Origin of the sequence: Oleidesulfovibrio alaskensis DSM 16109 (assembly GCF_000482745.1) — a bacterium.
Classification (GTDB): Bacteria; Desulfobacterota; Desulfovibrionia; order Desulfovibrionales; family Desulfovibrionaceae; genus Oleidesulfovibrio; species Oleidesulfovibrio alaskensis.
Map to the genome: position 1 here is coordinate 184,888 of NZ_KI519495.1, position 57,671 is coordinate 242,558.

Sequence of the window (57,671 nt, forward strand, 5' to 3'; positions counted from 1 at the left end):
CAGCCGACCTCGGCAGAAATCACACAACGGGGGATGCAAGGGGAATCATTCCCCTTGCCCGTCGGAGACACAAAAACCCCCGAGACAATGCAGCCTCCGGCGGGCAGCAGGGGCTATCCGTTTTTCCCGGCATACTGCATCTGCCGCAGGAGCAGTTCCGGCATCGCCTGATACCCGTAAAACGAACAGTGTCCGGTGTGAAATCGAGGGAAAATAAAACTCGTTGCGCTTGAAAAACAGCACGCTGCCGAACCTGTTTCAGCATCCAACCGGCACATTACGGACAATTACGGAATACCCGTTCTGAATAGCAGGCCATAAGTTTTCTGCTTCAGAAGCCGATTTCTGTTTTCTTTTCTGAAATTTTTGTTGTTTTTTATACATATGAAAACAAAATAAGGGCGTCCGAAAACGACCCTTTTTGACTACTTTTGCGGTCTGCTTTTCTGCACGTGATGATACTTCTGTCAGGCAAAAAACAGAGATACCGGCCGCAATCCGCTTGAAAAAAACATGAGCCAAAATGAACTCGGGAGCCACGAAATATTGATTTTCGGGGACTAAAAGGCTACGGTATCTCGATTTGGCTGAGCACAGCCTACTGTTTCCCGTCACTCGGCCGGTACCTGCACCGGACCGGCACATGTATACCCGGAATGCCGGGACTCACCCATCCAGGAGGTTCATCATGAAGCGCGTTATTCTGGCAGCTTTTGCTCTTGTTATGCTTCTTTCGGCCAACGCATGGGCGCAGAAGCTCGTTGTTGCGCACGACACCAATTTCAAACCTTTCGAGTTCAAAGACGAAACCGGAAACTACACCGGATTCGACATCGAACTGTGGAAGGCCATCGCCAGCGAAATCGGTGTGGAATACACCTTCCAGCCCAACGACTTCAACGGAATCATTCCCGGTCTGCAGAGTGCCACTTTTGATGCAGGCATCGCCGGCATCACCATCAAGCCCGAACGGCAGGAAGTAGTTGATTTTTCCGACCCGTACTACGATTCAGGTCTCGTTATTCTTGTCCGTGCCGACAATAACGACATCAAAGGCATCGAAGACCTGAAAGACAAAGTCATTTCCACCAAGCTGGCCACTTCCAGCGCAGACTTTGCCGCCGGTTTTGCTCCCAAAGACAATATCAAGCTGTACCCCAACAACGACGCCATGTTCCTTGAACTGCTTTCCGGCGGTGCCGATGCAGTTATTTTTGACATGCCCGTGGTCAAAGACTTTGCCCAGAAAGCAGGCAAAGGTCAGGTTAAAGTTGTGGGCCCCCTGTATCAGGGGCAGTCTTACGGCATTGCTTTCCCCAAGGGCAGCGACCTGAAGCCCAAAGTGGACGCTGCGCTTAAAAAGCTGCGTGAAAACGGCACGTACGAAAAACTGTACATCAAGTGGTTCGGCTACGCCCCTGCAAAAAAGTAGTCTTTACAGTTTGTAAATAATAACCGCCCGGACATGCATAGGGATGGCGCGCGCCATCCCTATGCCGTTTTTCATGCACCGCCATGCGGATGCGACACACTCACCCGGGCGCACAACAAGAGGTTTTATGGCTTTTCAATTCAAACCCGAAGTGATGCTGGATACCGCCCCCCTGCTGTGGGACGGCATTGAGCTCACCATCATCATCACGGTGCTTGGTCTTGTCTTCGGCTTTATTATCGGCACCCTGGTCGGCCTCGGACGTATATCCCGCAACCGTCTGTGCAACGCTGTAGCTGTTTCCTATGTCGAAGCCATCCGCGGCACACCGCTTATCGTACAGGTCATGTTTCTGTACTTCGGCCTGCCTCTGGTTCTCGGCATCCGCATTCCTCCCGTCACTGCCGGCGTTGTGGCCATAGCGGTAAACTCCGGTGCCTATATCGCAGAAATAGTGCGCGGTTCCATCCAGTCCATCAACACCGGACAAATGGAAGCAGGGCGCTCCATCGGGCTCACACATCTGCAGACCATGCTGTATATCATCTGGCCGCAGGCGTTCAAACGCATGATACCGCCGCTGGGCAACCAGTTCATCATCAGCCTGAAGGACACTTCGCTGCTGGTTGTCATCGGGGTGGGCGAGCTGACCCGTCAGGGACAGGAAATCATCGCTGTCAACTTCCGGGCGTTCGAGGTGTGGCTTACCGTTGCCATCATGTACCTGTGCATGACCCTGACTCTGTCGCAGGTGCTGCGCATGTACGAACGCAAACTCAATGCCCGCACCAGCCGCTGAGCCGAAAGGAGACACCCATGAAACCCATGATTGAAATAAAAGATCTGCACAAAAGCTACGGCAACGTGGAAGTGCTTAAAGGCATCGACCTGACCGTGCGGCAGGGCGAAGTCGTCGTCATCATCGGGCCTTCCGGTTCGGGAAAATCCACCGCCCTGCGCTGCATCAACCGGCTTGAGGAAATATCTTCAGGCTGTATCAAGGTGGACGGTTTTGACCTGTACGCCGAAGATACCGATATCAACTATGTGCGCACAGAAGCAGGCATGGTCTTTCAGCAATTCAATCTGTTTCCGCATCTCAGCGTGCTGCAGAACGTAACCATAGGTCCGGTGAAAGTACGCAAAATGCCCAGGCAGGAAGCCGAAATACTGGGCCAGAAACTACTGGAAAAAGTCGGACTGCCTGACAAGGCGCACGCGTACCCCGAACAGCTTTCGGGCGGACAAAAACAGCGCGTGGCCATTGCGCGTTCCCTTGCCATGCAGCCCAAAGTCATCCTGTTTGACGAACCTACGTCGGCGCTGGATCCTGAACTGGTGGGCGAAGTACTGGACGTCATGAAACGCCTTGCCGCGGAAGGAATGACCATGGTCGTGGTCACACACGAAATGGCCTTTGCCAAAGAAGTGGCAGACCGGGTCATCTTTATCGATCAGGGCCGCATTCAGGAAGAAAACATTCCTTCGGAATTCTTTGATAACCCCAGCAATCCGCGCCTGCGCGAATTTCTGGGTAAAGTGGCACATTAATCAGTTGCCGGTCCGTATTCTGCGGCCATTGCACGGGAATATCCCCGTCCGCTGCTACGGATAGTTCTTCCATCAAAAAGGGCGCATGTGCGCCCTTTTTCTGTTTGTGCAACAGCACCTGCCCGCCGGAGGCTGCTTATTCTTCAAGGACTTTTATGTCTCCGACGGGCAAGGGGAATGATTCCCCTTGCATCCCCCGTGGCGCGATTTCTGCCGCGGTCGGCTGACTGTCCGGGGCGTACGCTGAAGGCCGTTTGGCGGGGAAGCAGCACAACGCGCCGCAACCGAGACCGGGCCACGCCATGCGTGCGCACCGAGGGTGCAGGGCGATCATCTCACTGCCCGCCGGAGGCTGCTTTTGCTTCAAGGACTTTTATGTCTCCGACGGGCAAGGGGAATGATTCCCCTTGCATCCCCCGTGGCGCGATTTCTGCCGCGCTCGGCTGACTGTCCGGGGCGTACGCTGACGGCCGTTTGGCGGGGAAGCAGCACAACGCGCCGCAACCAAGACCGGGCCGCGCCATGCGTGCGCACCGAGGGTGCAGGGAGATCATCTCACTGCCCGCCGGAGGCTGCTTATGCTTCAAGGGCTTTTATGTCTCCGACGGGCAAGGGGAATGATTCCCCTTGCATCCCCCGTGGCGCGATTTCTGCCGCGCTCGGCTGACTGTCCGGGGCGTACGCTGAAGGCCGTTTGGCGGGGAAGCAGCACAACGCGCTGCAACCGAGACCGGGCCGCGCCCTGCGCGTGCACTGAGGGTGCAGGGAGATCATCTCACTGCCCGCCGGAGACATATTCAAAAAGGTTTCCGGTCATTTTTCACAGACAGGGGAGTCATTCCCGTTACGTCTACCGGCAGGCTCAGCGACCGGCGGCTTTTGCCCAGGCCATATCCACGGCATCCGCAAACTGTGGCAGAGGCAGCGAGCCACGCACGACGATGTCATTCACAAGAAATGTCGGGGTTCCTTCCAGCCCAAGGTTTTCGGCTTCCTGTCTGTCTTCGCGCAAAATTCGTGTTGCCGCGTCACTTTGCGCGTCACGCGCAAGCCGTGCGGCATCCAGTCCCAGTTCTGCGGCTTTGGCAGAAATAAAGGCACTGCCTTCCTTTATCACGCGGGCCCGCTCAACAAACATGGCGTCGTACAACGCCCATGCTTTTGCTTCGTCCTGCATGGCGGCAGCCACAAACATGCGTGAAGCTGTTTCGGCATTATCATGTGATTTTAAAGGATAATGCTTAAAAACCAACCGCACCTTGCCTTTGTAATGCTCCATAAGAGCGGCCACGGTGCCGGCAGCCTGAGCGCAGTAGGGACAGGTAAAATCCGAGTATGCCACAATGGTCACCGGAGCATCCTGCGGCCCGCGCACGGGACGCCCGTCCAGTTTTACCTGCTTGGGCTGTGTCATATCGGCCTGCCACTGGGCACGCATGGCTCTGTCTCTGGCAATTCTGTTACCGTCACGCACGATATCCAGCACCTGTTCCGGATTCTGCCGCAGCACATCCATAACCAGCCCGGGGTTATCGCGCAGAACCTCGCGCACCATGTCTTTCAGCCGGTCCTGTTCGGCTGCCGCCCGCGCCTGCGGTGCAGCAGACAAAACAACCACAGCGGCCATCAACATGGCACCTAAGAAGGCACCTTGATTTTTCAACAGTCGTTTCATGTAATCCTCCGATAAAGAGTACAACTCGGGTGTGTGTACACCGCGCCCACGCCGCGGGCAAGCGGCACACCGTTACCGGCCCCTATGGACAAGCTGCAGCACCGGCATTAGGGTCAGATGCATGACAATTCGCTGCATCGTTGTGGATGATGAACCGCCTGCACGGGATGAGATGGTCTATCTGCTTTCCCGCTTTGCAGATGTGCAGGTAGCCGGCACTGCGGATTCCGCGGAGCAGGCGCTTGCGCTTATTGCGCAGCAGAAGCCCGACCTTGTGTTTCTGGACATCCAGATGTACGGCCACAACGGTTTTTATGTTGTGGAGCAGTTGCTGGATTATCCCGAACCTCCGCTTGTTGTTTTTGCCACTGCGTACGACCAGTACGCCATCCGCGCTTTTGATGAAAATGCCGTGGACTACCTGCTTAAGCCCATAGAGGAAAAGCGGCTGGCCAAAAGCCTTGACCGTGTGCGCGAAGCTCTGGCTGCCCGCACGGAACAGGAGCAGGACAGCCGGACGCAGACCGCTCCGCCGCTGCATGACGACATCCGTCTTGGCAGACTGCTTGAACAGATGGGCAGGCGCACTGTGCTCACGCGGGTAGCAGTGGAACGCGGCGGGCGCATTGTGCTGCTGCAGCCTGATGAGGTTTTTTTCATTCAGGCTCAGGGCAAACGGATCTGGGCACACACAACCGAGGGTATGGCTCCGTGCCACGGCGTGACAAATCTGCAAAAGCTGGAAGAGAAACTCGCCGGGCATGATTTTTTCCGCGCCACCCGCGGAGAACTGATCAACATGCAGCATGTCCGCGAATTTTCGCCATGGATGCACGGCAAATACAACATTGTCATGAGCGACCCCGGCCAGACAGAAATCACCGTCAACCGCAGCAGGGTCAAAGATTTCAAGGAACGGCTGGGGCTGGTCTGATAGCGGTGACCGCCCCGTATTGCCGCAGCGGAGAAACAGCATGACAACGGGCATTCTGCTCATAACGCTTATCGAGCGTTTCGGCCTCATGGTTGCCGGAGCGTTTATGCTGCTGTCCATCAGTCCCGTGCAGAAACTGCGCCGCGACACCAATTCACCCCTGCAAAAAAGTTTCTGTATTCTTTTTTTCGGGTTATTCGGCATTCTGGGGACTTACAGCGGTAACGCCATCTTTGAGTCAGTGGCAAACCTGCGGGCCATGGCTGTCATAACGGCAGGATTGTTCGGCGGACCGGCCGTGGGACTGGGTGCCGGACTCATGGCGGGACTGCACCGCAACATCATCGACCCCGGCGGCTTCAGCGCGTTGCCGTGCGGTCTTGCCACCGTGCTCGAAGGGCTTTTTGCCGGGCTGGTGGCATGGCGGGTCAAGGAAAGCATGGACTGGCGGCTGGCTGCCATGCTGGGTCTGGTAGGCGAAACCGTTCACATGATTCTGGTGCTGGCTCTGTCGCGCCCGTTTCCGCAGGCGGTGGAACTGGTCAAAGTCATCGGCATGCCCATGATTGTGGTCAACTCGCTGGGCGCCGCACTGTTTGTACAAATCATCAATCTGGTATCCAAAGGGCGTGAACGCCGCGAATCAAGCCATGCGGAACAGATTCTTTCCATTGCCAACCAGACGGTGAGCCATCTGCGCAGCGGTCTTAACAGAGATACGGCTGCCGCCACGGCGCGCATAATCTACGACAACATCCCCCTGGCCGCTGTGAGCATTACAGACACGGAAACCGTGCTGGCACACATAGGAGCAGGCGACACACATCATCTGGTGGACAAACCCATCCAGACCGAAGCCACACGACGTGTACTGCATTCCGGTCAGCCGACATTTCTCAGCGGCAAACGGCAGATTGCCTGCGGACATCCGGGCTGTCCGCTCAACTCCGCCATTATCATCCCCCTGCGCAAAGGCGATACAGTCACCGGCACGCTCAAATTTTACGGCAGCCAGAGCGAGCCGCTGGACAGTATCCGCTTTGAAATCGCCAAAGGGCTGGGCGGACTGTTTTCCACCCAGCTGGAACTGGAAGACATTCATCTGAAAGCGCGCATGCTGGCCCATGCAGAAATCCGCAGACTGCAGGCGCAGATAAACCCGCACTTTCTTTTCAACTCGCTCAATACCATCGCTTCTTTCTGCCGGACAAACCCTGACAAAGCGCGCGAGCTGCTGCTTGACCTTTCAAGGTATATGCGTCGCAGCCTCGACAGCAGCAGGGGGTTTGTCCCCTTGTACGAAGAGCTTGAGCAGGTGGCCTCGTACCTTGCCATTGAACAGGCACGGTTCGGCGACAGGGTAAGAGTGGATGTGACCATAGAACCGGACTGCACCGACTGGCCTATCCCGCCGCTGATAATCCAGCCCATTGTGGAAAACGGTGTACGGCACGGCATTGCACGGCGTGAAGAAGGCGGCGTAATCACCCTGCAGGTGGGCAGAGACGGCGACGAACTGGCCGTACGCGTTGCCGACAACGGTGTGGGTATGGACGAACAGCAGGTACAAAGACTGCTTGCCCGCCATCAGACCGACTCCCATTCCTCCGGCATCGGCGTAACCAATTGCAGACAGCGGCTGGAGCAGATTTTCGGCCCCCGCTATACGCTGAACATCCACAGCCGCCCCGGAGAAGGCACCGAGGTGGCCTTCAGAGTCCCTAAAATACCGATGGTGCAATAACGCCTGGGCCGCAGGGCACACGCTGCGGCTGTGGCCGGTATGTGCCCCGGCTGCAGCCGGTATGCACCTTGAAACAAGAGACGGCCCTGCTGCCCGTCCACAAGCTTTTCCTGACAGGACATACCGGCCGGAACAATGCCGTACCGGAAGTTATCAACCGGCAAACACGGCTTGCGCAGGCTGTCCGGCCCGGTCATGCCCCGCAGCCGTCAGAGCGTCAGCTGGCCGGAGACGGGGCGTTGCGGAGCAACCCTGCAGGCCGGAAGCCTGAAACCGGACAAGTTCAGGCCAGCCCGAAATAGCGTGCGGCCGCCACGGTGGCCATGCCTGCGGCCACCGTGCCGAAAAAGCTGCGGGTCAGCATTGCCACGGCAAATGATGGCAGCGCCGCCCAGAAGTAAATGTTACCGGTAATGTCGAAATGCTCCTCGCGCAGAACCAGTGCCGGCATGAGCAGGGCGGAAAGTACCGCCGTAGGCACAAAGCTGAGCCAGCGGCCCACAACGGGCGGCAGACTGCGCGAAGAAAGCAGCCACACGGGAACAAGCCGCGGAATATACGTAACTGCGGCCATGCCCAGAATCAGCGCGAAAACATCAGCATTCATAGTTACTCCTCCGGTGCAGACATGTGTTCTGCGCAATCCCGGGCAGCCCCGCGGGTCTGCACTGCTGACGCCGTGCCGGCAGGTCCCGCCGCAGGCTCCGCTGATCTGCGTTGTGACACAACCGGCCCGCCGCCGCGCCCTGACAGCACCGTGCCCAGCGTGGCGGCAAACACCGTGGCCAGAATCACATTCCACTGACCTGCCCCCGCATACGCCAGCCCCACGGAAACAGCAGCCGAAGTCACCGCCACCACCACATGCAGCCTGCCGCGCACCTGCGCCACCAGCAGCGCCACAAACATGGCGGGCAGCGCATAATCAAGCCCCAGAGGCTTCACATCACCTATCAGCCCGCCGAACAGCGCTCCCAGAGCAGAACCCGCAACCCATCCCAGCTGCGCGGTCATGTTAAGCCCCAGTGTTTCCGCTTTGTCCGGCACATACTCGCTCTGCAAAGCTGCAACGCCGTTCCCGGCTTTACTGCTCTGAAAATGCACCGCGTGCATGGCAAAAGTTTCGTCAGTCAGCTGAAAAGCAAAAAGTGCCTGCATCGGCCGTGACCAGCGGCGCAGGTACGGAGCCAGCGATGCCGCCATAAGCAGATGCCGCAGGTTGACCACAAATGTGGTAAGCACCACCGAAAACATGGCTGCACCGGCTCCGGCCGCCGTGGCCAGCATACCTACGGCAATCAGCTGTGCGGAACCCGCAAAAACCGCGGTGGACATAAACACCGCCTCCAGCGGTGAAAGACCGGTTTTGTCCGCCAGCACACCGAAAGCAAACCCCACGGGCAGATATCCGAGCACAATGGGCACGGCACGGCGCATACCCCGTCCCGCGCGCACCGCGGCAGCGGCCCCCTGCGGACCGGCAGCAGCGCCCGTCTCTGCCCGCTGCCCTGCTGCACACTCATATTCACTCATTGCCAGTTCCTCTCTGATTACAACCTCTGCCGTCTGCCGCCCCGTTCAGGGCGCACCACACCGGCATTCTCAGCTTGACGGAGCAATTCAAACACAGATACAATTTTCAGAACAGATACAGTTTTTACAAAATTCGATAAGTACAGAATAATGGAAACACCCCGCCGCGAAGCCTTCCGATACCATGAAGTGGAGCAGCACGTCCTGCGTCTCATCGATTCCAAGCAATATCCGCCGGGTTCCCGCCTGCCCTCTCTGCGGGCTGTGGCGCGCACGCTGAGCGCCAGCCTGGCAACGGTGTGCCATGCCTACGAAGAGCTTGAGCGTCGCGGGGTTGTGGAATCGCGCCCGAGGTCGGGCTATTATGTGCGCACGCTGCCCAGCCCTCTGCCTGTGCCGCACAGCGCTCCGGCAGAAGAGGAAGAACCCCGCGAGGCAAACCGCAGCCGGCTTATTGCCACCGTGCTTGAAGCCGTGGGCAATCCGCAGATGGCTCCTTTCGGCGTGGTAAGCCCCGACCCTTCGCTGCTGCCCGGCAAAAAGCTGGGGCAGATACTGGCTGAACTGAGCCGGCGCAATGCGGAACAATGCGTAGCGTATGAAACCATTGCAGGCAATGCGGAATACCGCAGGCAGATCGCAAAGCGCGCCTGCGAAGACGGCATGCCCACACGCGCTTCCGAGGTGGTGGCCACCACAGGCGCCATGGAAGCATTGTACATCGCGCTGCGGGTACTCACCCGTCCCGGCGACAATGTACTTATCCAGTCGCCCACATACTACTGTTTCCTGCAGCTGCTCGAAACATTGGGCCTGCGTGCTGTGGAAATTCCTTCCGACCCCAAGCACGGCATAAACCCGGCAGACCTCACCAAGGCGCTTTCCACGTTTGAGGTGGCCGCCTGCATTCTTTCAGGCAACTTCAACAACCCCGACGGAGCGCTGACGCCCGACGCAGCCAAACGCGAGATTGTCGACATACTGGCCGCACGCGGTATCCCGCTGGTTGACGACGATGTGTCCGCTGATCTGCACTTCGATGCGCAGCGCCCTGCGTCATTCAAACAGTATGACAAAAAAGGGCTTGTTGTGTTCTGTTCTTCGTTTTCAAAAACCATTGCACCGGGATACCGCGCCGGATGGATGCTGCCCGGCCGCTTTATGGAAAAAGCTCTGGAGGTGAAGGCAACCACCAATGTGTGCTGCGCCACCCCCACGCAGGCAGCCGTCGGCGAATTCATGCGGCTGGGGCTGTACGACAGACAGCTGAAAAAACTGCGCTCCGCCTTTCAGACACAGATATGCGCCATGCATGAATGCATCGGTTCCGCCTTTCCCGACGGAACGCGTGTAACCAGCCCCCGCGGCGGCGGTGTACTGTGGGTGGAACTGCCTGCCGCCGTCAACGGCGTTGAGCTGTTTTTTAAAGCCCGGGCCCGCCGTGTGGGCATTGCCCCCGGCTCAATATTTTCCACCCGTGACCGCTTTTCAAACTATATCAGGCTGTCATGCTGCGGTATCTGGAACCCCAGAATGGAAGAAGCACTGCGCGATCTGGGGCGGCTGGCACGCGAGCTGACCTGAACCGCAACCGCACGGCACCGGCCGCTGTTGCACATAGCCTGACCGCATTGCGGTTTTCTTATCCACAGCTGCCGCACACGCTCAGTCTGCGGCAACCTGCCATCTGTTTTCTCATATTCTGTCACGCATTTTATTTTTTTCGTGACCGCATTGTCACCCCGCCCCGTGCTGTCTACAGACGTTTATAACCGCATCAGCCCATGCGCTGTTTGCGTTGTTTTTTTCCGTCCTGCAGCATGACCGGAGGTGTGTATGCCTGTTCGCCGATGTTCCGTTTTTCACTCACTGCCGGCGGCATGGATGCTCTGTCTGTGTCTGATCGTTTCCGCCATGCCGTCCGGTGCCGCCGCATCCGGCCAGCCGGAAAAAACAGACGGCATAGTACTGGCATCGGGTGCAGGATACAAAAAAATGGTCAATGCACTGGCAGAGATATTCACCCTGCAGACCGGCATCAAGGTTGATCTGGTGTACGGCAACATGGCCCGCGTAACCGCACTGGCCCGTCAGAGCGGGCAGGTGGATGTGGTGCTGGGCGACAGCACCTACCTGCACGGGGCGGAACTGGATTTTACCCGCCGGCACACACTCGGTCACGGAAGACTGGTGCTGGCTGCCGCTCCGGGCAAAACGGCAGACTCCGCCGCGGTGCTGGACAACCCCGGAGCAACCCGCATCGCCCTGCCGGACTCGGCCAAAGCCATTTACGGTATTGCTGCACGCGAGTTTCTGCTTTCCACGGGCAGGTTGCCCGACATCGCTCCCAGACTGATAGAGGTGGCCACAGTTCCGCAGGTTTTTTCATACCTTGCGGCAGGAGAAGTGGATTACGGGTTCATGAACCTGACTCACGCACTGAATGTGGCGGACAAGCTTGGCGGGTATGTGGTGCTGGATGAAACTGCACATACGCCTGTGCTTATCATGGCCGGAGTACTGCGCGCAGCACCCTCGGCGGAACAGGCCGCCGCATTCATGGGCTTTCTGGAATCACCGCAGGCCCGTGCCGTCATCACCGCCAACGGACTGTAGCTCATGCCTCTGGCAGAGATTCTGATGCAACCGCAAACCGCGGGACCGGTACTGCTGACCGCAAAAACGCTTGCGGTTTCCGGTCTGCTGCATCTTGTCTGCGGTGTTCTGCTGGCCTGCTATCTTTCCGGACCTCCGGGGCTGCTGCGCGGCACGGTTGACTTTTTCACCACGCTGCCGCTCGTCTTTCCTCCCATTGCCACAGGCTTTGTACTGCTTTTACTGCTCGGCAGAAACGGCATGGTGGGCAGCATGCTGCCGGTAGATATTATTTTCAGCTTTTACGGTGTGGTACTGGCCGCATTCATTGCCGGTCTGCCGTTGATGGTCAAGCCGGTGGAGGCTGCGCTGCGCGGCGATGTGCGGCGTCTGGCCGAAATAGCGCGCGTGCTCGGCAAAAACGAATGGCAGGTGTTCTGGCTTGTCCTGCTGCCCAATGTGCGCCGCAGCGTGCTTTCCGGCTGGTTTCTTGCGCTGGGGCGTTCGCTGGGCGAGGTGGGCATCACCCTGATGCTGGGCGGCAATATTGTGGGCAAAACCAACACGCTGTCTCTGGAAATATATAATGCCGTGTTCAGCGGCGAATTCGAGCGGGCCATGGTGCTGTCGGCCATCATCGGTTTTTTCTCGCTCGCCATCTTTTTCATGCTCAGACGGCTTTCGGCAGTATAGGAGGACTCTATGCCCAGCATTCTTGAATCATTACGCAATCAGGTTGTTCCCGCGTGGCACAAGCAAGGTCTTATGGACGATCCGGTAAGCGTGACCGCAGGTCCGCTCAGCGTAGAGCAGGCCATCGGCAATCCCGGCCGCAGCGACTTTCCCATCCAGAAAGGCAAGGAAAAACTCATGGAAGCCTGCTTCCGCCATGCGCGCGGACAGGCATTCACAGACAGCTACGGTACGTTCAGCGGCACACTGGCACAGGTGGCCGCGCTGCCGCTGGACGGCAACTTCCAGCGGGCGGTATTCGTCTCTGTGCTCAATGCCGTATTGCGCTGGCAGCAGTGTGTCACAAACACCGTGCACTGCAAGGACTGCGGCCCCAAGGATTGTGCACGGGATCTTCCGGCCCATATCATACGCCGTTACGGCAGGTGCCGTGTGACGCTGGCCGGCATGCAGCCCGCCATGATTGAAAGTCTGGCCGGAGTGCTGCCCCTGCGTGTTGTGGATCTTGATCCGGACAACATCGGGCAGGAACGCAGAGGCATCGGCATAGAAGGTGCCGATACGGCACAGGACGCACTGGCATGGGCCGACCTGCTGCTGGTTACCGGCACCACACTGGCCAACAACAGCATAGGGGACTTTCTGCAGCACACTCCGCAAAAACCTGTTCTGTTTTACGGCACCACCATTGCCGGCGCCGCGCAGCTGATGGGGTGGCAACGCTACTGCCCCCGCAGCAGCTGAACCGGTTTTCACCGTTGTCCGCTGAGCACGTCGGCATTCCGTCGTGCCGGAACATCGGCCCCGCCCGCAAAAAAACCCGCTCCGGAAAGTCCGGAGCGGGCGGTATACTCAGCACTGATGCGGCGGTGCTCAGCGGCGGCTGGCAGGTTCCACGGCAAGCTTGTTGCCGCGTATCTGGTTGCCGTTCATCACTGCAAGCACTTCTGCGGCAAACTCGTTGGGCACTTCCACAAACGTGAACCGGTCATAGATATCTATGGAGCCGATCATCCGTCCGGGCAGGCCGGTTTCTCCGGCAATGGCCCCCACAAAGTCACGTGCCGTCACGCGGGCTTTGCGGCCCACGTTAAAGAACAGGCGTACCATGCCCGGCTGGGCACCGGTATCACCGAACTTCTGCTCTTCGGTCACGGCATCGCCTGCGTTACGGTGCATCATCATGCGCAGCAGGGCGGCGGCAGCTTCCACAGAGGTGAACTCTTCGCCGATAATGCCTTCCACCAGTTCTATGTAGCGCTCCAGACCGCCGGTGCGTATCTGGTTGGTCACTTCATTGAGCATCTGGGTGGATTTGGCATTTTCCACTTCGGAAAGCGAGGGTACCTGACGCTGTGCTATCTGCGCCTTGGTAAAGCGCTTGATGTCGCGCAGCTTGTAGAATTCGCGGCCGGACACAAAGGTGAATGCACGGCCCGCACGGCCCGCACGGCCCGTACGGCCGATACGGTGCACATAGCTTTCCACATCGTTGGGTATGTCGTAGTTGACCACGGCTTCCACGTTTTCCACATCAATACCGCGGGCAGCCACGTCGGTGGCCACCAGAATATCAATGTTTCCTTTGCGGAAGCGGTTCATCACCCTGTCGCGCTGGGCCTGATTCAGGTTGCCGTGCAGTCCGTCGGCATCATATCCGCGGGCCTGCAGATTGGTTGCCAGTTCGTCCACGCCCACCTTGGTGGAGCAGAACACGATGGTCAGCTTGGGATTATACACGTCCAGCACACGGCACAGACTTTCCAGCTTCTGGAAAGGACGCACCTCGAAGTATATCTGCTCGATGCTGGGCACGGTAAGCAGCTTCTGGGTGACTTTCAGGAACTCCGGTTCCTTGAGGTAGCGCTGCGCCATATCCAGAATGGCGCGGGGCATGGTGGCGGAAAAGAACACGGTCTGTACTTCCTGCTCCATCTTGCCCAGAATGAATTCAATGTCATCGCGGAAGCCCATATCGAGCATTTCGTCCGCCTCGTCCAGCACAACCATTTTCACGGTATTGATGTCCATGGTTCCTCTGTCGAGGTGGTCCATCACGCGGCCCGGCGTACCCACGATAACCTGCGCACCACGGCGCAGAGCGCGGACCTGCCGTTCGATGGGCTGTCCGCCGTATACGGGAACAACACTGATGCCCCGCTTGTGGCGGGCCAGTGTAGTCACTTCTTCGGCCACCTGAATGGCCAGTTCACGCGTAGGACACAGCACCACGGCCTGCGTGGCTTTATCACGGGGGTCAATGCGCTCGAGAATGGGAATGCCGAACGCAGCAGTCTTGCCCGTGCCTGTCTGGGCCTGTCCGACCACATCCTTACCCGCCAGTATGTGCGGGATGGACATCGTCTGGATGGGAGACGCCTCCTCAAAGCCCATGTCCTGTATCGCGCGCAGCACTTCCTTAGAAAGGGGAAGATCTGCGAAAAGAAGTTTTTCAACCATTATCTTGTATGTTTCCTTGCCATGCGTCTTTCGGCATCGCGTTATGACAACGCTGCGGCAGAGCCGGATGTTTCTGCCATTGCAAGCAGAAACGCCCTTTTTTTGCCGGAGGGCTGCCTCTTTACTTTCCATTCCACCCGTTGCGCTGTGCTCCGGTCAGGAAACGAGGCGCTGACAAGCAGTGAAACAGGACGCCGCGAACGCGTGTATTTTGCGCCGCAGCCCCGATTGTGCTCGTCAAGGCGTCGATCCATGTCCGTGGTAACGCCGCAGTACTGCGTACCGTCGGCACAGGCCAGCAGGTAGACTACCCAATCCATCTTATTACCGCCGATGTGTTTCTCTGGCGCACGATGCCAGACGCACGCATGAGAACCCTGCTAGTCGCAGGCACAGCCTTCTGACGCGGTTTCCAGCGTCAGGGTTTCTCCGGGCTTCATGTCGAAGAGGCGGCAGTCCGGAGCAAAATTCATCAGTTGTTCTTTAAAACGCGCCGTATTGCCCTCCAGCACGGGGAACGTGCCCCAGTGCATGGGCACCACCGAACGCGCACGCAGCAGACGGCACGCCAGCGCGGCCTGCTTGGCATCCATGGTGAACACCCCGCCGATGGGCAGCAGCGCCACATCAATGGAATACAGACGCCCCCACAGTTCCATACCGGCAAAAATACCCGTGTCACCGGCGTGGTAAATGGTAAAGCCGTCGGGCAGCGTAAGGATATACCCCGCAGGCGCGCCGGATTCCGAAGAATGATACGCCTGCGTCATGGTCACGGCCACACCGTTGTGCAGCACTGTGCCGCCGATGTTGAACCCGATGCCGTTAAGCACCTGCTGCTGCGGCACACCCGCAGCGGCCAGCTTTTCAGCCGTACCCACTATGGCACCCATCATGGCGCCCGTTTCACGGCATATCTCCACGGTCTGGCCCACATGGTCGCCGTGGTCGTGGGTGACCAGCACAAGGTCGGGTTTTGCTATGCCCTGCCACGCCGCGGCAGCGGAAGGATTACCCTCGAAAAAAGGGTCTATCAGAATGTTGGCGCCCTCTGTGGCAATCTGAAAATTGGCGTGGCCATGCCACGTAAGCAGATGCTGCATGAAAACGTCTCCTTCCCGTTGTCTGGTTGTCAGGCCGGCAAACCGCCCCAGCGGCGGCACAGGTCGTGCTCGATGCCCAGATGATCAAGCATCCTGCCCACAAGATGATTCAGTATGTCCTGTATGCTTTCGGGCCGGCTGTAAAACCCCGGACACGGCGGCATGATAACCGCCCCGGCTTCCTGCGCGGCCAGCATGTTGCGCAGATGCACTCTGCCAAGCGGCGTCTCGCGCGGCACCAGAATCAGCGGCCTGTTTTCCTTCAGCGTCACATCCGCCGCACGGTGAATAAGGTTGGACCCTATGCCGTTGGCTACCGCGGCAAGCGTGGTCATGCTGCACGGACAGATAACCATGCCGGAATGCCGCCATGAACCGCTGGCGGGGGCGGCGCCCACATCTTCGGGGTCGTGCCGCACATCGGCAAGAGCATACAACTGGTCAACGGAAATTCCCGATTCCAGCGTGAGCACCTTTTCCGCCGCACGCGACACCACAAGATGCGTTTCCACATCCGCGGCCCATGTGAGGGCATTTAGCAACGTCACGGCAAGCGGCATGCCGCTTGCGCCGGAAACGCCTACAATAAATCGTTTCATGGCTGTTCCTGTCCGGTTTATCCTGCAGCCGGATATCTCCGCGCAACCGGCCGCGGTTCCAGAAGAGCGTTTTTAGCAAAATTGTGCAGCACACGCCAGAGATTCATGGACACATCGGCCGGAATTATGCAACATTGTAGAAAATCAATATGTTCCGGCACGCTGGCCCCTGCATTCTTTTCTGCGTGCCATCCGGGAGCTTTCATGTCAGTTATTTCTTGACAGAAAGCAAGTGTAAGTTTAGGAGATGTGGTTCTCGGGCAATTAGCTCAGTTGGATAGAGCGTCAGCCTCCGGAGCTGAAGGCCACAAGTTCGAATCTTGTATTGCCCACCATAAGAAAAATTAAGGACTTAGCATTGAATAGTGCCAAGTCCTTTTTTCGTTGAAAAACTGTTTTCCAGCCCTATGGTAATCCCCCCGAAAAAGAATGGCCCTGACTTTCCGTGAATCGAGATTTCTGCATTGCCGTCCCCTTGAGGGCAGTTTGCCAGAAATCTCTACCATGCGCGGTCCTATTTTAGGGGAAGGGTACAATAGTTCTTGGGAACCAATTTCTCTATCGAGATAAATTCCATTTTGATTTGCTGATGTTGGGGTGCTTTCAACATGGCAACATTATAAGAACCCCCCCGCCGTTTGGCGAGGGCTTGCCAGCAGTCTGAAGCCCGGCAGCATGCTGCCGGGCTTCATCGTTTTCATAGTGCACAGACCATCGGGTGCAGGAAACAGAGCACATTCAGCCCCTGCCGGGGCCGCCAAAGACAGCAGAACCTGTCCCGCGGCCGCCTGCACTGCTGTGCAGCATCAGGAAAAGGCGGCACGCACCGCGTCAATGCCCGGGGTGCCGTCAGCTGCATTTACGCCCTTCAACCATGTTTCCACGGTATCCAGATTGGCACCTATCCAGTCGCGGGCCACATCGGCGGGCTTGCGCTTTTTAAACCCGTATTCATTGATCCACTCGCTCTGCGTGGCTCCCTTGATATACAGGTTGGCAAGGAATTTGTGCACCTGAGGAAAGCGATCTCTGAAGTCGAGGCTTGCCAGCGTGTACACAGTGCTTTTATTCACCAGACCTTCCGTACCGGGCACGCCTTCAAGGAATTTCATATCCATCTGATATATCATCCAGTGAGGCTGCCAGCCGTGGAACACCACCCATTCGCCGGCACGCACCTTGTCCTGCACGGCGCGGATCATGGCCGGTACGGGACTGCACAGCATTTTCCAGTCGCCCAGTCCTGCCACGTCATTTTTGACTATCTGCTCGGTGGAAACCTGCATGCCGCTGCCGACTTCAATGCTGTAAATGGTATGATCGAATTTATCGGCATACTTATCAAGATCGGCTATGGAGCGCACTCCGGCTTCCCACACATATGTGGGCACGGCCAGACTCACCCCTGCTTCGTCAAGGTTCACTCCGACGATGTCAACGGCGTTTTTTTCCTTCAGCGGTCTGAACATCTCATTCTGCAGAGGAATCCAGCTCGCCACATACACGTCCACATCGCCGGTGGTCAGACCATTGTACACAATGGCAGGACCCACCTCCAACTGCTCGGTATCGTACCCCATGGCTTCGATAATCTGGGCGAGGACTTCTGTCTTCACCGTCACGCCGGGCCACGGCGGCACGCCGAAACGCACGGTATCAGCCTGTGCCTGCAACGGCAGAACAACACAACATGCCAGCAATACAATGTACAATAACGATTTTCTCAAACCGACCTCCCTGTCAGGGTCCGGCCGGCGGCTTGGCAATGAAGCCGCCCGGCACAAAAAACACACGGGCCTGCGGCCTTTCTGCGTGTGTGCACCCGCCGCCGCGACCCCATGCCGCGGCGGCGGAAAAAATATCAGCGCTTAAAAGCGGCACGCACGGCATCAATTCCGGCACTGCCGTCAGCGGCGGTCACCCCGTCAAGCCATGTTGCCACCGTGTCAATATTCGCGCGAATCCAGTCTGAAGCCACTTTTTCAGGAGCCGTCTTTCTGAACCCGAAATCATTTATCCACTGGCTTTGCGTGGCTCCCCGCACATAAAACTTTTTAAGAAAGGCATGCACCTGCGGATGACGCGTGGCAAACTGCCTGCTGGCAATGGTGTACACCACGCTTTCGCTGACCAGCTTTTCAGTACCGGGGACACCTTCAAGATACTTCATATCAATCTGAAAGTTCATCCAGTGGGGCTGCCAGCCGTGAAAAACCACCCATTTGCCTGCCCGTATGCGTTCCTGCACCGCCCGCAGCATGACCGGTGTGGTACTGCTCACCTGTGTCCAGTCGCCCAGCCCCGCCACATCGTCATGTATCATTTCCTCTGTACTGGTCTGCATGCCGCTGCCGACCTCGATGCCGTAGATGGTGCGGTCGAACATCTCGCCGCGGGCATCAAGGTCCGCAATGGAACGCACACCGGCTTCCCATACATAGGAGGGAACACACAGGCTGGTACCGGCTTCATCGATATTCACCGCCACAACATCAATGGCCTTTTTGTCTCTGAGCGGCAGAAACATTTCGTTCTGCTGAGGAATCCACGCAGCCACACACACGTCCACGTCGTCAGTTGTCAGCCCTTTGTAGATAATGGGGGGACCTATTTCGAGCTGCACGGTGTCGTACCCCATGGCTTCCAGTATCTGGCACACCACTTCCGACTTGACGGTCACACCGGGCCATGGCGGCACGCCGAATCTGATGGCGTCGGCCTGAGCTGCAACCGGCAGGCACAAAAAGGAAACAAGCAGCAACGTCACCCCGAATAAACGCTTCACGTCAACCTCCTGAAATCAGCTGGCCGAAACACAGACAGACCACAACAGCCGTGTCTGCTTTCAGCACATTACGATACGGGCAGTATACGTGGTAGTAAATTTTTGTTTGAGTGTCAAATATCATAATACATCGCAGCAACACCTACCAAGCAATACCCGAATACGTCATCTTGATAATGCCGTAATCATCGCTCTTATCACCGGCCATCATCCTTTCATACAGCCAGATGCAAATCATTCTATGCGCATGCTGATCACATGCAATATTGCGTGTGCAATATGCATATTTTCACTATTGCATCGTACAATGTGCATAATGCAGTTATATTCCGTATCGAAGCACGCCTGCGCCATGCACACCATACACGAGGCGGCCCGACCGCCCCCGGCCCGGCCTCTGCTGACCGGGCATGCCGTACATGTTGCATATGCTACATTTATCCCTGCATTGCGGTCTCTCCTTCCGGTTTCATGCCCGCGCAGATTGACAACGGTCAGTTACGGTGCTTTCATATTTTGTTGCGCCCGCTTTCGGGCGATTCCATTTTCTACAGTACGGTCCCGTGAGGAGAAACACAGATGACCAAACGTATTTGCTCTTTTCTGGCAGCCGTGACGCTGCTGTTGTGTGCCGCCATGCCCGCCATGGCCGAAGGTAAACTACGGGTAGCCTTCGCTCTTTTGGGCACCATTGACGACCGCGGCTGGAACACCGCCCATTACAAAGGCATTCAGCAGCTCAAGGAAGCTCTGGGCGACAAGATTGAAATCGCCTACACCGAAAACGTGGGCCCCCAGAATGCCGAACGCGTGCTGCGCAATTATGCACAGCAGGGCTACGACCTCATCTTCGGCACCAGCTTTCCGCACATGGATGCCATCGAGCGTGTTGCAAAAGACTTCCCTGACATCAAGTTCGAACACTGCTCCGGCTACAAGATGGGCCCGAACCTGAGCAACTATTTCGCACGCATGTATCAGGCCGAATATCTGGCCGGATACACCGCAGGGCTCATGGGGTTCACCCGTGTGGGCACCGTGGGCACGCACCCCATCCCCGAACCCATCCGCGGTATCAACTCCTTTACGCTGGGCCTCATCCGCGGGCTTGAAGAAGCCGGCATCGCCTATGACAAATCCACCCTGAACACCGTGGTCTGGATGAAATCATGGGCCGATCCCATCAAGGAAACCACGCTGGCCGAAACACTGGCCGACCGTGACCACGACCTTATCCGCCAGATGGCCGACACCCCCGAAAGCTCGCTGGCCGCATGCGCCCGCGACCTGCCCGCGGTGGGCTACGGCAGCCCCGCAGAAGAATACGGCGCGGACTGTGTTCTTACCTCCACCGTATTCAACTGGGGCAACTACTACGTGCAGACCGTGCAGTCGGCTCTCGACGGCACATGGCAGGCCCGCTCCTACTGGCGCGGCTTTGACGACGATGCCATCCGCCTGACGGCATTCGGCAGCCATGTTCCCGCCGACGTGCGGGCCAAAGTGGAAGCGCTGCGCGATGAGCTTGCCAAAGGCAACGACCGCATATTCGCAGGCCCTGTCAAAGACCAGTCCGGCAAGGTCATCATTGCCGAAGGACAGCAGGCTTCGGACGCCGACCTGCTGGGCATGATGGTTTTCGTTGACGGAGTAAGCGGCAATCTGCCGCAGTAACTCCGCGTCGAAACAGCCATAACGGTTTTCCGGCTCCGGGTCGCATTGCGGCCCGGAGTCTCCTGTTTCCGTACCTTTCACAGCGTGCCAGACGGGGATGGCATAGGGCTGCCCTGCTGTCGTGCGCAACAAGGAGACTCCATGGACGTTCTGCAAGGTCTTGATTCCGGTGAAAAATACCGCTGGGAGGTCAAAGGTCTGCCCTACGCCGTCGAACTGCCGCTGGTGCGGCTGCCTGCCGACGGCAGAACGCTGAAGATAGCATCGCTCAATCTGGTGGGGCAGATACGCCTGAACCGCGACTTAGGGCGCCTGCTGGCTGCAAAAGTGCGTGAAGTGGTGGGCACCATGGACGACGTGGTTATGCTGACAGTGGTGGAAAAAGGCCTGCAGCTGGCACAGGTGGTGGCCGAAGAACTGGGGCTGGAAGCCGTGGCGGTGGCATACAACCGCATCAAGCCGCATATGGAGGCGCAGCGACGGCCGGTGATACAGATAGGCGCATCATCCATCACCAGCGGCGGCAAATTTCTGGCCCTGTACGAACGCGACATGAACCTGCTGGCCCGCGGCAGACGTTTCATTCTCATGGACGATGTGGTCTCGTCCGGCGGCACCATATTCAGTCTGGCAGACATACTGGAAGAAGTGGCCAGACAGAAAGATATGCCGGCGCCGGTCATTGCCGGGGTTTTCTGTGCCGCCACCGAGGGCGAACAATCGCCCCTGCTGCCCGCACCCGTATACGGGCTGGGCAAGCTGCCCGAACCCGTGGTGGAGCCGGAATAGCATGAATGCTCCGCTTCTTGCCTGCGAAGGAATCAGCAAACGGTTCGGTCCTGTCTGTGCCAACACAGGCATCGACCTTGCCGTGCACGCCGGTCAGGTAGTGGCCCTGCTGGGAGAAAACGGCGCAGGCAAATCCACGCTCATGTCCATCATTGCAGGCCGCTACCGGCCTGATGAAGGCACTATCCGCATTGACGGCCAGCCGGTGCAGTTTTCTTCTCCGGCGCAGGCCATGCAGCGCGGCATAGGCATGGTCTACCAGCGGTTCATGCTGGTAGACACGCTGACAGCCGCAGAAAACGTGCTGCTGGCAGCCGATGCCTGCGGCCGGCGCCTGTCCATGAAGCAGGTGGTGGCGCACATGCGCACACTGGCAGAACGCTACGGGCTGCACGTCGATCCGGCAGCCCGCATCCGCGACCTTTCCATGGGCGGCAGGCAGCGGGTCGAAATACTCAAGCTGCTGGTGCAGAATGCGCGGGTACTGATCTTCGACGAGCCCACGGCCGTTCTGGCAAAGCCTGAGGTGGCGGGGCTGTTTGATGTTTTCCGCAAGCTCAAGGCGGACGGCCGCGGCATTCTGTTCATCACACACAAACTGGATGAAGTGATGGAAGCCGCCGACCGCATCGCCATCCTGCGGCGCGGACGCATCGTGGCCGGCAGCGAGCCCGGACGCATCAACAACAAGCTGGAACTGGCCCGCCTGATGGTGGGACGTGAAGTGGTGCTGCGCGTGGACAAGCCCGAAATGCCCGCCGGTGAAGTGGTCTTCGAGGTGCACAGGTTGTCCGCGGCATCACCGCTGGGGGGCTTTTCAGACATCAGCTTCAGTGTGCGCAAAGGTGAAGTGTTCGCCATTGTGGGGGTAGCGGGCAACGGACAGGAGGCTCTTGCGGCAGCCGTGGCGGGACGTACTCCGGCGTCGGGCGGCACCATCCGGTACCGCGGCACCGCATACAGCACGGCGGCATGGGCCCGCCACCGGCCGCGCTCACTTTCCTATGTTCCCGAAGACAGACACCATACCGGCAGTATCGGCAGCATGACACTGGCCGACAACTTTTTTCTTACCCGTCTGGACAAGGCGGGCAACGGGCCGTGGCTGGACCGCAGCCATATGCACGAAGAAACGGAACAGGCCGTACGCCGGTTTGAAATTGTGGCACACAGCACGCGGACACCGGCCGGAACCCTTTCCGGCGGCAATCTGCAAAAACTGCTGCTGGCGCGGGAAATGGCCGATGACCCTGCACTGTTCATTGCCGAACAGCCCACACAGGGACTGGACATCAAAGCCACGGAAGACGTGTGGTCGGCCATGCTGGCCCAGCGCCGCCACTCTGCCGTGCTGCTGGTGACCGGCGACCTGAGAGAAGCCCTGTCGCTGGCAGACAGAGTGGCCGTCATGTTCCGCGGCCGGTTCATGGACATCATCGATACACAGGACGCCGATTCCGTGGAGCGCATAGGTCTGCTCATGGCCGGCTCCACTGCCGCAGCGCCCGCCGCACCGTCCGGAGAAACAGCATGATCCGTCTGGAAAAACGTCATACCCCGCTGCGCCACCCCAATCTGCTCACCCTGCTGCTGGCGCTGGCCACAGCCTTCATCACCGGAGCGCTGGTAATCAGCGCGTACGGCGCCAATCCGCTTACCGCGTATAGCCTTATGCTGCGCGGTGCGCTGGGGTCGGGCTACGGGCTGGCAGAAGTGGCCGTCAAAGCCATTCCTCTTACCTTAACCGGCCTTGCCGTGGCGCTGGCAGCCACCATGCAGCTGTGGAACATCGGCTGCGAAGGTCAGTTTGTCATGGGCGGCATCGGCGCCACCTGGGCGGCGCTCTACCTTGCGCCTTTTCTGCCGCCGTGGGCTGTACTGCCGGCTGTCATTCTGTGCGGCGCGGCCGCCGGCTGCCTGTGGGCTCTTATCCCCGCAGCGCTCAAAGTCTGGACCGATGTCAGTGAAATTCTTTCCACTCTGCTGCTGAACTATGTGGCCATAATCATAGTGGAACACCTGTACTTCGGCCCTTGGCGCGACCCCGGCGGGTTTGGTTTTCCGGGCACCATGACATTTCCGCAGCAAGCCATGCTCCCCCGTCTTTTCGGCATGCGCATCCATGCCGGTATCTTGCTGGCGCTGGCAGCCACGGCAGCACTGGCCGTCATGCTGGGGCGCAGCAAATGGGGCTACGCCACCCGCGTCATGGGCGCAGGGCCGCGGGCGGCACGTTATGCAGGCATGAACGTGGGCCGCAACATACTGCTGGTCATGGGCATCAGCGGAGCTCTGGCCGGTCTGGCCGGCATGGGCGAAGTTTCCGCCATCCACTACCGCCTGCAGGAAGGCTTCGCCTCCGGTTACGGCTTTGACGGCATCATCGTGGCCTGCCTGGCATCCATGCAGCCGTTGCGGGTACCTGCCTGCGCTGCCCTGCTGGGAGTCTTTCTGGTTGGAGGCGAACAGCTTTCCTCGTTCATGCAGCTGCCCGCATCCATCAGCCGCATACTTGAAGGGGCGCTGCTGTTCGGCTTTCTGCTGGGCGAAACCGTGCAACGCTACCACATACGTTTTACACCCGCAGCTGCCGCCGGAAATACCGATGCATGACGGCATGCTGTTTCCGGATACGGCAAAAGAGGCAGGCACGACTGTCCTGTGCAGGAACAACCATGATTGAAGATATTGTATTCATTTCAAAAATAGCCATGAAGTCTTCGGTGGCGGTGCTGTTTGCCGCGCTGGGAGAAATTTATGCCGAGCGTTCCGGAGTGCTCAATCTGGGCGTTGAAGGCATGATGCTGGTGGGCGCACTATGCGGCGTGGCCGCCGGACTGGCCACGGGAAACGTATGGCTGGGCGTGGCCGGCGGCATGCTGGCTGCCGGACTTTTTTCGCTGATACACGCTTTTTTTTCCATCACGCTGCGCGTCAACCAGACGCTTTCCGGTCTGGCGCTCACCATTCTGGGAGCCGGTCTGGCCAGCTTTCTGGGACGGGCATACATAGGCAAGGCCGCCCTGCGCATGAAGGTGTGGAACGTTCCCTATCTGCACGACATCCCCGTCGTCGGAAAAATATTTTTCACGCACACGCCGCTGGTGTATGTAGCCTATGTGCTGCTGCCGCTGGCAGCGTGGGTGCTGCTGCGCACCCGCACCGGCCTTAAAATACGCGCCGCGGGCGAAGATGCAGGCTCCGCAGATGCCATGGGTGTCAACGTGGTGCTGCTGCGCTATCTCTGCACATTTTTCGGCGGCTGCATGGCCGGGCTGGGGGGCGCGTATCTTTCCATCGCCTACACCCCCGGCTGGAAGGAAAACATGACCATGGGACAGGGCTGGGTAGCCATCGCCATGGTCATCTTTGCCACGTGGTACCCGTTCCGCGCGTTTCTGGGCGCGCTGCTGTTCGGCGGACTCACGGCTCTGCAATTTTATTTTCAGGCGACGGGCATAGAAGTCATTCCCGTCAATCTGCTGCGCATGTTCCCGTACCTGATAACCATACTGGTGCTTATCGTGGTCATGCGGCTGGACAAAACCAGAGGCAGAGGCGGCGCACCGGCTTCGCTGGGCGTACCCTTCAGCCGGGAAGGCTAGCGGCCCCGCGCCGCGTAACAGGCACCGCCGCATACAGCGGCTGCCGGAGGACAAACAGACATGAAAAACAATACCATGAACACACTTATCGGCGCGGCGCAGGATGAAAGCCCCGTGGATCTGCTGGTCCGCAACGTCAGGCTGGTCAACGTGCTTTCCGGCGAAATCCACGACGCGCACATCGCCGTCAAAGACGGCATTGTTGTGGGATTTGAAGAATATGAAGCCCTGCACGTTGTTGAAGGAAACGGACGCCATTGCATTCCCGGTCTGATCGACGGGCATATCCATATTGAATCCACCCTGCTGTCACCCGCACGTTTTGCCGCCGCGGCCGCGCCCCACGGCACTGCCGCGGTCATGTGCGACCCCCACGAAATAGCAAACGTCATGGGCGCTGAAGGCATTGAATACATGCTGCACGCCAGCGCCGGTCTGCCGTTGTCCGTTTATGTGATGATGCCTTCGTGCGTGCCCGCCACACACATGGAAACAGCCGGAGCCACCCTGCGGGCGGAAGACGTGCAGGATTTTCTTTCGCGCTACCCCGACCGCATGCCCGGACTCGCGGAAATGATGAACTATCCCGGAGTACTTTTCCGCGACGACGAAGTAATGGCAAAACTGGAGGCAGCAGCTTCTCACGTCATTGACGGCCACGCCCCCCTGCTGCGCGGCAAAGCGCTGAATGCCTATGTGCTGGGCGGCCCCGCAAGCGATCACGAAACATCCGATGCGGACGAAGCCCGCGAAAAGCTACGCAAAGGCATGCACCTGATGATCCGCGAAGGCGGCTCGCAGGAGCACAACCTCGAAGAGCTGGTCACCGTCCTCAACGAATTCAATACCCAGAATGTCTCTTTTGTCAGCGACGACAAAGTGGTCAACGACCTGATGGAAAGCGGACACATGGACGACATACTGCGCAAGGCCATGGCTGCCGGCATTCCCCCTGTCAGAGCCGTGCAGATGGCTTCCATAAACACGGCCCGCTATTTCCGGCTGCACCGTCGCGGTGCGGTGGCCCCGGGCTATCGCGCAGACTTTGTCCTGCTGGACGACCTGCAGACCATGCGCATCTCCGAATGTTATCTGGGCGGGCGCAATGTCAAAGAGATCGACTTCACAGGGCACAGCGCAGCCTTCAGCGCCAACACCGTGCATGTGGCCGGTCTGAACACGGACTCGCTGCATGTGGCGGCCGGCAACGGCAACCTGCGCGTCATCGGCATAGTGCCGGGACAGGTGATAACCCATGCTCTGGAACTGCCGCCCACCCTGCGCGAAGGTGCCGCAGTGGCCGATCCTTCACGCGATCTTGCCAAACTGGCCGTTTTTGAACGCCACAAAGGCACCGGCAACGTGGGGCTGGGATTCACCGCCGGTCTGGGGCTGCACAAGGGCGCACTGGCCGGTACCGTATCGCACGATTCGCACAACCTGATAGTGGCGGGCATGGACGATGCCGACATGATTACCGCCGCGGAAGAAGTGCAGCGCATCGGCGGCGGTCTTGCCGTCGCCTGTGACGGCCGCGTGCTGGCATCACTGCCGCTGCCCATTGCCGGACTGATGAGCGATGCCCCCGTGGAGGATGTGCTTGCCGGTCTGCGCGGCGTAAACGAAGCGCTTGCCACACTGGGATACAAGCTCAGCAGCCCCTTTGCCGCGCTGGCGTTCCTCTCTCTTGCCGTTATCCCCTCGCTGAAGCTTACCGACAAGGGCCTTGTGGACGTCCACAAATTCGAAATCGTCCCCCTGTGGACAGCCTGAGGCTCCGGCCGCACGGCCGCAGCTGAACAACCTGCCCGCCGGAGATGAAACAGCCTCCGGCGGGCAGGGAGATGATCTCCCTGCACCCTCAATACGCCCTGCGCGCACGGCACAGAAACGCCCGCAGCGCGTTGTGCCGCTTTCCCCCCGGACGGCGGCCAGCGTACGCCCCTGAACAGTCAGCCCACCGCGGCAGAAATCGCGCAACGGGGGATGCAAGGGGAATCAGTCCCCTTGCCCGTCGGAGACATAAAAGCCCCCTAAGCAAAAGCAGCCTCCGGCGGGCAGGGAGATGATCTCCCTGCACCCTCAATACGCCCTGCGCGCACGGCACAGAAACGCCCGCAGCGCGTTGTGCCGCTTTCCCCCCGGACGGCCGCCAGCGTACGCCCCCTAACAGTCAGCCCACCGCGGCAGAAATCGCGCAACGGGGGATGCAAGGGGAATCATTTCCCTTGCCCGTCGGAGACATGAAAGCCCCCGAAGCAAAAGCAGCCTCCGGCGAGACTGTGCAACCGTAACGTACTTTTATGTACACATCCCTTGTCACGGGCCATCCGGCGCGGTATACAGGTACTGACTTTCGTCATCACAGACAGCCCGTCGGCTGGGCGCAAAGTCCGTAACCGGATATGTCACGGGCGGACGGCCACACAGCACGACGTTGTTCCGTCAGCAAACTCAAGAGAGGTATTCATGACCGCATCAGGAAGAGAAGAAAGACGCGCCAATGTCATTGAAGTTCTGAACAAGGCCCGCGCCATGGAGCTTCAGGCCATTCACCAGTACATGAACCAGCACTACGGGCTGGACGATATGGACTACGGCGAAATGGCAGGCAAAATGAAGCTGATCGCCATTGACGAAATGCGCCATGCGGAAGCCTTTGCCGAGCGCATCAAAGAACTGGGCGGAGAACCCGTGACAGACTATCCCGGCACCATTGAAAAGCGTCAGGATGTTAAAAAAATCTATGCCTTCGACACCGACCTCGAAGACGATACCATTGATGCTTACAACCAGTTTCTGCAGGTCTGTCGCGAAAACGGCGACAGCATCAGCGCCAAACTGTTTGAGACCATCATTGAGGAAGAGCAGCTGCACCTGAGCTACTTTGACAATGAAAACAATCACATTGAAACTCTGGGCGATGCATATCTTTCGCGCATTGCCGGAACCCCCTCGTCCACGGGACTTACCCCGCAGGGCTTTGCCGTGGCCAAGGGCGGCGCATAACAGCACCCGCACCGGTCATCAGGGAGCAGGAACTATCCTGCTCCTTTTTTTTGTCCCCCGTCTCAGTCAGCCGGTCGTAATGATCGGGTCGTAATGCTCGGGCCGTAATGCTCCGGAAAAAGCCGCAGACCGGCAATCCCCCTTTCTGCATGGATACCCGCGACGCTTCCTGCGCCTTTTCGCACCACTGTCTTGACAAGTACATAGCCGGGGCGTACTTTTCATATGAACGATTGCTCATATGTATGTTTGTTCATAAAACACACGCCTCACGGGAGGAACCATGTCTGAACTTTTAGCCCGCTACGCATTCGCCGTATGGGACATCCTGCTGGACGCATCACCTTATGTGCTGCTGGGTTTTTTTGTGGCCGGTCTGCTTAAAGCTTATCTGCCAGAAGATCTGGTGGCGCGCCATCTGGGAAAAGGGCGCTTTCTTCCGGTGCTCAAAGCGTCGCTTTTCGGGGTGCCTCTGCCTTTATGCTCATGCGGAGTTATTCCCGCCGCTGCCGGGCTGCGCCAGCAGGGAGCAAGCCGCGGCGCCACCACATCGTTTCTGATTTCCACGCCGGAAACCGGCGTTGACTCCATAGCCGTCAGCTACGCACTGCTGGACCCCGTCATGGCGGTTGTCCGGCCGGTGGCCTCGTTTTTCACGGCCATCATCGCCGGAGTGGCAGTAAACAGCCTGCCGGAGGAAGAATCCCCTCAGGCGGCTTCATCAGCGGCCGCTGCCACCGCAGCGACACATCAGGGCTGCAGCTGCGGCCCGCATGCCGGAACAGAACACACTCACGGTATTATGCCCGCACCGGTTGTGCTTCCCGCCGCGGAGCACGCAGCATCTGCGGGTTGCGGCTGCGGGTCGTGCGGACATGACAGCCCCGCCCCCCGCACCATGCGGGAAAAATTCGGCAGCGGCATGCGGTTCGGCTTCGGCGAACTGGTTGCGGACATCGGCAAATGGCTCATGGTGGGTATTCTGCTGGCTGCCGTCATCACCACGCTTATTCCCGACACATTTTTTGCCAGCTATCTTGGTGACGGCCTTATGAGCATGCTGGTCATGCTGGTGGTGGGTATGCCCCTGTATGTCTGCGCCACCGCCTCAACCCCCGTGGCTGCGGCCATGGCCGTCAAGGGACTTTCACCCGGTGCCGCGCTGGTCTTTCTGCTGGCAGGGCCGGCGACCAACGCGGCGACTTTCACGGTAGTTGCCAGACTGATGGGCCGCAAGGTTGCCGCCGTGTATCTGGCCAGCATCGCGGTATGTTCCATTGCACTCGGTCTGGCGGTAAACTGGCTGTATGCCTATCTGGGACTCAGCATCACTTCATGGGTGGGGGCCGCACAAGAAGAATCACACGGCGTTATCGCCATTGCTTCCGCGGTGGTGCTGCTGGGACTGGTGGCCTACCGCACCCTGCCCGGAATCTTCCGGCGGGGGCACAACGCACACGGGCACAGCCACGGGTGCTCATGCGGGCACTAGCCGCCCTGCATCACGGCCGTCCTCTTTTCTGAATACACTGCGCCCCGCTTCACCGGCGGGGCGCTTTTATTGCGCCGGCACACACCGACGCGTGCCGTCAGAATCCGGCATGTCCTAAACGCCGCATGCCCGGGTTGCAGGCGCAACAGCCTGCGCATACCATGACGGCCGCACTCGACACCCGCACTCCGCCATACGGCAGCAGCACACTTCTTCCGCTGTTAAAAACGACAGAAACAGGTAAAAAACGATCAAAAGCGATCATTCTTTGATCGTATTGTACCGGTTGCTAGGGTGCAGCCATGACCGGAGACGCTACGCCGCCGGTCGGGCTGCGTTTTGCACAAGACAAAACGCACGAGGTGTTCATGAAGCGATACAGGCACACGCAGATTCTCGCCCTGCTGGAAACACGCTCCGCCATACGGGCAACCGAGGCGGCGGAGATGCTGGGCGTTTCTGTGGGAACAATCCGGCGGGACATGGCCGAACTGGAAGCCGGAGGCTACCTGAACAGAACGCATGGCGGAGCCTTTGCCGCCATCGAAGGCGAAGCGGGCTTCATGCGCCGCACCTGCTGGAACAGAGACAAAAAGCGTGTCATCGGACAGGCTGCGGCAGCACATATTTCTTCAGGCAGTGTGGTCTTCATCGACGGCGGAACAACGCCGGAGGCCATGCTGCCGTTTCTTGTGGAAAAAACCTCGCTTACGGTGGTCACCTGCGGGCTGAACATTGCCCTGCAGCTGCTGCGCTGGCCTTACATCAGCACAATTCTGCTGGGCGGCGAAGTACATGCGGAATCACGCACAGTGACCGGCACCCTGCCGGTGACACAGCTGGACTCGTTCGGCATGCGCTTTGACATGGCCGTCATAGCCACCGCGGGCATTAGCGCGGAACACGGTGCCACCAACCGCATGCTGGAACGGCTGGCGCTGAAGCAGCTGGTACTGCGCAACAGCGCTTCAAGCATTCTGGTAGGCGACAGTTCCAAAGTGGACTGCGCATTTCTGGGCAGAGTAGCGCCGCTTTCGGCGTTTTCGCTGTGCATTATGGACGACGACCTGACAGATGAGCAGAAAGCGAAGCTGTCGGAAGCCGGGCGATTCGAATTCGTGCCTCTGGAAGGGAGCAGACGGCGGTGACAGGCCGCGCCGGAAGCTGCGGCCGCCTGCGGATTCGCTTTGCCTGCCTTATGGCGGCGCACACAGCTGCGCCGCGGTCACGCCAACCCCGGCTGACAGACTGACAGCCGGTAACCAAGGAGGAAGAGGATGAAACAGGTTCCCATCGTTGACTGGCTGCAGCGGCTGCCCGGCGGCATGATGCTGGTGCCCCTCATTCTGGGTTCGGTCACAGGCACATTTTTTCCCGGATTTCTGGGGCTGGGGTCGTTTACCACCGCCTTGTTCAAAAACAGCGCACTGCCGCTCATCGGTCTGCTCATACTGGCCACAGGCGCCCAGATAAACGCCAGACAAAGCACGGGCGTTTTCAAGCGCTGCGGGGTCCTGCTGCTTACCAAAACGTTCATTCCTGCCGTCATTATTATTCTGTACGGCAACATCTTCGGACGCGAAGGCATTCTGGGCGTATCGCTGCTGGCCGCCATGATAGCCTTCACCAACTCCAACGGCGGTCTGTGGCTGGCCCTTACCGGACAGTACGGCACAGATGAGGACCGCGGCGCCTACATTGCCAGCGGCCTTAACGATGGGCCTTTTTTCATTCTGCTGGCACTGGGCCTTTCCGGACATGCCAACGTACCGTGGCAGGCCATCGTGGGAACGGTCATTCCCTTTATTGTCGGCTTTGTACTGGGTAATCTGGATAAAAAGTTTGCCGAAATGATGAAGCCCACTGCAGCCATTACCATTCCGTTTTTCGCCTTTGCGCTGGGCACGGGCATAAACCTGCAAAACCTTGTGACAGGCGGCGTCACAGGCGTGCTGCTGGGCATCGGTGTAACGCTGGTCACGGGTTTTCTGTGCTTTGCCGGCTACAGGCTGTTCATCCGCAACTCCAATCCGGGCATAGGCTTTGCTGCGGGAACCACTGCGGGCAACTCCATCACCAGCGTTCTTGTGGTGGTGCAGGCCGACCCCTCGTATGCGCCTTTTCAGGCGGTGGCCACCGCACAGGTTGCAGCGGCGGTGCTGGTAACAGCCATACTGTGCCCGCTGATGACGCACTACATGTGCAAGCGCTATGATGCTGCACATCCCCCGCAGGAGCAGCGCGCATGACCAGATACGCAGTTATCGCCGACGACCTGACAGGCGCAGGTGACACCGGCGTGCAGTTTGCCAAAGCCGGACTGCGTACGCGCATTCTGACGCACAACTGGTCGGCGGAAGACCTGAACGGTGTGGACGTGGCCGTGGTGCAGACAGAAAGCCGCGCCATGCCCCCACAGGAGGCATATGCGGCCGTGAAACAGGCTGCACAGCGGCTGCAGGCGGCCGGAGTACAACCGCTGTATAAAAAGGTGGACTCCACTCTGCGCGGGCAGATAGGGCCTGAAATTGATGCGGTCATGGACGTATGGGGGCTGGAACTGGCCCTCCTGTGTCCGGCATTTCCGGAAAACGGAAGAACTCTCATCGGCGGTTATCTGCTGGCCGGAGGCGAGCCGGTATCACGCACCTCCATCGGAGCGGACCCTGTATCGCCCGTGCGGCAGAGCCATATCCCCAGCCTGCTTGCCGCTCAGTCCTCGCGTCCTGCCATAGGGCTTTCGCTGGCAGAAATGACCAGAGGCGACAGTTATCTGGAGAGCATATTCACAGAAGCGCGGCGCAGGAGCGCCATCATTGTGGCCGATGCAGCAGACCCGCAGGATATTGCCCTGCTGGAAAGCCTTGTGGCCCGCTTTGCCCCGCGGGCGCTGTTTGTGGGCTCCGCCGGACTTGCCGCTCCGGTGGCGGCCCGTCTGGCACAATCGTCAGCAGGCAGGCGCCCCGTTGTCACGGTGGTGGGTTCGGTCAACCCCGTATCACGCGGACAGCTGAAACAGCTGCAGCACGAAGGAACGGGACTGCTGCTGGTTACCGCCGACGAGCTGCTGCTTGACGACAGGCACTGGCAGACGGCACTGCGCGCCAAGGCCGAGACGCTGGCATCCATGCTGCGCCGGGGCGAAGACGTGGCGGTGGCCACACCGGGCAACCGGGAAGAAGTACAGGACCTGCTGGAAAGAGGTGCCGGCATCGGGCTGGAGCGCCGCCCCCTTACCGCGCGTGTGGCCGCGCGCACCACTCAGGTGGTGCACGAGGCGCTGGCTTTGCTGCAGGACGGGGAAAAACCGTCCGGCCTTGTGCTCACAGGGGGCGACATGGCCCACGCCATGCTGGCCCACCTGAACACGGCAGGCATGGACCTTATTGCCGAAGTCAGCCCCGGCATACCTGTGGGCAGACTCAGCGGAGGACATGCGGACGGCGTCAAAGTGGTCACCAAAGCAGGCGGCTTCGGCACGCAGGGCGCTCTGGTGCAGGCCGTGCGCACCCTGCGTGAACTGGACTGACAATACAGCCGGGCAGCCCGCCGCTGACGGGGCTGCCCGCCATACCATACAGAACCAAGGAGCAGAGAGTGAAACTGCCTGTTTTAGCGCTGACCATGGGCGACCCTGCGGGAATCGGACCGGAAATAACAGCCAAGGCCCTCGGACGCGATGAAATTCACACCATGTGCACACCGCTTGTGGTGGGCGATATGGCGCTTATGCAGGCGCACAAACGATATATGAACGGCCGCAGGTGCATACTTGTGGACGGAGTGGAAGCGCTGGATACGCTGCCTGCTGACGGTGTGGCCGTTTTTCAGCCGCACGGACCCTTACGCGGCGTTGTGGCGGGTACGCTGTCAGCGGAAGCAGGCCGCGCAGCTGCGGCCTATGTGTACGGAGCCATAGAACTGGCCAAACGCGGCGACATTCAGGGCATAGTGACTGCCCCGCTGAACAAGGAAGCGCTGCATATGGGCGGCGACACCCACCCCGGACACACGGAACTGCTGGCAGAAAGCTTCGGAGTGCGCAACTATGCCATGGTGCTGGCCGCGGAAGACAGATATGTGTTTCATGTGACCACACATCAGTCGCTGCGTTCCGCCATTGATTCACTTACCGTGGATGCCGTGTACCAGCGCATCAGGCTGGCCCATCTGCTGGCGACGGCACTGGGCACACCGCAGGAGACGGTGGCAGTGGCCGGAGTCAATCCGCACGCCGGAGAAGGCGGCATGTTCGGCACGGAAGAGCGCGACATCATAACCCCCGCTGTACAGAAGGCCGTGGCGGAGGGCATACCGGCTGAAGGTCCGGTTCCGGCCGATGTGCTGTTCCCGCGCATGGTACGCGGTCAGTACCGGTTTGCCATCGCCATGTATCACGATCAGGGGCACGCCGTTTTCAAATCGCTGTATTTCGACACCGGCGTCAACATCACCATAGGGCTGCCGGTCATCCGCACCTCTGTTGACCACGGCACGGCGTTTGATATTGCGGGCAAAGGCATTGCCAGCGAAGAAAGCATGATCGAAGCGGTCCGCGCAGCAGCCCGTCTGGGCAACAGCTGGGCACATATAAGCCGCAGCGCCATGTGATGCCGCGGGCGCAAAGCCCGCAGGAACACCGCAACGACATAACATTCCGCCGCACCCACGGCGTCAGAAACCCCGCCGGAAAAACGGAGCGTCCGTCCGGCGGGGTTTTCAGCGGCCATAAACACCGCAACAGGCGGCAGGCCGCTCACATATCCTGTCCGCGCATGCCGGAACGCTCGCCCGCGATCTTGCTCAGCCACTTGCGCATCTGGTCAAGATCCTGCTGATGCACCTGCTCGGCTGTGGAAAGCAGGCTTTTCAGCTGCACGACCTCTTTGCGCAGTTCGGCTATCTCACTTTCACGCGCTCCGAGAGTCTGCTCCAGCGCGGCTATGCCTTCTTCCTTGCGGTTCATTACCGCAAGCGATTCCGCAATGCTTTCCATGGCTTTGGTCTGCTGCTCAAGCAAAGCGAACAGCGCCGCCTGCCCCTGATGCACATATTCGGCAGAAAGCTGCACCGCCGACGGCACCGCGGCCGCGGTCGGCAGTTCTGCCTGCGGAGTGCAGTCCGGCGCGGCGCCCAGCGCAGAACCGTAATGCCGCCGCAGAGCGTGCTCCACGGTCATGGCGTTTTTATGCGTCCGTATTTCGGCAACGATAAACGAGAATATTTCAAGTGCTTCAGGAAGATAACGCCTGCGTTTTCCTTCGCCCGTATGGGGCAGAAACGGCAGAAAGCGCTTGCAGTAGTAACGCGCAGTGGATTCCGGCAGGTCATGTCTGGCTGCCAGTTCCGCTATGGTCAGCAGCGTGTCTGCGGCAGTGCGGTGCGGCATGGTTTCCTCCCTGCGGGTGAAGCCCCGAGAAGACAGAATGCTCAGGATACTGCCGTAACCGTAATCTGTTCGCCACGCGATGGCAACATGAACCGGAAAAAAACGGGGAAAGGCGCATATGGGGCGGATTTTCGGGCGGCCCCCGATTGACAAGGTCTGTCTGACACTGCATAGAAGTGGGTAACTATTGGTACTAGGCTTTTTCCGGGGGGAAACAAAGTTCCATTGAAGGAGGAGCTCCACATGCTGACCAAAGCTGAATTTGTTGCGGCTTTCAAAGATGCACTGCCTGAAGTGTTTGAAACCAAAGTCAGCGCTGAAAAAGCGTACGATGCCTTTTGTCAGGTTCTGGCCGACGGCATTGCAAAGAACGAAGGCGTGCGTCTGCCCAATGTCGGCGCGCTGACCGTAGCCGAACGCGCCGAACGGCAGGGCCGCAACCCCCAGACGGGCCAGCCCATGACCATTCCTGCCCGCAAGGTGGTCAAATTTTCGCCGGCGAAAAGCCTGGTCGATGGTGTGAACAGATAACACACCCTGTGAACGTCTGACGGCCGCGGAAAATTCCGCGGCCGTTTTTTTATCAGCATGTACCGTCAGGGAAGAATACGGCGCACCGTGACAAGTCTGGGAAGCCAGTAACGCGAAAGGTAGCTTTCTTCACGCACGGTGCTGCCCGACTTCGGGCTGTGCACCATGGTGCCGCTGCCGCTTATGACGGCAGTGTGCAGCCCGCCGTATCCGATACGGAAAACCGCTATGTCACCGGCGGCCGCCTGCGCAGGGGCCACCGCGGTACCGGTCTGCGCCTGCCCGTCTGTCATGCGCGGCACCGCAATGCCGTTATGCCGCATAACCCACCAGACCAGTCCGGAGCAATCGAACCCTTGCTGCGGCGAACTGCCGCCCCATCTGTAGGGCACACCCACAAGAGCCTGCGCAGTGCGTACCACGGCCAGCCTGTGCCGCTGGCCCTGCGCCGGCAGCACGGAATCGCCGCCGGCCGCTACCGGCGGCAGCACAGTCTTGTGTCCGCATCCGCCGGCAAGTAAAAACAGCATGACGGCGCACAGCAATGTACGGACAGCCCTGAGACGGCATGGCAGTGACAGATTACACATGAGGTATTATTACCAGTAAGATGGACGCATAGCCAGCTTGTATCCCCGGAGCACGCCATGTTTGAAAACGTACCCCTGAGCGGGATGATCCGCATAGCCAGACAGGCGGGAAAAGAAATCGCCGCCCGTCAGCAGGCCATTGTGCAGGCAGGTGAAGCCGCCATATGGCACAAGGACGACGACTCGCCCGTCACTCAGGCGGACAGGGCGGCCAGTGCCGTTCTGTGTGCCGGACTGGCACAGATGGCTCCTTCTGTTCCCGTTATTTCAGAAGAGGAATCCATTCCCCCTGCCGAGGTACGACGGGGCTGGGGGCTGTATTTTCTGGTGGACCCGCTGGACGGCACCAAAGGCTATCTGAAAGGAGAGGCAGACTACAGTGTCTGTGTGGCACTCATGCGCCGCGACATGCCTCTGACCGGAGTTGTCCATGTGCCTGCGCGCGGGCTTACCTATTACGGTCTGCCCGGCACGGGCGCATGGCGCGAAGATGAAAGCGGCATGCCGGTGCGCCTGCATACCGCCCCCGCCGTTTCCGGAAAACAACCGGTGGTGCTGCAAAGCCGGGTGTCCGCAACACCCAAACTGGATGCCTACATGGATGGTCTGCCCCATACGCGCCTGATGGCAGGCAGTGCCTACAAGTTCTGCCTGCTGGCCGAGGGAACGGCCCAGATGTATCCCTGTCTGCACCCCACATGGGAATGGGACACCGCCGCCGGAGAAGCCGTTCTGCGCGGAGCGGGCGGCACTGTGACCGATATGGACGGCCGCCCCCTCAGATACGGCAAAAGCTCTCTGCTCAACGATCTTTTCATAGCGCGGGGATGATCAGCGCTCCGCCCACAAGGCACGGCGCCCCTTGATACGCAGCCTGCCCAGCGGCAGCCCTCTGAAATACAGTCCGGCCTCCGGCAGGGATGCATCCACGCTGCCCGCATACGCACCGCGGGCCAGATCAATGCTCTGGCCGGACAGCAGGCCGCTTATCAGTTCCGGCTCTTCCACATTCAACGCGCCTGCGGCGCACTGATCTGCGGGGGGCATCATGCAGCGCATCCGGGGTGAGACCCTCACCTCGCCGCGCGAAGCCTTGCCTAGCGGGTATCCCCGCCAGCGGAAGGATTCGGGCAGCAAGTTCAGGGCCTGTTGCGGCAGAAACATGGCCGCGGAACCGAACAGAGCCACCTCGCCGTCCGGCAGCATGTCCGGATCTGCACACGGTCCGCGCAATGCCTGTCTGTGTATTCCCTGCACCCGCATGGCAGAAACAGGTTCGGGCGGCGGTGAATCGCCCTCTTTGCGGAAACGCGCGATATAAAATCCCTGTGCCGATGAACGGGATGCATCCACCCGCAGCGTTCCCTCGCACCCCGGCAGCAGCGGGTCTTCAAAAACAAAACCTTCAAACGGTGCCAGCGGTTCGGGGATCAGCCCCAGTTCCTGCGTTGCCCAGCGCACCTGTTCTTCATTTTCCTGCACGTTGGTCGTGCAGGTGGAATAAACCACAACCCCGCCCGGAGCCAGCAGCCGCGCAGCCTCTCTGAGCAGCAGCCGCTGGATGCCCACAAGCGGCTTGACTTTATCCCCCTGCCACAGCTTCATCACGTTGGGGTTTTTATCCACGGTGCCCCAGCCGCTGCATGGCGGGTCCAGCTGGATTTTCTGCCATGATGCATCCGGCAGGGGCAGGGATTCTCCGGCGTAGCCGCAGGTGGCCGTATGCGGCAGGTTCAGGTTGAACAGGTTCTGACGCAGGGTTGCCAGCCGCTGCGCGTTGGGTTCGTTACCCATCACAAAACCGTCCGGCCCTGCCAGCTGCGCCAGAAAGCCCGTTTTGCTGCCCGGACTTGCACACATGTCCAGCACGGCATCGCCGTTCTGCGGCGCCAGCGCCAGAGGCGGCAGCATGGAAGATCTGTCCTGAATGTAAATCAGTCCGAAAAAAGCTGCCAGACTGCTGCCCAGCGGTCTGGGCTCCTTTGTAAGCCTGCGGGTCCAGGGCGATACCGGCTCCGGTTCAAACTCGTATCCCTGACTGTGCAGCAGGGCTTCAACCAGCGATTCCTGTCCGGCAGGACATACTACGCGGAACGACCGCGCCTGAGGGGATTCTGCCATTTGCACTCCTGTTTTTGCTGCGCGTCTACCCTAAGCTTGCTTGCATCAGCAAGAGGTATTATGAGAGGACAGTCACGGCAGCGTGTCCGCTGCCGATGCATGTTCCCGAGATTGCGACCAAGGAGACCTTGATGCACCGTATATTGCGTTTTCCGCTGGCACTCCTGCTGCTGGCCGTTACGGCCGTACTGCCTTCCGTTGCCGATGCCGGCGGACTGAAGACCTATGCAGTCCTGCCTTTCAAGATACATGGCCCCGACCAGTACAAATATCTGGAAAAAGCCGTTCCGCAGATGCTTACCTCGCGGCTGTATCTGAAGGATAACTTTGAATCCATAGCCCAGAGCAGCGTTGCCGCGCAGGAGTATCCCGCCGACGAAAACGCCGCCGCTGCTGCCCGTTCCGCCCTGAATGCCGATTATCTGGTATGGGGCGACGTGACCGTTATGGGCTCTGAAGCCAGTCTGGACGTGCGCGTGCTGGACACTGCAGGCAATGTGGCTCCCGTGGGCAAACAGACCCCCGTGCTGCAGCTGATTCCCGCGCTCAAAGATGTTTCCGACCAGATAAACCGTGACGTTTTCAAACGCGCGGATATGCAGACCGCCGCCCAGAGCGCTCCGGCGCCGCAGGCTGTCAATCAGATGAACCCCAACCTGATGCACAACGAATCCGACGCCGGCAGGCAGGTGTATCTTAACCCGCAATTCCGCTATGCAGGCAATGAAAATGTGGACACCCGCATGCGCAGCCAGTCGCTGCCCTTTGCCGCACGCGGCATGGTGGTAGGCGATCTGGACGGCACGGGCAAAAACGCCGTCATGCTGCTGGACGAGCATGTGGTGCGCGCATACCGCTTTGACGGAAAAATGCTGGAACCCGCCGGCGAACATCAGCTGCCGCTTTCCATCACCTGCCTGAGCATCAACATGCTCGACATGAACCGCGACGGCATTATGGAAATAGTGGTAAACGCCTATGACAGCTCGCAGGAACCCAAAAGCTTTATCCTGAACTGGAGCAACAACACGTTTACCGTGGTGGCGGAAAAAATCCGTTACTACATGAACGTGGTCAAAACGCCGCCGGACTACATGCCCGTACTGGTGGGACAGGCCGTCGGACGGCCCAAACTTTTCCGCGGCAAGGTGCACGAAGTGCTCAAGATGGGCGGTTCCATGGAGCTGGGACGCAGCCTGAACCTGCCCGAAGGCACCAATGTGCTCAACTTCACGTGGCTGCCCGCCAGCGACGGCGAAGGCCCCAAGCTGGTGGTGCTCAACGACCGCGAACACCTTGTCACCTACACCGAGCGCGGCGGACGGCTTGCCCAGACGCAGGAAACCTATTCGGGCTCTTCCGTGGGCATTCCCATCGACATGAGCATGCCCGGTCTGGGTGAAGACACCGTGCTCATTGACGACATGTATTACATTCCCCAGAACATGCGCGCCGTGAACCTTGACCGTGACGGCCGTTATGAACTTCTGGTGGTCCGGCCCATTTCCACGGCGGCGCAGTTCTTCGAACGCTACCGCTTTTTCCCGCAGTCTGAAATTCACGCACTGCACTGGGACGGCGTAGGCCTTTCCCTGCAGTGGAAAACCCGCCGCATCAAAGGCGCCATCATCGGCTTTGACGTGGCAGACGTGAACAACGACGGCATTCAGGACCTTGTGGTGGCCATTAACACGCACCCCGGCGAACTGGGCGTCCGCTCGCGCAAAACGCAGGTGCTGGCCTATCCGCTTGACCTCGACAGCGCCGCTCCCGGCACCGCCATCGACCGGACATTCCGCGAGGAATAACACCTGTGCGCCTGCCTGTGGTCGCAGGGCGGGAATAGAACAGACAGAACGGCCCGGACGCACTCGTCCGGGCCTTTTACATCCCACGGAGCAGATATGACCGCACCGGCAACAGGCGGGGTACGCCACATAGAGGTCACCCGGGCAGAGGCAGGGCAAAAGCTTCTGCAGTTTCTGCAACGCAGACTGGGCTCCGGTGTGCCGCAGCAGTTTCTGATGCGCATCATCCGCAAGGGTGAAGTCCGTGTAAACAAAGGCCGCGCAAAACCTTATGACAGAGTGTCAGAGGGCGACGTGGTCCGCATACCGCCGGTGCGGCCCGCCGCAGAGCCTTCCTGCGATGCGGCTTGCGCCGTTCCTGCGGTCTCTGCGTCGCCGCTGCCGCAAATCATTGCCAGCGGCGACGGTCTGCTGGTCATCAACAAACCCGCAGGCCTGCCCGTACAACCGGGCACCGGACACACAGACTGTGTCACCGCCCGTCTGGCGGCACACTTTGCCGGCGCCGACTTCATGCCTGCACCGGCCCACAGGCTGGACAAAAACACCTCGGGGCTGCTGCTGGCCGGCACAACCTATACGGCCCTGCGCACCCTGCAGGACCTTTTCCGCAACGGGCACAGCCTGATAAAGGATTATTGTGCGTGGGTGTGCGGTATCTGGCCGGAGCAGGAGGCGCTGACGCTGACAGATGTACTGGTGAAAGAAGGAACGCCGGGAAAGGAAAAAATACACGCACTGCCCGCCGGCAGCGGGCAGCCGCATACGGCTCCGCCGAAGGGCAGAGAAGCTCTCTGTCAGGTGGTGCCGCTGCTGCGCCTCGACAACGCCACCCTGCTGGGCATACGGCTTGCCACCGGACGCACACACCAGATACGGGTACAGCTGGCCTCACGGAACCATCCCGTCATCGGCGATGTGAAGTATGGTGCTCCCGCATGCAGAGCGGGGATGCTGCTGCACGCCTTCCGGCTGGTTCTGCCCGCCCCCTTCGGGCGTGAGTTCTTCTGCCCGCCGCCATGGCAGGGCCGCCGGGCTGTTGCCCCGCAGACTCTCCGGCAGTGCCGGTTTCCGCCGCTGCGGCCCGCAGACTGAAAAGCCTGCCGGTGACGCACGCTCTTAGGGCGACGAAACAGGCAGGCAGATAAAAACCGGTTCGCGGCAATGCCGCTTCCTTCTCAACGTCGGGTCTCGCGCAGCGTCTCGCCCGGAAAAACGACCCTGCCGGCACGGCTGGTGTCATACCCTTCCAGCTGCCCCGCCAGTGCTGCAAATTCCGGCGTGGTGAACAATCCCATAAACAGCTGTATGTGACGTTCAAAAAACGTATCGCGCGGAATGAGCAGGTCGAACCGTTCCCACCCCAGCGGAATGAAATCAAGCCCCAGCAGCCCGGCAACGGCCCGTATGGCGGGCGCTGTATCCGCCCTGCCGGAAAGGACTTCAAGCCCCACATCCATATGGCGCGAAAATTCGTTTTCGTACCCTTTCAGACGCGCGGGATTTATACCGGCCGCCGCCAGCTCGGAATCAAACAGCAGCCGCGTGCCCGTACCCAGAGGGCGGTTGGCCACCGTCAGCCCGCCACCGGCCACATCTGCCACGCACGAAATACCGGCGGGGTTCCCCCGCGGCACCAGCAGCCCCTGTTCACGCAGGCAGAAATTGACCACAGCCGGACGCTCTTCAAGCTCACGTTCGGCATGGGCAAAATTGTACTCCGCACCGTCTTCCTGCTTCAGATGGCTGGTCGCCATATGGCAGACACCCCGACGAAGCGCCTTGATGCCCCCCATACTGCCCATGTTGGCAAAAGCGGCAATATAGTCCGGCTGGGCGTCCATAAACAGCCGCAGGGTTCGCTCAAAAAGAATGTCATTGCTTCCCGCCACCAGCAGCACACCCTCTGCAGGGGGGGCGGATTCGTGACGGCGGGGAAAATTGATGGTGGAATTTTCCACCCACTGCTCCACAAGGTGCGCAGGAAAAAGCCACTTACCCGTGACCTTGGTCGCAGGCAGCCCCTTGTCGGAAATAAGGGTGTAGACCATCTTCTCGTTCACACCCAGAAACTGGGCAACTTCGCGTGTGGAAAGCAGGTTTTTCATACGTCTTCCTGTTGTTGATTCCCGATGCGTAAGAAACTACTGCAAACACCGGCTGCGGGCAACCGGAGGCCCTGCGTCACGACAAACGCATCGGCAGCATCCGCAAGTACCCTGTTTCAGAACCGGTTTGCCCTCCGCGGGCAAGGGGAATGATTCCCCCCGCATCCCCCGTTGCGCACGCTGTGCCGCGATCAGCTGACTGTACGGGCGTGCGCGGGCGGCAGCATGACAGGCAGCGTCATAACGCACAGTGGTCCGGCAACGTGGCCCCGCTTCTGTCTGCGTGCCGTATGTACGGGGCCTGCTGATGGGACGGGGAAAACAGCCCGCCCTGCCGGAGGCTCTTTCTGTTTCGGAACTGTGATGCATAAAAAAACGGGCACCGGAACTATGCCGGTGCCCGAGGTCATTCAGGACAGAAAAACGGGTCAGCGCTTGTACACGGCACCGTTGGCGGCAGACGTCACCAGACGGCTGTAGCGTTTCAGCAGCGGAGAGGTGACCTCTTTCACCACGGGCGTAAATGCAGCACGCCGGCGCTCCATTTCTGCTTCGTCAACCAGCAGGTCCAGCTTGCGGGCGGGGATGTCTATCTCGATCATGTCCCCTTCACGCACCAGCCCTATGGGGCCGCCGTCAGCAGCTTCGGGTGATACATGCCCTATGGCGGCACCTCTGGTTCCGCCGGAAAAACGCCCGTCGGTAATCAACGCCACATCGGCCCCCAGCCCTATGCCGGCAATGGCTGCGGTGGGAGACAGCATTTCGCGCATACCGGGACCGCCTTTCGGCCCTTCGTAGCGTATGATGATGGCATCGCCCTTTTCAATCCGCTGCGCCATAATGGCTTCAAAGGCGGCTTCTTCTGATTCAAACACACGGGCACGCGCTGTACGCTGCATCATTTCCGGTGCAACGGCAGACTGCTTGACCACGGCCCCTTCCGGCGCAAGCGACCCGTACAGAATGGCAATACCGCCCTGCGGCGAATACGGCTTTTCCATGGGCCTGATGACATCGTGGTCACGCACCGCGGCGCCCAGTGCATCAAGGTTTTCGCCCACGGTACGGCCTGTGACGGTCAGTGCGTCGCGGTGTATGCGCCCCGCCTTGTCCAGTTCGGCCATGACCGCGGGAATACCCCCTGCACGGTGCAGGTCCTGTATATGCTGGTCACCGGCGGGCGAGAGCTTGCACAGGTTGGGGGTCTTGCGGCTTACCTCGTCAAAAATGCCCAGAGTAAGATCAAGCCCTGCCTCGGCAAATACAGCGGGCAGATGCAGTACCGTGTTTGTGGAACAGCCCAGCGCCATATCCGCGGCAACAGCGTTGGCCACGGCCTTTTCGGTCACGATATCACGCGGCTTTATATCGCGCTCCAGCAGCTCCATGACGCGCATGCCGGCATGTTTGGCCAGCCGCACCCGCGCTGCGGAATTGGCCGGCGTGGTACCGTTGCCCGGCAGCGCAAGCCCTATGGTTTCGGAAAGACAGTTCATGGAGTTTGCCGTGAACATGCCCGCGCACGACCCGCAGCCGGGACATGCCGTCTCGGAAAGCTGCTCCAGTTCGTCTTCCGTCATTCTGCCCTGCCGCACCATGCCCACACCTTCAAACACGGTGATGAGGTCTGCGGCCTTGCCGTTGCCCGTGCCTGCCATCATGGGGCCGCCGCTGATAAGAATGGACGGCACGTTCATACGCAGCATGGCCATAAGCATGCCGGGAACCGACTTATCACAGTTGGGTATGAAGACCAGCGCATCAAAAGGATGAGCCGTGGCCATTATCTCAATGGAATCTGCAATGATTTCGCGGCTGGGCAACGAAAAACGCATGCCTTCATGGTTCATGGCCAGCCCGTCGCATACCGCTATGGCGGGAAACTCCATGGGTGTGCCGCCCGCGGCGCGCACTCCGGCCTTCACTGCTTCGGCAATGGTGTGCAGGTGGATGTGTCCCGGTACCACCTCGTTGGCGGAATTGACCACCCCCACAAGCGGTCTGGACAGTTCTTCACGGGTCAGGCCCAGGGCGTACAGCAGCGAACGATGCGGGGCTTTTTCAAGCCCGTGTGTCATTTTCTTGCTTCTCATGTTGTCCTCTGTGCGCGCTGACGTCAAAGCCCGCGCAGCCGGCCGGAAGGAAAGACACCCGCCGGAAAGCTACCGGAAACCCTGCGGCAACGCACTGAATGGATCAGCGCTTCACGGCTATCCAGCTGCTTACAACGCCCATGACCGCAGGCACGGCCACCAGCATGGCCACCTGCTCCACAGGCAGAAAAGACAATTGCATACTTACCGGCGGAAACATGAACACGTTGCGTATCTGCATCCATGTGACCCATAAAAGGCCGGTGGCCAGCAGTCCCCCGCAGAGGCCCTGAATGCCGCCGGTGATAAGCAGGGGCAATCGTATGTACCAGTTGCGTGCACCCACCAGGTGCAGAATTTCAATTTCCGTTTCACGGCTGACCAGAGACAGCTTGATGGTGTTGCCCACCACAAGCGAAAGCACCAGCCCCAGAAAACCTATGACCGGCCACATGACATTACGGCTGAACACGTTCCACGCACGGGCAAGATCGTCACGCACGGGGCTTGCCCCGATACGCTGAACGCCCGGCAGTCCGGAAAGGTACGTCATGGTTTCATCGTGCCAGCCGCTCATATCCTTTGCTTTGGGTTCAAAAACAAGAACCGCGGTGGGAGGCAGCGGACTTTTACCTATCCATGATGTATCCACCCCGCCTACCGAAGAAAGGTTGCCTGACAGCGTTTCCAGTGCCTCTTCGGGAGTATACGTTTTCACTTCGGTCAGCCACGGCATATGTCCGAAGCTGTCCCATTGCGAGCGCACTGTTTTCATGTCGGCATCGGCATGCCAGTATACCTGATAAACGGCCTTGCCACGGGCCGTGCCCAGCGCCTGATCCAGATTGACAAACGCCATCAGAAAAAGTCCGGCAAGGAAGACGGCCAGCGTGACGGCAAGAAGCGTGAAGACCTGTGCCAGAGGATGGGCGGCCATATCGCGCACGCCCCGGCCGAAAAGCCGCAGAATGATGCCTACCATGCATCCTCCGCTTCGGAACCTTCAAAAATTTCGGCTCCTGTCCAGTTGGCATAGGTTATTTTGCCTTCGTCCAGCCGCAGCACACGGGCACCGGGGTGCCGTTCCACCAGTTCTCTGTTGTGCGTGGCCACAATGACCGTTGTGCCGTACGAATGGAACTGTCTGAAAATATCAAGCATACGCAAAGCCAGTTCAGGGTCCAGATTGCCCGTGGGTTCGTCCGCAAGCAGAATCTGCGGATTGACCACAACGGCGCGGGCTACCGCCACCCGCTGCTGTTCGCCGCCGGAAAGTTCACTGCAGGGCGCTGCAAGCCTGTTCTCCAGCCCCAGTCCGCGGGCCACGGCGCGCACTCTGCGGTCGATATGCACCCGCTGCAGGCAGCGCACCTCCAGCGCTATGGCAATGTTGTCATACACCGAGCGCCGCGGAAGAATTTTAAAATCCTGAAAAACGACACTCACCTGTCTGCGCAGGGCGGGCAGCTGACGGGTTTTGAGATTGCGCAGGTCAAAACCGGCCACACTCAGCGAGCCGCGGTATACCGGCAGCGCGCCGTACAGCATACGCAGCAGAGTGGTCTTGCCCGCGCCCGAAGGCCCGCACAGAAACAGAAAATCACCTTTATCAAGCCGGAAGGAAACATTTTTCAAAGCCCAGTGCGGGCCGAAATTATGGGAAAGATGCTGGGCGTTAAGCATGTGTGGATTCCGCTACGGAAAAAGGGGGCGCAAAGGCCCCCTGTTTGTGCTGATGGTGCGCGGCGTATCAACCGCATTTGGTGAATCCGCAGGCAGGGCAGATATGGCAGCCTTCCTGAAACACCAGTTCTTCATCGCAATCGGGGCACTGCTGCCTACCGAGCCCGTTGGGAGCGTGTACGGGCACCTTGGCCTTTAGGTACCTGTTTTCCATTACCCATGCAATGGCATCGGGTATGGACAGCAGCAATCCTTTTTTCTGAAACTTGGGGTGTTCTCCGCCTATACCCTTGAGCTGCCGCACTATTTCCATCACCTCAACGCCGGAGCGCAGCGCCAGCGAAACCAGTCTGCCGATGGCTTCCGCCTTTGCGGTGATGGACCGTCCCGACTTGCCTATGGTGGTGAACAGTTCAAACGGCCTTCCGTCCACTTCGTTAATAGTCACATACAGCACACCCAGCCCCGTTTCCACTTTCTGGGTAAATCCGTATACGATATCAGGACGTTCACGCACAACGCTGCGTTCTTTTTTCTGCTCTTCCTTGCTTTTTTCTCCGTCGCCGGTGCACAGAACCTGCGACTGTTTGCAGCCGTCACGGTATACGGTAACCCCCTTGCAGCCCCGCTCATACGCCATCCAGTAAATGCTGCGTATGTCGTCAATGGTTGCGCTGTTGGGCAGGTTGACGGTCTTGGACACGGCGTTGTCGGTATATTCCTGAAACGCCGCCTGCATTTTCAGATGCCATACGGGCTCTATGTCCATGGCTGTCACAAAAACATCGCGCATATGCTGCGGCAGGTGCTCCATTGTCTGCACAGACCCTTTCTGCGTTACAGCTTCCATCAGCTTTTCAGAATAGCACTGCTCGTCCTTGAGCGCCTGCTCAAAATAAGGATTCACTTCCACCAGACGCTCGCCGTCCATGACATGCCGCGCAAAGCTGAGCGCAAACAACGGTTCAACCCCGGAAGAGCATCCCGCAAGAATGGACAGGGTTCCGGTGGGGGCAATGGTCGTTATGGTGGCGTTGCGGTACGGTCCGAGGTCCCGCTGTCCGAACACTGACTCGGCGTAAGCCGGAAAGGGTCCGCGTTCCTTGGCAAGCTGTTTGGAGGCGGCACGGCCTTCCGCGCGGATGAATTCCATGACACGGCCGGCAAGCTTAACGGCATCCTGACTGTCGTAGGGAATGCGCAGCTGAAACAGCAGGTCGGCCCAGCCCATGACGCCCAGCCCGATTTTGCGGTTTCTGTGCACCGTTTCTGTTATGCGGTCCAGCGGATAGCGCGAAGCATCGATGACATTATCCAGAAAACGCACGGAAAGCCTGATAATACGCTTAAGCTCTGCCCAGTCTATGGAATCTGCCGTGCTGCCATGCCCCGCAAGGTACAGTCCGGCCAGATTGACGGAACCGAGATTGCAGGCCTCGTAAGGCAGCAGTGGCTGCTCCCCGCACGGGTTTGTGGACTCCATCTCGCCCTGTGCGGGCGTGGGGTTGTCACGGTTTATCCGGTCGATGAAAACAATGCCCGGATCCCCCGACTCCCACGCTTTCTGCACCAGTATCTCAAACACCTCACGGGCATTCAGGGTACCTTTGGCTTCGCCGGAGTGCGGCGCCATCAGGGGATATTCTTCACCTTTTTCCACCGCCTTCATAAAATCTTCGGTCAGCGCAACGGAAAGGTTGAAGTTATTGAATTCCCCTTCACGTTCCTTGGCGCGGATGAATTCCAGAATGTCCGGATGGTCCACACGCAGAATGCCCATATTGGCCCCGCGGCGTGTGCCTCCCTGTTTAATCTGCTCCGTGGCGGTATTGAAAATGCGTAAAAAAGAAAGCGGACCCGAGGCAACCCCGCCCGTGGACCCCACACGGCTGGCCGCCGGACGCAGGCGCGAGAATGAAAACCCTGTTCCGCCTCCTGATTTATGAATCATGGCGGCATGTTTCACGGCGTCAAAGATCTCTTCTATGGAATCACCCACCGGCAGCACAAAACAGGCCGCCAGCTGACCCAGATCAGTGCCCGCATTCATCAGCGTGGGAGAATTGGGTAAAAATTTCCACGATGTCATCAGGTCGTAAAATTCACGGGCCAGTTCGTCCGCCCTGCACGACGAATCAGGGTATTTACCCTCCTCCGCCGCGATGGCAGACGCCACACGCCAGAAAAGCCCCGTGGCATCTTCCAGCGGTTCTCCGTCAGGGCCTTTGCGGTAATAACGCTTCGAAAGCACGACCTCTGCATTCTGGTTGAGCACAACGGGCTGCAAGTCTTCCGGCTGTTTCATGTCATCCCTTTAACGTATCAAATCAATTGGTTATAGTTTTTCTCAACTTTTACTACCTGCTACGGAGCTTAGCATGCCCTGCCGGAAAAAGCCACTGCCGCATCACAATCTGCAGTTGTTGACACGGTGCGTGTCCGTACACTGCCGCCGCGGCACACCGCTGACCGCGCACAAAAAAACCGGCCGGAATTGCTCCGGCCGGTCTGTACCCGCAGTATGCCGCGGCTGCCGCTGTGAAGGAAGCAGCGCCGTTGTGCTGTTTAGTAGTGTCCGCCCATCATGCCGCCACCCATATGGTAGCCGCCGCCCCGATGAAACCCGCCGCGGTGACCGCGTCCGAAGCCGGACTTGAGCCCCACTTCCTTTTCAAGGCGCTGGGAAAGTTCAATGTGCAGGTTGCGCAGCTGAGTGCGCAGCTGGGCCACTTCACCGGCAGTCTTGCCCACTGCCGCGGGGTCTGTGGCCGGATTGTTGTACATGGCATTCAATTCTGCCTGCTTGGCAAACAGCTTGTCGCGCAGGGGGGTCATCTTGCCGTCGGCTTCGGCCACAATCTTGTCATACAGAGCCTGCTTGTCGGGTGTCAGCGAATCATATGCGGCCTGACCGCCGGGTCCGCTGCCGCCAAAGGGGCACACGGCCGCCCCGCCGCCGGAGCCCATGCCGCCGTATCCGCCGCGATGGCCGTATCCGTGTCCGTAAGGACCGGCAAAAGCCACTGCTGCCAGAGCAAAAATACCGAGGGCTGCTACTATGGTGATAATGGAACGGGTCTTCATAATGTCCTCCGGATTACCTTGTGCACCTTCTGGTGCGTTGCTTGCATTTGCTCATGATAGAGCAACAGGCGTGCCATACACGCACATGAAGCAATATCGCACAACAAACCGGCATGTTATGCACAGAAGCGGGACAACACAGTGAAAGTCAGTGTATAAAAAACATACACCTTTGAGAAAAAGCACTGTATAAAAAATAGACGCTGTACAAATATTGAACACGCAAGGTGACGGCAATGCACTTCAGAAAAAAACATTCCCTTCCCGGGCCGTTTGCCTCGCCGTGGCTGGTTATCGGCGCGGCGGTCATTCTGGGCGTGGTGGTTGTGGCGCTTTCAGTGCGCAACATCACCCGTTCGGAACAATACATGGCCAATATCCTGCTGGAAAAAGGCGGATCGCTTATCAAGGCATTTGAGGCCGGAGCACGAACGGGCATGCGCGGCAGCGCGTTCCGCCTGCAGGTGCTGCTGGAAGAAATGGCCGACCAGCCGGATATTGATTTCATTGCCCTGACAGACAGGGAAGGCAATATTGTGGCCCACAGCAACAACGAACAGGTAGGCAAACGGCTTTTCGGCGCCGAGGTGACCACCGACCTGCTGCGGCCTGACACACGCCCGAGGTGGAGCATTTTCGGGCAGGCCGGTAAACGATACTTTGTGGTCTACCGTGAATTTGCACCACTGCAGGGCCGCCATGCCCGCAGGGGACACATGATGCCGCACATGCGCAACCACGCGTGGGATAACTGGCAGCAGCCGGACGGCCCGCCGCCCATCATTTTTGTCGGGTTCGACGTTCAGCCGTTCGAGGACGCCCGCAGACAGGACAAACAGCACACCATGACCATGGCAGCCATAGTGCTGCTGTTGGGGGTTGCGGGTTTCATATCGCTTATCTGGGCACAGAATGTCCGCCGCGCACGCAAAGAGCTGGAAAGCACACAGGCCCTGTCGGATGAGATTGTTTCCAATCTCCCCGAAGGTCTGGTGGTGCTGGATGCCGCCGGAGATGTTTCTTTCATGAACAATGCGGCCCGCGCCATGCTGGGAGACGGTACCGCCGCTCACGATGCGCACGAAGCAGCCGCAGGCTGCCCGCCGCTGCCGCCGGTACTCATGCATGCCGTACGCCAGCTGGACACCCAGCACATACTGAGCGGCAGAGAAACGGTGCTTTCCGGCACCGGAGGCCCTGTCCCGGTCAGTGTTACCGGTGCGTGCATAACAGGCGAAGACGGTTCGCTGATGGGCAAACTGCTGCTGCTGCACGACCTGAGCGAAGTGCGCAGACTGGAAGAAGAAGTACGCAGGCGCGAAAAGCTGGCAGCCATAGGCAGTCTGGCTGCGGGGGTGGCTCACGAAATACGCAATCCGCTCAGCTCCATCAAAGGATATGCCACCTATTTCGGCACCCGCTTTGCCGAAGGCAGCGAAGACCGCGATGCCGCCCGGATCATGGTGCAGGAGGTGGACAGGCTCAACCGCGTCATTTCCGACCTTATCGGTCTGGCCCGCCCGTCGGACCTGTCTTTAAAGCCCAGCAGACCGGAATCGCTGGCAGAAAACGTACTCCGCCTTATCCGGCAGGATGCCGCGGGCAAAAACATAGACTTGCGGTTCGCCGCGGCGGACGACCTGCCGCAGGCAGTGCTCGACCCCGACAGAGTGACGCAGGCGCTGCTGAATGTCTGCCTTAACGCACTGGATGCCATGGAAAGCGGCGGCGTACTGACGCTGAGCGTTGACACCGACAGTACCTCTTCCGAAGGCCGCAGGCTGCTGCGGTTCAAGGTGCGTGACACGGGCTGCGGCATAACGCCCGAAACCCTGAGCACCATGTTTGACCCGTATTTCACCACCAAAAGTCAGGGAACGGGGCTCGGGCTGGCCATTGTGCACAAAATAGTGGAGGCCCACGGCGGCGAAATAGCCGTGCAGTCTTCCGTAGGCAGCGGAACGGAAATATCTCTCATTCTGCCGCTTGAACCGCAACGCAACGCGAACAGCTGACCCGGCGGCGCGTCAAAGGAACAGCCATGACAAACGCTCCTACCATATTGATAGTGGATGATGATCAGGCGCACAGAACCATGCTGCGCACCATGCTGCGCGGCTGGCAGTACTCGGCGGAAGAAGCCGACGACGGTTCCGTGGCCGTGAGCAAGGTGCAGGAGCGCGCATATGACGCCATCCTGATGGATATCCGCATGGCCCGCATGAGCGGCATAGAAGCCCTGCGGCATATCATGGCCCACAATCCGGCCATTCCCGTGCTTATCATGACGGCATATTCTTCGGTGAATACAGCGGTGGAAGCCCTGAAAATAGGTGCTTATGACTACCTGACAAAGCCGCTTGATTTCGACGAGCTGAAACTGACGCTGGAGCGCGCGCTTGATCACACGCGGCTGGCCTCGGAAAACAGAGAGCTGCGCAGCTCTCTGTCCGCGGGGCAGGCTGCCTCGCGCATTATCGGCCGCAGCGAGGCCGTGCGCCGGCTTACCGAGCTGGTGGCCACAGTGGCGCCCAGCGACGCCACGGTACTCATCACCGGAGAATCGGGCACAGGCAAAGAACTGGTGGCCAGAGCCATACACGAAGGAAGCAGCAGACGTGACAGACCGCTGGTAACCGTCAACTGCGCCGCCCTTACGGAATCGCTGCTGGAATCAGAACTGTTCGGCCACGAAAAAGGTGCTTTTACCGGTGCGGACAAAAAACGCGACGGGCGGTTTGTTCAGGCGGACGGCGGTACGTTGTTTCTGGATGAACTGGGCGAAATGTCTCTGGCACTGCAGGCAAAGCTGCTGCGTGCGCTGCAGCAGGGTGAAATCCAGAGGGTAGGCAGCGACAACCCGCTGAGAGTCGATGTACGCGTCATCGCCGCAACCAACCGCAATCTGACCGCAGAGGTGACCGCAGGCAGGTTCCGCGAAGACCTGTTTTACCGGCTCAACGTCATCGGCATAGCGGTACCGGCACTGCGGGAACGGCGCGACGACATCCCCCTGCTGGCCGGACACTTTCTGACCCGCTATGCCGAACGTAACCGCAAGATGCTCAAAGGATTCACCCCGCAGGCCATGAACTGTCTGGTCAACTATGACTGGCCGGGCAATGTGCGTGAACTGGAAAACGCCGTGGAGCGCGCCGTTATCATGAGCATGGGCGAATATGTCACCGGACGCGAACTGCCGCCGGACATTGCAGCGGCTGACGGCGAAACGGATATCACCGCAGCAGTGTCCGATACGGACACACCGCTGCCCGACACCGTCCATGACCCCTATGCGGGGCTCTCGCTGGAAAATCTGGAACGCCGCGCCATTGAGGCAACGCTGCGCGAATGTGCCGACAATAAAAGCGAAGCCGCCCGCCGGCTGGGCATCACCCGCGCAACACTGCACAACAAGCTGAAAAAATACGGCATGGAATAACCGGAAGACCGGAACCGGAACAAGACCTCCGGCGGGCAAGAGGCATGATTCCCCCTGCATCCCCCGTTGCGCATGTTCTGCCGCGGTCAGCTGACATCGAAGGGCTTACGGTTGCGGCTGCATGGCGGCAACCGCACGGCGCGTCGCGTTGCGGGCATCGCTGTGCCTTGCACGGGGCGCATTACAGTGGCGGAAGGTTCAGCCGCCCCCTGACGGGGTTTTCTTCAGGCTTCTCAGGCTTCTCAGGTTTCTCAGGCATCCGGCGGGCAAAATCCGCAAAATCAGGCAAACAGCGATTTATCTGATCCGATCAATGAAAGCGCCAGTTCCATTTCGCGTTCAAGGCGGTTTTGCACTGCGGAGCGCACGGCGTTGGTGGAGGAACCGAACTGCCTGCTGCGCAGGTCATAAACTGTGCGTATAAACCGCCCTTGAAATGCAGGATCGGTAAAAGAATCATCCTGTCCGGTTCTGCCCAGAGCCTGACGGAAAATGCGCGCTGCGCCTGTGGGCCCGTGCTGCACGGCGGTGCTCCACAGCACTTCGCCCAGAACACCGCTCATATGGTCGCGTTCAAGTACCGAGTTGCGGGTAACCTTTCGCAAAGCGGGAAGGAAATTGTTCTCCCGCACGAATCTGTTCTGCAATGATTCAAATCCTGCCGGATCAGCAGCGGCGATTTGCGCCCATACACGGGGCATTGCACCTTGCGTACCGCCGGTGTTGGCCGGCCCTGCGGCGTTGAGACGCTGCGCGTACTCGGGTGCTGCCCGCTGCAGAAAGCGGATAAAGGCATCCATGCTGCCCGCCCGCGAGGAAATCTGATATTTTCCGTAGGAGGTGCCGCCATGACGGTCGTAGCCGATGCTTGCCACGCCCTGCGTGCCGGACTCAAATTGCGCTGCCAGCCAGCCGGTAAGCGGTGCAGACTCCGCAACGCCGCCTGCGGCGTTCTTCCCGTCAGCAGGAGCAATCTTTCCGGCAGATTCGGGCGCAGCAGGTTCCTGCCGGAGCGCGCTCATGCCGTCCGGAGCTTCCGCGGCCTGCCGGTAGGCTGCAGCCGCACCGTTCCATGATATGCGGCCTCTTACTTCACCGGTTTCACTGCCCAGTCCCACGGCATCGGCTATGGCAGACCGCAACGAAGCCAGCCCTTCCACGGGCAGTGCCGCGGTACCGGCAGGTGCTCCGCCCGATGCCAGACCGGCCAGACCGGACGGGCCGGAGAGCACTCTGGTAAGGGTGGCCAGCGCTCTGGTATTCAGTAGATTCATGCTGCCCAGCATGGCGCCTTCAAGCGGAGATTCTTCTTTGCCGTCACCTTTGCCCAGCCCCAGAACATCATCAAGCAGCTTCTGACCGTTGCGTGACAGGGCGCTGCCGCCCAGCAGCTCCCCGAAGCGTCCGGTGCCGGAACCTGCAGCGGCGGCCTGCTGTGCAGGCAGTGTACGGCCGGTAACGGGCGTACGCAGAACCCTGTCCGCCCTCTGCAGGCTTATGGTGCTGAAAGGATCGTATGCCATGGTGCCTCCTCGCTCGGGGCAGTACCCCGCAGCAGGACTAGCAACCATAGTGCCGATATTTCATACCCTCTTTTTTCCGGCATGTTACCCTTGCAAAAAAACATGGACAGCAACCGGAACATGCAGGGCCGACGATTCTCCGACACGGCCGTACGGTTATGAAGATGCGGGCCGGTAGTAGCCTTTTGCCTCAGGCAGCAGCTGGCGGATGGCCTTTATGCGGTTTTCATCAGCAGGGTGGGTAGAAAGGAACTCCGGCGGTTTTTTGCCGCCCTTGGCAGCCATGTTCTGCCAGAAAGTCAGCGCGGCTTCCGGGTTGTACCCCGCCTTGGCCATAAGAATAAGACCTATCCGGTCGGCCTCGTATTCGTGGGTGCGGCTGTAGGGCAGCAGTATGCCCACGCCCACACCTATACCATACGCCGCCACCGCGGCCTGCGCCACCTCAGGCGATGTCTGGGAGCCCACGGCGATGGCCGTCCCCAGCTGCCCCAGCTGCGCCACAACCTGTGTGGAATACCGCTCCGCCCCGTGCCGCGCGATGGCGTGGCCCACTTCGTGACCGATAACAGCGGCCAGCTGCGCATCGTCTTTGGCGGCTTCAAACAGCCCTGTATACACAAATATTTTTCCGCCCGGCAGGCAGAAGGCGTTGGGTACGTCTTTTTTGACGGTATGAAATTCCCATTTATATTCAGGGTGTCCGGCCACGGCCGCTATGCGGCGTCCCACGCGGGTCACGGCACGGGCATAGTCGCTTGTGGTATCAATCTGCTCCGACTTAATCACTTTCTGCGCTTCAGAGGCCCCCAGCGCCATTTCCTGCTGCGAATCCATCATGATAAACTGGTTGCGGCCGGTATACGGCGCCTTGGCACAGGCAGAGACAACCAGTACCGCCACTGTCAGTGCGGCAAAAAGCCATTTTTTCATATTTCTGCGCATAATCCCGTCCTTACTGGCTTCCTGCCCGCCGCGGACTGCCCTCAGCGGGCAAAGCGCGGCACGTCAAACTTGACGCTGTTGGCATTTGTCGTATCTTCCCCTACCTGAAAGCATGTGACAGCCCGACGGCCGCACAGGCTTTATACACCAAGCACCCGAAAGGCCGCAACGCGCTCCGTCCGCGGAACCGCCTGCGAACAAGGACAACTCATGGGCAAAGACCTCATCATCGTCGAGTCTCCCGCCAAGGTGAAGACTATCAAAAAGTTTCTGGGCAACAAATATATGGTCCAGGCCAGTGTGGGACATATCCGCGACCTGCCGACCAAGGAGCTCGGCGTGGACGAGGAAAACGACTTTTCTCCTGACTATCAGGTAATTCAGGGAAAACAAAAGGTTGTTTCCGCCCTTCGCGAAGCTGCGGCAAAAGCTGATAATGTATTTCTGGCGCCCGACCCCGACCGCGAGGGCGAGGCCATTGCCTGGCATGTTGCTGAAATAATTGCCAAGGAAAACAAAAACATCAGCCGTATCCAGTTTAACGAGATTACCGCCCGCGCCGTGCGCGAAGCGCTGGAAAACCCGCGCGAGCTGAACCGGAGTCTGTTTGACGCACAACAGGCACGCCGCGTGCTCGACAGACTGGTCGGTTACAAAATTTCGCCCATTCTGTGGAACAAAATAAAACGCGGCATCTCTGCCGGCAGGGTGCAGTCGGTGGCGCTGCGGCTGATTGTAGACCGCGAACGCGAACGCTATGCATTCACATCGGAAGAATACTGGGTTTTCCGGGCCAATCTGGCCGCGGAAACGCCCCCGCCCTTCAAGGCGGAACTTTTCAAGGTGGATGACAAAAAACCCGCCATTGCCAGCGCGGAGCAGGCGCAGGAACTGGAAAAGTCCATTGAGGGCAAAGCGTTCATCGTGGATTCGGTGCAGGAGAAAGAACGCTCACGCAAACCGCAGCCGCCGTTCATCACCTCCACCCTGCAGCAGCTGGCCAGCCAGCGGCTCGGTTTTTCCGCCAAGCGCACCATGTCGGTGGCGCAGCGGCTGTATGAAGGCCTTGATCTGGGCGACATGGGCACCACGGCGCTCATCACCTATATGCGTACCGACTCCGTCCGCATTTCGGATGAAGCCCGCGACAGCGCGCGCGAGCTTATCGCCTCGCTGTACGGCAAAGAATACTGCCCCGCCAAGGCGCCCGTATACAAAACCAAAGGCTCGGCACAGGACGCGCACGAAGCCATCCGCCCTGTTGACGTAACGCTGACTCCGGACAAAATAAAAGGTCTGGTGGCACCGGAACAGTACAGCCTGTACCGCCTTATCTGGTCGCGGTTCATGGCCTCGCAGATGGCGCCTGCCCGCTTCCACGACACCACGGTGCTTATCGGATGCGGCGGCACGCAGTGGCGCGTAAAAGGCGAACGGCTGCTTTTTCCGGGGTATATGGCCGCCGCGCCTGCTTCGGCCAAAGAAGCCAATGTGGAGCTGCCCCCCATGCAGCAGGGGCAGAAGCTGGAACTGACCCTGCTGGAAAAAGAGCAGAAGTTCACACAGCCTCCCGCCCGCTATTCCGAAGCCTCTCTGGTGCGGGAGATGGAAGAAAAAGGCATCGGCCGTCCCTCAACGTATGCCAGCATCATTTCCACCATTGTAGACCGCGACTACACCCGTCTGGAAGAGAAGCACTTTGTGCCCACCGATCTCGGCTTTGTGGTGTGTGACATGCTTACCAACCACTTCGGCACGCTGATGGATATCGGCTTTACCGCGCAGATGGAAAATTCGCTGGATAAAGTGGCCGAAGGCGACCTTGACTGGGTGGCACTGATGAAGGACTTCACCAGCGACTTCAACCCTACGCTGGCATCCGCCGCCAAAGAGATGAAAACCGTGAAGGCGGGGCTGGAAACGGACATCGTGTGCTCTGAATGCGGCAAACCCATGGCCATCAAGTTCGGCAAGGCCGGCCCCTTTCTGGCATGCACCGGCTACCCCGACTGCAAAAACACCAGTAACTTCACGCGTGATGAAAGCGGAACAATACAGCTGGTTGAACGTGAGCAGGAAGAACTGAAACCCGTCGGCACCTGCCCCGAATGCGGCAAAGACCTTGTGGTCAAACAGGCACGCACGGGCAGCAGATTCATCGCCTGTACGGGCTATCCCGACTGCAAGCATACCGAACCGTTTTCCACCGGCGTTCCCTGCCCCAATGACGGCTGCGACGGCCAGCTGGTGGAAAAAAGCTCGCGCCGCGGCAAGATATTCTATTCCTGCAACCGGTACCCCCAGTGTGACTATGCCACATGGAACTGGCCTGTGGCCGAAGCCTGCCCGCAGTGCGATTCCAAAATTCTGACTATCAAGTCCACCAAGGCAAGAGGCAAACATATTGCCTGCCCTGCCTGCAAGTACACGCGGGCGCTGGAAGACGAAGAATAGCATGACGCGGGGCTTAACGGCCCCGCGTTTTTTTTGTGGATTTATGCTAGGGGCGGCTTCAGCCCGTCAGATATTCTGCAACCGGTATGCGGCGTTTTTGTATTACAGAACGCTTGCATAATGTTATACAAAGAACAGGCTCCGGCAGAGAAAAGAAACCGGCAGATAACCGAGCGCGGCAGGCGCAGAGCCGTGTCTGCGGCCTGTCCGGCCCGTATTCCGCG

General features: G+C 59.2%; 48 protein-coding genes and 1 tRNA gene. 29 read left to right on the forward strand and 20 right to left on the reverse strand.

Annotation, left to right across the window (positions count from 1 at the left end; genetic code table 11):
* Window positions 1-688: 688 nt before the first annotated feature.
* The 3 genes from H586_RS0116205 to H586_RS0116215 all read left to right on the forward strand — a co-directional run bounded on the left by H586_RS0116205 (window position 689) and on the right by H586_RS0116215 (window position 2,983).
* Complete coding sequence (locus H586_RS0116205) at window positions 689-1,432, forward strand: glutamine ABC transporter substrate-binding protein (RefSeq protein ID WP_011366330.1); 744 nt, start codon at window positions 689-691, stop codon at window positions 1,430-1,432.
* A 127-nt stretch (window positions 1,433-1,559) separates the two neighbouring features.
* A complete protein-coding gene (locus H586_RS0116210; protein ID WP_011366329.1) occupies window positions 1,560-2,231 on the forward strand; it encodes an amino acid ABC transporter permease in 672 nt (223 codons plus the stop codon).
* 17 nt (window positions 2,232-2,248) lie between these two features.
* Entirely contained in the window at window positions 2,249-2,983 is a 735-nt protein-coding gene (locus tag H586_RS0116215; protein ID WP_011366328.1) for an amino acid ABC transporter ATP-binding protein, read from the forward strand.
* Between the two features lie 862 nt (window positions 2,984-3,845).
* Here the strand turns inward: H586_RS0116215 and H586_RS0116225 are convergent.
* Window positions 3,846-4,658, reverse strand: coding sequence for a DsbA family protein (locus H586_RS0116225; protein ID WP_011366327.1), 813 nt, complete (start codon window positions 4,656-4,658; stop codon window positions 3,846-3,848).
* A 121-nt stretch (window positions 4,659-4,779) separates the two neighbouring features.
* On the opposite strand from H586_RS0116225, the gene H586_RS0116230 reads away from it, so the two are divergent.
* Window positions 4,780-5,592, forward strand: a complete 813-nt coding sequence (locus H586_RS0116230; RefSeq protein ID WP_011366326.1) for a LytR/AlgR family response regulator transcription factor — start codon at window positions 4,780-4,782, stop codon at window positions 5,590-5,592.
* Between the two features lie 40 nt (window positions 5,593-5,632).
* Window positions 5,633-7,336 carry a LytS/YhcK type 5TM receptor domain-containing protein gene (locus H586_RS0116235; protein ID WP_027182547.1) on the forward strand — a complete coding sequence of 568 codons (1,704 nt, stop codon included), beginning with the start codon at window positions 5,633-5,635 and terminating at the stop codon, window positions 7,334-7,336.
* A gap of 283 nt (window positions 7,337-7,619) precedes the next feature.
* Here the strand turns inward: H586_RS0116235 and H586_RS0116245 are convergent, their stop codons facing one another.
* Together H586_RS0116245 and H586_RS0116250 are read right to left on the reverse strand one after the other, a co-directional pair.
* The gene (locus H586_RS0116245) at window positions 7,620-7,943 is read right to left on the reverse strand and encodes an AzlD domain-containing protein (RefSeq protein WP_027182549.1); all 324 of its coding nucleotides are present in this window, start codon (window positions 7,941-7,943) and stop codon (window positions 7,620-7,622) included.
* 2 nt (window positions 7,944-7,945) lie between these two features.
* Window positions 7,946-8,869, reverse strand: a complete 924-nt coding sequence (locus H586_RS0116250) for an AzlC family ABC transporter permease (RefSeq protein ID WP_027182550.1) — start codon at window positions 8,867-8,869, stop codon at window positions 7,946-7,948.
* 150 nt (window positions 8,870-9,019) lie between these two features.
* Between H586_RS0116250 and H586_RS0116255 the strand changes: the two genes are divergently transcribed.
* The 4 genes from H586_RS0116255 to H586_RS0116270 all read left to right on the forward strand — a co-directional run bounded on the left by H586_RS0116255 (window position 9,020) and on the right by H586_RS0116270 (window position 12,901).
* Window positions 9,020-10,453 (forward strand): aminotransferase-like domain-containing protein, encoded by a 1,434-nt coding sequence (locus H586_RS0116255; RefSeq protein ID WP_011366322.1) that lies wholly within the window; start codon window positions 9,020-9,022, stop codon window positions 10,451-10,453.
* Between the two features lie 252 nt (window positions 10,454-10,705).
* Window positions 10,706-11,485 (forward strand): molybdate ABC transporter substrate-binding protein, encoded by a 780-nt coding sequence (gene modA / locus H586_RS0116260; protein ID WP_034619573.1) that lies wholly within the window; start codon window positions 10,706-10,708, stop codon window positions 11,483-11,485.
* A 3-nt stretch (window positions 11,486-11,488) separates the two neighbouring features.
* A complete protein-coding gene (locus H586_RS0116265; protein WP_011366320.1) occupies window positions 11,489-12,157 on the forward strand; it encodes a molybdate ABC transporter permease subunit in 669 nt (222 codons plus the stop codon).
* 9 nt (window positions 12,158-12,166) lie between these two features.
* Window positions 12,167-12,901, forward strand: coding sequence for a Rossmann-like domain-containing protein (locus H586_RS0116270; RefSeq protein WP_027182552.1), 735 nt, complete (start codon window positions 12,167-12,169; stop codon window positions 12,899-12,901).
* A gap of 129 nt (window positions 12,902-13,030) precedes the next feature.
* Here H586_RS0116270 and H586_RS0116275 read toward each other — a convergent pair whose 3' ends face one another.
* The 4 genes from H586_RS0116275 to H586_RS0116290 are packed head-to-tail and all read right to left on the reverse strand — an operon-like array spanning window position 13,031 to window position 16,319.
* Window positions 13,031-14,617, reverse strand: coding sequence for a DEAD/DEAH box helicase (locus H586_RS0116275; RefSeq protein WP_027182553.1), 1,587 nt, complete (start codon window positions 14,615-14,617; stop codon window positions 13,031-13,033).
* A gap of 41 nt (window positions 14,618-14,658) precedes the next feature.
* Entirely contained in the window at window positions 14,659-14,937 is a 279-nt protein-coding gene (locus H586_RS0116280) for a GIY-YIG nuclease family protein (protein WP_011366317.1), read from the reverse strand.
* Window positions 14,938-14,997: 60 nt separating this feature from the next.
* Complete coding sequence (locus H586_RS0116285; RefSeq protein ID WP_011366316.1) at window positions 14,998-15,720, reverse strand: metal-dependent hydrolase; 723 nt, start codon at window positions 15,718-15,720, stop codon at window positions 14,998-15,000.
* Between the two features lie 29 nt (window positions 15,721-15,749).
* Entirely contained in the window at window positions 15,750-16,319 is a 570-nt protein-coding gene (locus tag H586_RS0116290; protein ID WP_011366315.1) for a UbiX family flavin prenyltransferase, read from the reverse strand.
* Window positions 16,320-16,577: 258 nt separating this feature from the next.
* Between H586_RS0116290 and H586_RS0116300 the strand changes: the two genes are divergently transcribed.
* Window positions 16,578-16,654, forward strand: a tRNA-Arg gene (locus H586_RS0116300).
* 471 nt (window positions 16,655-17,125) lie between these two features.
* Here H586_RS0116300 and H586_RS0116305 read toward each other — a convergent pair.
* Together H586_RS0116305 and H586_RS0116315 are read right to left on the reverse strand one after the other, a co-directional pair.
* A complete protein-coding gene (locus H586_RS0116305; RefSeq protein ID WP_011366313.1) occupies window positions 17,126-18,046 on the reverse strand; it encodes an ABC transporter substrate-binding protein in 921 nt (306 codons plus the stop codon).
* 134 nt (window positions 18,047-18,180) lie between these two features.
* Window positions 18,181-19,104 carry an ABC transporter substrate-binding protein gene (locus H586_RS0116315; RefSeq protein WP_027182555.1) on the reverse strand — a complete coding sequence of 308 codons (924 nt, stop codon included), beginning with the start codon at window positions 19,102-19,104 and terminating at the stop codon, window positions 18,181-18,183.
* A gap of 579 nt (window positions 19,105-19,683) precedes the next feature.
* Here H586_RS0116315 and H586_RS0116330 point away from each other — a divergent pair.
* From H586_RS0116330 to pdxA, 12 genes are all read left to right on the forward strand, one after another.
* Complete coding sequence (locus H586_RS0116330; RefSeq protein ID WP_027182556.1) at window positions 19,684-20,778, forward strand: BMP family ABC transporter substrate-binding protein; 1,095 nt, start codon at window positions 19,684-19,686, stop codon at window positions 20,776-20,778.
* Between the two features lie 141 nt (window positions 20,779-20,919).
* Window positions 20,920-21,567: a phosphoribosyltransferase family protein gene (locus tag H586_RS0116335; RefSeq protein WP_011366310.1), complete on the forward strand. Its 648-nt coding sequence runs from the start codon at window positions 20,920-20,922 to the stop codon at window positions 21,565-21,567.
* A 1-nt stretch (window position 21,568) separates the two neighbouring features.
* On the forward strand, window positions 21,569-23,101 hold the full coding sequence (locus H586_RS19635; RefSeq protein WP_034619576.1) for an ABC transporter ATP-binding protein: 1,533 nt from the start codon (window positions 21,569-21,571) through the stop codon (window positions 23,099-23,101).
* A complete protein-coding gene (locus tag H586_RS0116345) occupies window positions 23,098-24,180 on the forward strand; it encodes an ABC transporter permease (RefSeq protein WP_011366308.1) in 1,083 nt (360 codons plus the stop codon). Before H586_RS19635 ends, H586_RS0116345 begins: the two co-directional genes overlap by 4 nt.
* Window positions 24,181-24,242: 62 nt before the next feature.
* The gene (locus H586_RS0116350) at window positions 24,243-25,172 is read left to right on the forward strand and encodes an ABC transporter permease (protein ID WP_011366307.1); all 930 of its coding nucleotides are present in this window, start codon (window positions 24,243-24,245) and stop codon (window positions 25,170-25,172) included.
* A gap of 60 nt (window positions 25,173-25,232) precedes the next feature.
* Window positions 25,233-26,945 (forward strand): adenine deaminase, encoded by a 1,713-nt coding sequence (ade, locus tag H586_RS0116355; protein WP_027182557.1) that lies wholly within the window; start codon window positions 25,233-25,235, stop codon window positions 26,943-26,945.
* A gap of 696 nt (window positions 26,946-27,641) precedes the next feature.
* Window positions 27,642-28,181 (forward strand): bacterioferritin, encoded by a 540-nt coding sequence (locus H586_RS0116360; protein WP_011366305.1) that lies wholly within the window; start codon window positions 27,642-27,644, stop codon window positions 28,179-28,181.
* A 283-nt stretch (window positions 28,182-28,464) separates the two neighbouring features.
* Window positions 28,465-29,673, forward strand: a complete 1,209-nt coding sequence (locus tag H586_RS0116365) for an SO_0444 family Cu/Zn efflux transporter (RefSeq protein ID WP_027182558.1) — start codon at window positions 28,465-28,467, stop codon at window positions 29,671-29,673.
* A 368-nt stretch (window positions 29,674-30,041) separates the two neighbouring features.
* Window positions 30,042-30,821: a DeoR/GlpR family DNA-binding transcription regulator gene (locus H586_RS20290; protein ID WP_162147981.1), complete on the forward strand. Its 780-nt coding sequence runs from the start codon at window positions 30,042-30,044 to the stop codon at window positions 30,819-30,821.
* A 129-nt stretch (window positions 30,822-30,950) separates the two neighbouring features.
* The gene (locus tag H586_RS0116380; protein ID WP_011366302.1) at window positions 30,951-31,922 is read left to right on the forward strand and encodes a 2-keto-3-deoxygluconate permease; all 972 of its coding nucleotides are present in this window, start codon (window positions 30,951-30,953) and stop codon (window positions 31,920-31,922) included.
* Window positions 31,919-33,202, forward strand: coding sequence for a four-carbon acid sugar kinase family protein (locus H586_RS0116385; RefSeq protein WP_027182559.1), 1,284 nt, complete (start codon window positions 31,919-31,921; stop codon window positions 33,200-33,202). The genes H586_RS0116380 and H586_RS0116385 overlap by 4 nt, the downstream gene beginning before the upstream one ends.
* A 68-nt stretch (window positions 33,203-33,270) precedes the next feature.
* Window positions 33,271-34,284, forward strand: a complete 1,014-nt coding sequence (gene pdxA, locus H586_RS0116390) for a 4-hydroxythreonine-4-phosphate dehydrogenase PdxA (RefSeq protein ID WP_027182560.1) — start codon at window positions 33,271-33,273, stop codon at window positions 34,282-34,284.
* A gap of 145 nt (window positions 34,285-34,429) precedes the next feature.
* Here the strand turns inward: pdxA and H586_RS0116395 are convergent, their stop codons facing one another.
* Entirely contained in the window at window positions 34,430-35,062 is a 633-nt protein-coding gene (locus H586_RS0116395; RefSeq protein ID WP_027182561.1) for a MerR family transcriptional regulator, read from the reverse strand.
* Window positions 35,063-35,305: 243 nt separating this feature from the next.
* Between H586_RS0116395 and H586_RS0116400 the strand changes: the two genes are divergently transcribed.
* The gene (locus H586_RS0116400; protein WP_011366298.1) at window positions 35,306-35,593 is read left to right on the forward strand and encodes an HU family DNA-binding protein; all 288 of its coding nucleotides are present in this window, start codon (window positions 35,306-35,308) and stop codon (window positions 35,591-35,593) included.
* 65 nt (window positions 35,594-35,658) lie between these two features.
* On the opposite strand, the gene H586_RS19645 is transcribed toward H586_RS0116400, so the two are convergent.
* Window positions 35,659-36,123 (reverse strand): C40 family peptidase, encoded by a 465-nt coding sequence (locus tag H586_RS19645; RefSeq protein WP_158303350.1) that lies wholly within the window; start codon window positions 36,121-36,123, stop codon window positions 35,659-35,661.
* 117 nt (window positions 36,124-36,240) lie between these two features.
* Here H586_RS19645 and H586_RS0116410 point away from each other — a divergent pair, with 117 nt between their 5' ends.
* On the forward strand, window positions 36,241-37,014 hold the full coding sequence (locus H586_RS0116410; RefSeq protein ID WP_027182562.1) for a 3'(2'),5'-bisphosphate nucleotidase CysQ family protein: 774 nt from the start codon (window positions 36,241-36,243) through the stop codon (window positions 37,012-37,014).
* On the opposite strand, the gene H586_RS0116415 is transcribed toward H586_RS0116410, so the two are convergent.
* On the reverse strand, window positions 37,015-38,304 hold the full coding sequence (locus tag H586_RS0116415) for an NOL1/NOP2/SUN domain family protein (protein ID WP_011366295.1): 1,290 nt from the start codon (window positions 38,302-38,304) through the stop codon (window positions 37,015-37,017).
* A gap of 131 nt (window positions 38,305-38,435) precedes the next feature.
* On the opposite strand from H586_RS0116415, the gene H586_RS0116420 reads away from it, so the two are divergent.
* Together H586_RS0116420 and H586_RS19650 are read left to right on the forward strand one after the other, a co-directional pair.
* Window positions 38,436-40,112 carry an FG-GAP repeat domain-containing protein gene (locus H586_RS0116420; RefSeq protein WP_027182563.1) on the forward strand — a complete coding sequence of 559 codons (1,677 nt, stop codon included), beginning with the start codon at window positions 38,436-38,438 and terminating at the stop codon, window positions 40,110-40,112.
* A gap of 96 nt (window positions 40,113-40,208) precedes the next feature.
* Window positions 40,209-41,207 carry an RluA family pseudouridine synthase gene (locus tag H586_RS19650; RefSeq protein WP_034619581.1) on the forward strand — a complete coding sequence of 333 codons (999 nt, stop codon included), beginning with the start codon at window positions 40,209-40,211 and terminating at the stop codon, window positions 41,205-41,207.
* 83 nt (window positions 41,208-41,290) lie between these two features.
* Here H586_RS19650 and H586_RS0116430 read toward each other — a convergent pair whose 3' ends face one another.
* From H586_RS0116430 to H586_RS19655, 6 genes are all read right to left on the reverse strand, one after another.
* Complete coding sequence (locus tag H586_RS0116430; RefSeq protein ID WP_011366292.1) at window positions 41,291-42,220, reverse strand: helix-turn-helix transcriptional regulator; 930 nt, start codon at window positions 42,218-42,220, stop codon at window positions 41,291-41,293.
* Between the two features lie 428 nt (window positions 42,221-42,648).
* Window positions 42,649-44,316, reverse strand: coding sequence for a dihydroxy-acid dehydratase (gene ilvD / locus H586_RS0116435; RefSeq protein ID WP_011366291.1), 1,668 nt, complete (start codon window positions 44,314-44,316; stop codon window positions 42,649-42,651).
* 103 nt (window positions 44,317-44,419) lie between these two features.
* On the reverse strand, window positions 44,420-45,298 hold the full coding sequence (locus H586_RS0116440) for a cell division protein FtsX (RefSeq protein WP_011366290.1): 879 nt from the start codon (window positions 45,296-45,298) through the stop codon (window positions 44,420-44,422).
* Window positions 45,292-45,999 (reverse strand): cell division ATP-binding protein FtsE, encoded by a 708-nt coding sequence (gene ftsE / locus H586_RS0116445; protein WP_027182564.1) that lies wholly within the window; start codon window positions 45,997-45,999, stop codon window positions 45,292-45,294. Before ftsE ends, H586_RS0116440 begins: the two co-directional genes overlap by 7 nt.
* A 67-nt stretch (window positions 46,000-46,066) precedes the next feature.
* Entirely contained in the window at window positions 46,067-48,304 is a 2,238-nt protein-coding gene (locus H586_RS0116450) for a vitamin B12-dependent ribonucleotide reductase (protein WP_027182565.1), read from the reverse strand.
* A gap of 260 nt (window positions 48,305-48,564) precedes the next feature.
* On the reverse strand, window positions 48,565-49,083 hold the full coding sequence (locus tag H586_RS19655; RefSeq protein WP_051364076.1) for a periplasmic heavy metal sensor: 519 nt from the start codon (window positions 49,081-49,083) through the stop codon (window positions 48,565-48,567).
* Between the two features lie 236 nt (window positions 49,084-49,319).
* On the opposite strand from H586_RS19655, the gene H586_RS19660 reads away from it, so the two are divergent.
* A complete protein-coding gene (locus H586_RS19660; protein WP_034619590.1) occupies window positions 49,320-51,098 on the forward strand; it encodes an ATP-binding protein in 1,779 nt (592 codons plus the stop codon).
* 26 nt (window positions 51,099-51,124) lie between these two features.
* Complete coding sequence (locus tag H586_RS0116465) at window positions 51,125-52,525, forward strand: sigma-54-dependent transcriptional regulator (RefSeq protein ID WP_027182566.1); 1,401 nt, start codon at window positions 51,125-51,127, stop codon at window positions 52,523-52,525.
* 281 nt (window positions 52,526-52,806) lie between these two features.
* On the opposite strand, the gene H586_RS19665 is transcribed toward H586_RS0116465, so the two are convergent.
* Both H586_RS19665 and H586_RS0116475 read right to left on the reverse strand, forming a co-directional pair.
* On the reverse strand, window positions 52,807-54,048 hold the full coding sequence (locus H586_RS19665) for a VgrG-related protein (RefSeq protein ID WP_051364077.1): 1,242 nt from the start codon (window positions 54,046-54,048) through the stop codon (window positions 52,807-52,809).
* A 156-nt stretch (window positions 54,049-54,204) separates the two neighbouring features.
* A complete protein-coding gene (locus H586_RS0116475; RefSeq protein WP_011366283.1) occupies window positions 54,205-54,993 on the reverse strand; it encodes a M48 family metallopeptidase in 789 nt (262 codons plus the stop codon).
* Between the two features lie 210 nt (window positions 54,994-55,203).
* Here H586_RS0116475 and topA point away from each other — a divergent pair, with 210 nt between their 5' ends.
* The gene (gene topA / locus H586_RS0116480) at window positions 55,204-57,447 is read left to right on the forward strand and encodes a type I DNA topoisomerase (protein ID WP_027182567.1); all 2,244 of its coding nucleotides are present in this window, start codon (window positions 55,204-55,206) and stop codon (window positions 57,445-57,447) included.
* Window positions 57,448-57,671 lie beyond the last annotated feature (224 nt).

What these genes read in the sequence shown, in the direction of transcription:
- H586_RS0116205 (WP_011366330.1), top strand. Translation starts at nt 689, where the DNA reads ATGAAGCGCGTTATTCTGGCAGCTTTTGCTCTTGTTATGCTTCTTTCG.
- H586_RS0116210 (WP_011366329.1), top strand. Translation starts at nt 1,560, where the DNA reads ATGGCTTTTCAATTCAAACCCGAAGTGATGCTGGATACCGCCCCCCTG.
- H586_RS0116215 (WP_011366328.1), top strand. Translation starts at nt 2,249, where the DNA reads ATGAAACCCATGATTGAAATAAAAGATCTGCACAAAAGCTACGGCAAC.
- H586_RS0116225 (WP_011366327.1), bottom strand. Translation starts at nt 4,658, where the DNA reads ATGAAACGACTGTTGAAAAATCAAGGTGCCTTCTTAGGTGCCATGTTG.
- H586_RS0116230 (WP_011366326.1), top strand. Translation starts at nt 4,780, where the DNA reads ATGACAATTCGCTGCATCGTTGTGGATGATGAACCGCCTGCACGGGAT.
- H586_RS0116235 (WP_027182547.1), top strand. Translation starts at nt 5,633, where the DNA reads ATGACAACGGGCATTCTGCTCATAACGCTTATCGAGCGTTTCGGCCTC.
- H586_RS0116245 (WP_027182549.1), bottom strand. Translation starts at nt 7,943, where the DNA reads ATGAATGCTGATGTTTTCGCGCTGATTCTGGGCATGGCCGCAGTTACG.
- H586_RS0116250 (WP_027182550.1), bottom strand. Translation starts at nt 8,869, where the DNA reads ATGAGTGAATATGAGTGTGCAGCAGGGCAGCGGGCAGAGACGGGCGCT.
- H586_RS0116255 (WP_011366322.1), top strand. Translation starts at nt 9,020, where the DNA reads ATGGAAACACCCCGCCGCGAAGCCTTCCGATACCATGAAGTGGAGCAG.
- modA (WP_034619573.1), top strand. Translation starts at nt 10,706, where the DNA reads ATGCCTGTTCGCCGATGTTCCGTTTTTCACTCACTGCCGGCGGCATGG.
- H586_RS0116265 (WP_011366320.1), top strand. Translation starts at nt 11,489, where the DNA reads ATGCCTCTGGCAGAGATTCTGATGCAACCGCAAACCGCGGGACCGGTA.
- H586_RS0116270 (WP_027182552.1), top strand. Translation starts at nt 12,167, where the DNA reads ATGCCCAGCATTCTTGAATCATTACGCAATCAGGTTGTTCCCGCGTGG.
- H586_RS0116275 (WP_027182553.1), bottom strand. Translation starts at nt 14,617, where the DNA reads ATGGTTGAAAAACTTCTTTTCGCAGATCTTCCCCTTTCTAAGGAAGTG.
- H586_RS0116280 (WP_011366317.1), bottom strand. Translation starts at nt 14,937, where the DNA reads ATGGATTGGGTAGTCTACCTGCTGGCCTGTGCCGACGGTACGCAGTAC.
- H586_RS0116285 (WP_011366316.1), bottom strand. Translation starts at nt 15,720, where the DNA reads ATGCAGCATCTGCTTACGTGGCATGGCCACGCCAATTTTCAGATTGCC.
- H586_RS0116290 (WP_011366315.1), bottom strand. Translation starts at nt 16,319, where the DNA reads ATGAAACGATTTATTGTAGGCGTTTCCGGCGCAAGCGGCATGCCGCTT.
- H586_RS0116330 (WP_027182556.1), top strand. Translation starts at nt 19,684, where the DNA reads ATGACCAAACGTATTTGCTCTTTTCTGGCAGCCGTGACGCTGCTGTTG.
- H586_RS0116335 (WP_011366310.1), top strand. Translation starts at nt 20,920, where the DNA reads ATGGACGTTCTGCAAGGTCTTGATTCCGGTGAAAAATACCGCTGGGAG.
- H586_RS19635 (WP_034619576.1), top strand. Translation starts at nt 21,569, where the DNA reads ATGAATGCTCCGCTTCTTGCCTGCGAAGGAATCAGCAAACGGTTCGGT.
- H586_RS0116345 (WP_011366308.1), top strand. Translation starts at nt 23,098, where the DNA reads ATGATCCGTCTGGAAAAACGTCATACCCCGCTGCGCCACCCCAATCTG.
- H586_RS0116350 (WP_011366307.1), top strand. Translation starts at nt 24,243, where the DNA reads ATGATTGAAGATATTGTATTCATTTCAAAAATAGCCATGAAGTCTTCG.
- ade (WP_027182557.1), top strand. Translation starts at nt 25,233, where the DNA reads ATGAAAAACAATACCATGAACACACTTATCGGCGCGGCGCAGGATGAA.
- H586_RS0116360 (WP_011366305.1), top strand. Translation starts at nt 27,642, where the DNA reads ATGACCGCATCAGGAAGAGAAGAAAGACGCGCCAATGTCATTGAAGTT.
- H586_RS0116365 (WP_027182558.1), top strand. Translation starts at nt 28,465, where the DNA reads ATGTCTGAACTTTTAGCCCGCTACGCATTCGCCGTATGGGACATCCTG.
- H586_RS20290 (WP_162147981.1), top strand. Translation starts at nt 30,042, where the DNA reads ATGAAGCGATACAGGCACACGCAGATTCTCGCCCTGCTGGAAACACGC.
- H586_RS0116380 (WP_011366302.1), top strand. Translation starts at nt 30,951, where the DNA reads ATGAAACAGGTTCCCATCGTTGACTGGCTGCAGCGGCTGCCCGGCGGC.
- H586_RS0116385 (WP_027182559.1), top strand. Translation starts at nt 31,919, where the DNA reads ATGACCAGATACGCAGTTATCGCCGACGACCTGACAGGCGCAGGTGAC.
- H586_RS0116395 (WP_027182561.1), bottom strand. Translation starts at nt 35,062, where the DNA reads ATGCCGCACCGCACTGCCGCAGACACGCTGCTGACCATAGCGGAACTG.
- H586_RS0116400 (WP_011366298.1), top strand. Translation starts at nt 35,306, where the DNA reads ATGCTGACCAAAGCTGAATTTGTTGCGGCTTTCAAAGATGCACTGCCT.
- H586_RS19645 (WP_158303350.1), bottom strand. Translation starts at nt 36,123, where the DNA reads ATGCTGTTTTTACTTGCCGGCGGATGCGGACACAAGACTGTGCTGCCG.
- H586_RS0116410 (WP_027182562.1), top strand. Translation starts at nt 36,241, where the DNA reads ATGTTTGAAAACGTACCCCTGAGCGGGATGATCCGCATAGCCAGACAG.
- H586_RS0116415 (WP_011366295.1), bottom strand. Translation starts at nt 38,304, where the DNA reads ATGGCAGAATCCCCTCAGGCGCGGTCGTTCCGCGTAGTATGTCCTGCC.
- H586_RS0116420 (WP_027182563.1), top strand. Translation starts at nt 38,436, where the DNA reads ATGCACCGTATATTGCGTTTTCCGCTGGCACTCCTGCTGCTGGCCGTT.
- H586_RS19650 (WP_034619581.1), top strand. Translation starts at nt 40,209, where the DNA reads ATGACCGCACCGGCAACAGGCGGGGTACGCCACATAGAGGTCACCCGG.
- H586_RS0116430 (WP_011366292.1), bottom strand. Translation starts at nt 42,220, where the DNA reads ATGAAAAACCTGCTTTCCACACGCGAAGTTGCCCAGTTTCTGGGTGTG.
- ilvD (WP_011366291.1), bottom strand. Translation starts at nt 44,316, where the DNA reads ATGAGAAGCAAGAAAATGACACACGGGCTTGAAAAAGCCCCGCATCGT.
- H586_RS0116440 (WP_011366290.1), bottom strand. Translation starts at nt 45,298, where the DNA reads ATGGTAGGCATCATTCTGCGGCTTTTCGGCCGGGGCGTGCGCGATATG.
- ftsE (WP_027182564.1), bottom strand. Translation starts at nt 45,999, where the DNA reads ATGCTTAACGCCCAGCATCTTTCCCATAATTTCGGCCCGCACTGGGCT.
- H586_RS0116450 (WP_027182565.1), bottom strand. Translation starts at nt 48,304, where the DNA reads ATGAAACAGCCGGAAGACTTGCAGCCCGTTGTGCTCAACCAGAATGCA.
- H586_RS19655 (WP_051364076.1), bottom strand. Translation starts at nt 49,083, where the DNA reads ATGAAGACCCGTTCCATTATCACCATAGTAGCAGCCCTCGGTATTTTT.
- H586_RS19660 (WP_034619590.1), top strand. Translation starts at nt 49,320, where the DNA reads ATGCACTTCAGAAAAAAACATTCCCTTCCCGGGCCGTTTGCCTCGCCG.
- H586_RS0116465 (WP_027182566.1), top strand. Translation starts at nt 51,125, where the DNA reads ATGACAAACGCTCCTACCATATTGATAGTGGATGATGATCAGGCGCAC.
- H586_RS19665 (WP_051364077.1), bottom strand. Translation starts at nt 54,048, where the DNA reads ATGGCATACGATCCTTTCAGCACCATAAGCCTGCAGAGGGCGGACAGG.
- H586_RS0116475 (WP_011366283.1), bottom strand. Translation starts at nt 54,993, where the DNA reads ATGCGCAGAAATATGAAAAAATGGCTTTTTGCCGCACTGACAGTGGCG.
- topA (WP_027182567.1), top strand. Translation starts at nt 55,204, where the DNA reads ATGGGCAAAGACCTCATCATCGTCGAGTCTCCCGCCAAGGTGAAGACT.